Annotated in this window: 45 protein-coding genes, 2 pseudogenes and 1 riboswitch; of the genes and pseudogenes, 6 read left to right on the forward strand and 41 right to left on the reverse strand. The window is 45.2% G+C overall.

Annotated features, from left to right (window positions below):
- Positions 1 to 53 precede the first annotated feature (53 nt).
- The 22 genes and pseudogenes from pgsA to EST42_RS01190 all read right to left on the reverse strand — a co-directional run bounded on the left by pgsA (position 54) and on the right by EST42_RS01190 (position 28,634).
- On the reverse strand, positions 54 to 638 hold the full coding sequence (gene pgsA, locus EST42_RS01085) for a CDP-diacylglycerol--glycerol-3-phosphate 3-phosphatidyltransferase (protein ID WP_134643841.1): 585 nt from the start codon (positions 636 to 638) through the stop codon (positions 54 to 56).
- Between the two features lie 25 nt (positions 639 to 663).
- Positions 664 to 1,575, reverse strand: a complete 912-nt coding sequence (locus EST42_RS01090; protein WP_134643842.1) for a helix-turn-helix domain-containing protein — start codon at positions 1,573 to 1,575, stop codon at positions 664 to 666.
- A 56-nt stretch (positions 1,576 to 1,631) separates the two neighbouring features.
- Positions 1,632 to 2,918, reverse strand: a complete 1,287-nt coding sequence (gene yfmH / locus EST42_RS01095) for an EF-P 5-aminopentanol modification-associated protein YfmH (RefSeq protein ID WP_134643843.1) — start codon at positions 2,916 to 2,918, stop codon at positions 1,632 to 1,634.
- The gene (gene yfmF / locus EST42_RS01100) at positions 2,911 to 4,173 is read right to left on the reverse strand and encodes an EF-P 5-aminopentanol modification-associated protein YfmF (RefSeq protein ID WP_134643844.1); all 1,263 of its coding nucleotides are present in this window, start codon (positions 4,171 to 4,173) and stop codon (positions 2,911 to 2,913) included. Before yfmF ends, yfmH begins: the two co-directional genes overlap by 8 nt.
- 471 nt (positions 4,174 to 4,644) lie before the next feature.
- The gene (locus EST42_RS01105) at positions 4,645 to 6,147 is read right to left on the reverse strand and encodes a gluconate:H+ symporter (protein ID WP_134643845.1); all 1,503 of its coding nucleotides are present in this window, start codon (positions 6,145 to 6,147) and stop codon (positions 4,645 to 4,647) included.
- A gap of 403 nt (positions 6,148 to 6,550) precedes the next feature.
- Positions 6,551 to 8,380: a pyruvate oxidase gene (spxB, locus tag EST42_RS01110; protein WP_134643846.1), complete on the reverse strand. Its 1,830-nt coding sequence runs from the start codon at positions 8,378 to 8,380 to the stop codon at positions 6,551 to 6,553.
- 197 nt (positions 8,381 to 8,577) lie between these two features.
- A complete protein-coding gene (locus EST42_RS01115; RefSeq protein ID WP_134643847.1) occupies positions 8,578 to 9,957 on the reverse strand; it encodes a gluconate:H+ symporter in 1,380 nt (459 codons plus the stop codon).
- Positions 9,958 to 10,080: 123 nt separating this feature from the next.
- Entirely contained in the window at positions 10,081 to 11,622 is a 1,542-nt protein-coding gene (gene gntK / locus EST42_RS01120; protein WP_134643848.1) for a gluconokinase, read from the reverse strand.
- A gap of 182 nt (positions 11,623 to 11,804) precedes the next feature.
- Positions 11,805 to 12,758, reverse strand: a complete 954-nt coding sequence (locus tag EST42_RS01125) for a 3'-5' exoribonuclease YhaM family protein (protein WP_134643849.1) — start codon at positions 12,756 to 12,758, stop codon at positions 11,805 to 11,807.
- Position 12,759: 1 nt separating this feature from the next.
- The gene (locus EST42_RS01130) at positions 12,760 to 15,084 is read right to left on the reverse strand and encodes an ATP-binding protein (protein ID WP_134643850.1); all 2,325 of its coding nucleotides are present in this window, start codon (positions 15,082 to 15,084) and stop codon (positions 12,760 to 12,762) included.
- A complete protein-coding gene (locus EST42_RS01135) occupies positions 15,074 to 16,267 on the reverse strand; it encodes a metallophosphoesterase family protein (protein ID WP_134643851.1) in 1,194 nt (397 codons plus the stop codon). The genes EST42_RS01130 and EST42_RS01135 overlap by 11 nt, the downstream gene beginning before the upstream one ends.
- Before the next feature lie 134 nt (positions 16,268 to 16,401).
- A complete protein-coding gene (locus EST42_RS01140; RefSeq protein ID WP_010370449.1) occupies positions 16,402 to 16,746 on the reverse strand; it encodes a YlbF family regulator in 345 nt (114 codons plus the stop codon).
- Positions 16,747 to 16,799: 53 nt separating this feature from the next.
- On the reverse strand, positions 16,800 to 18,893 hold the full coding sequence (locus tag EST42_RS01145) for a transglycosylase domain-containing protein (protein ID WP_134643852.1): 2,094 nt from the start codon (positions 18,891 to 18,893) through the stop codon (positions 16,800 to 16,802).
- Between the two features lie 2 nt (positions 18,894 to 18,895).
- On the reverse strand, positions 18,896 to 19,354 hold the full coding sequence (locus EST42_RS01150; RefSeq protein WP_134643853.1) for an arginine repressor: 459 nt from the start codon (positions 19,352 to 19,354) through the stop codon (positions 18,896 to 18,898).
- Between the two features lie 109 nt (positions 19,355 to 19,463).
- The gene (locus EST42_RS01155) at positions 19,464 to 19,760 is read right to left on the reverse strand and encodes a hypothetical protein (protein ID WP_134643854.1); all 297 of its coding nucleotides are present in this window, start codon (positions 19,758 to 19,760) and stop codon (positions 19,464 to 19,466) included.
- Between the two features lie 91 nt (positions 19,761 to 19,851).
- Positions 19,852 to 21,125, reverse strand: a pseudogene (locus EST42_RS01160) (ABC transporter ATP-binding protein).
- A 73-nt stretch (positions 21,126 to 21,198) separates the two neighbouring features.
- Positions 21,199 to 22,871: pseudogene (locus EST42_RS01165) on the reverse strand (ABC transporter ATP-binding protein).
- Positions 22,872 to 23,022: 151 nt separating this feature from the next.
- On the reverse strand, positions 23,023 to 24,708 hold the full coding sequence (gene argS, locus EST42_RS01170; RefSeq protein ID WP_134643855.1) for an arginine--tRNA ligase: 1,686 nt from the start codon (positions 24,706 to 24,708) through the stop codon (positions 23,023 to 23,025).
- A 2-nt stretch (positions 24,709 to 24,710) separates the two neighbouring features.
- Positions 24,711 to 25,055: a hypothetical protein gene (locus EST42_RS01175; protein ID WP_134643856.1), complete on the reverse strand. Its 345-nt coding sequence runs from the start codon at positions 25,053 to 25,055 to the stop codon at positions 24,711 to 24,713.
- A gap of 117 nt (positions 25,056 to 25,172) precedes the next feature.
- Complete coding sequence (gene murE, locus EST42_RS01180; protein ID WP_134643882.1) at positions 25,173 to 26,699, reverse strand: UDP-N-acetylmuramyl-tripeptide synthetase; 1,527 nt, start codon at positions 26,697 to 26,699, stop codon at positions 25,173 to 25,175.
- A gap of 28 nt (positions 26,700 to 26,727) precedes the next feature.
- The gene (locus EST42_RS01185) at positions 26,728 to 27,336 is read right to left on the reverse strand and encodes a non-canonical purine NTP pyrophosphatase (RefSeq protein WP_134643857.1); all 609 of its coding nucleotides are present in this window, start codon (positions 27,334 to 27,336) and stop codon (positions 26,728 to 26,730) included.
- A complete protein-coding gene (locus EST42_RS01190) occupies positions 27,336 to 28,634 on the reverse strand; it encodes a bifunctional folylpolyglutamate synthase/dihydrofolate synthase (protein WP_134643858.1) in 1,299 nt (432 codons plus the stop codon). Before EST42_RS01190 ends, EST42_RS01185 begins: the two co-directional genes overlap by 1 nt.
- Positions 28,635 to 28,962: 328 nt before the next feature.
- Here EST42_RS01190 and EST42_RS01195 point away from each other — a divergent pair, with 328 nt between their 5' ends.
- From EST42_RS01195 to EST42_RS01205, 3 genes are read left to right on the forward strand one after another with little or no spacing between them, the layout of a single operon-like run.
- Entirely contained in the window at positions 28,963 to 29,712 is a 750-nt protein-coding gene (locus EST42_RS01195; RefSeq protein WP_134643859.1) for a metal ABC transporter ATP-binding protein, read from the forward strand.
- 1 nt (position 29,713) lies between these two features.
- Entirely contained in the window at positions 29,714 to 30,553 is an 840-nt protein-coding gene (locus EST42_RS01200) for a metal ABC transporter permease (protein WP_134643860.1), read from the forward strand.
- A 29-nt stretch (positions 30,554 to 30,582) separates the two neighbouring features.
- The gene (locus EST42_RS01205) at positions 30,583 to 31,527 is read left to right on the forward strand and encodes a metal ABC transporter solute-binding protein, Zn/Mn family (RefSeq protein WP_134643861.1); all 945 of its coding nucleotides are present in this window, start codon (positions 30,583 to 30,585) and stop codon (positions 31,525 to 31,527) included.
- A gap of 180 nt (positions 31,528 to 31,707) precedes the next feature.
- Here the strand turns inward: EST42_RS01205 and EST42_RS01210 are convergent, their stop codons facing one another.
- The 18 genes from EST42_RS01210 to EST42_RS01295 all read right to left on the reverse strand — a co-directional run bounded on the left by EST42_RS01210 (position 31,708) and on the right by EST42_RS01295 (position 49,946).
- A complete protein-coding gene (locus EST42_RS01210; protein ID WP_134643862.1) occupies positions 31,708 to 31,995 on the reverse strand; it encodes a hypothetical protein in 288 nt (95 codons plus the stop codon).
- 200 nt (positions 31,996 to 32,195) lie between these two features.
- Positions 32,196 to 33,152 carry a diacylglycerol kinase gene (locus tag EST42_RS01215; protein ID WP_134643863.1) on the reverse strand — a complete coding sequence of 319 codons (957 nt, stop codon included), beginning with the start codon at positions 33,150 to 33,152 and terminating at the stop codon, positions 32,196 to 32,198.
- A 102-nt stretch (positions 33,153 to 33,254) separates the two neighbouring features.
- A complete protein-coding gene (gatB, locus tag EST42_RS01220) occupies positions 33,255 to 34,700 on the reverse strand; it encodes an Asp-tRNA(Asn)/Glu-tRNA(Gln) amidotransferase subunit GatB (protein ID WP_134643864.1) in 1,446 nt (481 codons plus the stop codon).
- Positions 34,700 to 36,157 (reverse strand): Asp-tRNA(Asn)/Glu-tRNA(Gln) amidotransferase subunit GatA, encoded by a 1,458-nt coding sequence (gene gatA / locus EST42_RS01225; RefSeq protein WP_134643865.1) that lies wholly within the window; start codon positions 36,155 to 36,157, stop codon positions 34,700 to 34,702. Before gatA ends, gatB begins: the two co-directional genes overlap by 1 nt.
- A complete protein-coding gene (gene gatC / locus EST42_RS01230; RefSeq protein ID WP_134643866.1) occupies positions 36,157 to 36,468 on the reverse strand; it encodes an Asp-tRNA(Asn)/Glu-tRNA(Gln) amidotransferase subunit GatC in 312 nt (103 codons plus the stop codon). The genes gatA and gatC overlap by 1 nt, the downstream gene beginning before the upstream one ends.
- 53 nt (positions 36,469 to 36,521) lie before the next feature.
- Positions 36,522 to 37,922: an RsmF rRNA methyltransferase first C-terminal domain-containing protein gene (locus tag EST42_RS01235; protein WP_134643867.1), complete on the reverse strand. Its 1,401-nt coding sequence runs from the start codon at positions 37,920 to 37,922 to the stop codon at positions 36,522 to 36,524.
- A gap of 104 nt (positions 37,923 to 38,026) precedes the next feature.
- Positions 38,027 to 38,857: a Cof-type HAD-IIB family hydrolase gene (locus EST42_RS01240; RefSeq protein WP_134643868.1), complete on the reverse strand. Its 831-nt coding sequence runs from the start codon at positions 38,855 to 38,857 to the stop codon at positions 38,027 to 38,029.
- A 74-nt stretch (positions 38,858 to 38,931) separates the two neighbouring features.
- On the reverse strand, positions 38,932 to 41,307 hold the full coding sequence (locus tag EST42_RS01245) for a Xaa-Pro dipeptidyl-peptidase (protein ID WP_134643869.1): 2,376 nt from the start codon (positions 41,305 to 41,307) through the stop codon (positions 38,932 to 38,934).
- Between the two features lie 111 nt (positions 41,308 to 41,418).
- Positions 41,419 to 42,231, reverse strand: a complete 813-nt coding sequence (locus EST42_RS01250) for a DUF4097 family beta strand repeat-containing protein (RefSeq protein WP_134643870.1) — start codon at positions 42,229 to 42,231, stop codon at positions 41,419 to 41,421.
- 4 nt (positions 42,232 to 42,235) lie between these two features.
- Complete coding sequence (locus tag EST42_RS01255; protein WP_134643871.1) at positions 42,236 to 42,856, reverse strand: DUF1700 domain-containing protein; 621 nt, start codon at positions 42,854 to 42,856, stop codon at positions 42,236 to 42,238.
- Between the two features lie 5 nt (positions 42,857 to 42,861).
- A complete protein-coding gene (locus tag EST42_RS01260) occupies positions 42,862 to 43,170 on the reverse strand; it encodes a PadR family transcriptional regulator (protein ID WP_134643872.1) in 309 nt (102 codons plus the stop codon).
- A 155-nt stretch (positions 43,171 to 43,325) separates the two neighbouring features.
- A complete protein-coding gene (locus EST42_RS01265; RefSeq protein ID WP_245150313.1) occupies positions 43,326 to 43,916 on the reverse strand; it encodes a hypothetical protein in 591 nt (196 codons plus the stop codon).
- Between the two features lie 128 nt (positions 43,917 to 44,044).
- Positions 44,045 to 45,433: an Nramp family divalent metal transporter gene (locus EST42_RS01270; protein WP_134643873.1), complete on the reverse strand. Its 1,389-nt coding sequence runs from the start codon at positions 45,431 to 45,433 to the stop codon at positions 44,045 to 44,047.
- Positions 45,434 to 45,749: 316 nt separating this feature from the next.
- Positions 45,750 to 46,235, reverse strand: a complete 486-nt coding sequence (locus tag EST42_RS01275) for a universal stress protein (protein WP_134643874.1) — start codon at positions 46,233 to 46,235, stop codon at positions 45,750 to 45,752.
- 112 nt (positions 46,236 to 46,347) lie between these two features.
- Complete coding sequence (locus EST42_RS01280) at positions 46,348 to 46,860, reverse strand: YehS family protein (protein ID WP_134643875.1); 513 nt, start codon at positions 46,858 to 46,860, stop codon at positions 46,348 to 46,350.
- A gap of 56 nt (positions 46,861 to 46,916) precedes the next feature.
- On the reverse strand, positions 46,917 to 47,837 hold the full coding sequence (rbsK, locus tag EST42_RS01285) for a ribokinase (protein ID WP_134643876.1): 921 nt from the start codon (positions 47,835 to 47,837) through the stop codon (positions 46,917 to 46,919).
- A gap of 83 nt (positions 47,838 to 47,920) precedes the next feature.
- A complete protein-coding gene (locus EST42_RS01290) occupies positions 47,921 to 48,913 on the reverse strand; it encodes an aldo/keto reductase (RefSeq protein WP_134643877.1) in 993 nt (330 codons plus the stop codon).
- Between the two features lie 58 nt (positions 48,914 to 48,971).
- Entirely contained in the window at positions 48,972 to 49,946 is a 975-nt protein-coding gene (locus EST42_RS01295; protein WP_134643878.1) for a ribose-phosphate diphosphokinase, read from the reverse strand.
- A gap of 123 nt (positions 49,947 to 50,069) precedes the next feature.
- A riboswitch (TPP riboswitch) is annotated at positions 50,070 to 50,158 on the forward strand.
- A 107-nt stretch (positions 50,159 to 50,265) separates the two neighbouring features.
- Here EST42_RS01295 and EST42_RS01300 point away from each other — a divergent pair.
- Genes EST42_RS01300 through EST42_RS01310 form a run of 3 tightly spaced genes read left to right on the forward strand, consistent with a single transcriptional unit; the run spans position 50,266 to position 52,907 of the window.
- The gene (locus tag EST42_RS01300) at positions 50,266 to 50,832 is read left to right on the forward strand and encodes an ECF transporter S component (RefSeq protein WP_134643879.1); all 567 of its coding nucleotides are present in this window, start codon (positions 50,266 to 50,268) and stop codon (positions 50,830 to 50,832) included.
- Between the two features lies 1 nt (position 50,833).
- A complete protein-coding gene (locus EST42_RS01305) occupies positions 50,834 to 52,246 on the forward strand; it encodes an ABC transporter ATP-binding protein (protein ID WP_134643880.1) in 1,413 nt (470 codons plus the stop codon).
- On the forward strand, positions 52,239 to 52,907 hold the full coding sequence (locus tag EST42_RS01310; protein ID WP_134643881.1) for an energy-coupling factor transporter transmembrane component T family protein: 669 nt from the start codon (positions 52,239 to 52,241) through the stop codon (positions 52,905 to 52,907). Before EST42_RS01305 ends, EST42_RS01310 begins: the two co-directional genes overlap by 8 nt.
- A gap of 352 nt (positions 52,908 to 53,259) precedes the next feature.
- Here the strand turns inward: EST42_RS01310 and EST42_RS01315 are convergent.
- Positions 53,260 to 53,527 (reverse strand): transposase (locus EST42_RS01315; protein WP_167711018.1); only part of this gene is annotated, 268 nt, incomplete at its 5' end.

Here is a 53,527-nt window from a genome sequence, read left to right on the forward strand (position 1 = left end):
ACAAAAGGAGGCAGGGTGACACATTAGGTGTCACCCTACCTCCCAATTATGACTTACTTAAAGCCGTCCGAGAAAACATCTCGGTTCTTATAGAAATAATCAATTCCCGAATAAATCGTTGCTAACAACGCAATCCAGATCATAATCATGGCAAATGGGATATCGGCCATAGCAAACACGATATCGTGTAGCAAGAAGAATGAGATAGCAACCATTTGAGAAGCCGTCTTAATCTTACCTGGCATGGCAGCAGCCAATACCTTACCGTTGTTTTCAACAATCAGCGTGCGCAACCCGGTAATCGCCAATTCGCGAATAACGATAATGGCAACCATCCAAGCAGGTACCCAGCCAAATTGCACAAAGAAAATCAATGCGGTCATTACCAACAGCTTATCAGCTAAAGGATCGGCAAACTTACCAAAGTTCGTCACTAGCTTATACTTACGAGCAATCTTACCATCCGCCAAGTCAGTTAATGACGCCACAATGAAGATAATCGCGGCAACCAAGTGTGTTACTGGCAATTGTGCGCCCGAAACTTGTAATGTTCCCCAATCCAATGGCAATGCCAATACCAGCATAAACACTGGAATCAAAATCATACGAAACAGCGTAAGCTTGTTAGGTAAATTCATGACTGTTAACGCTCCTTACTATCATTTAGCGGGCAAACGTCATTGCAAGGTTCCAGACCGTTGCATTGTTTGCCATCAAGTCAACTGACTTGCCATCAAGTGATACTGCTGTCGCAGCTGCGTTACCAATTGAAACACGTACACCAGGAACGGTTGCTGGAATCTTGACATCTTGGTTCCCGTTTGCTTGCAATGTACCGTTCCACAAAACGGCACCTGATGCATCGCTCACTTGAATCCACGAGGCACCTGTCGTTTTCAAGTTCAACGTCAATTCCTTGTTAGCTGGGGTCTTTACAGTGCCGTAGTTAACGGTGTTCCCAGTTGCTTGACCAGCACCCAAGTCAACAGCATCTTTATCCTTCTTCTCAGATGATGCAGAAGATGACTTCGCAGCTGATTCCTTTGATGCGTCCGTTGATGACTTTTCAGCATCTGATGACGTTGATGATGACACCTTTGACGTTGTTACAGAAACTGATGACGTTGTGTTTTCTTGCTTAGCTGAGCCAGCAAATGAAGCAACTAGCGCCCAAATAATGCCAATAATTGCCACCACGGCAACCCCAATTAAAATCTTTGGTAACATTTGGCGCGTCTTTTCGGCCGTTGATTCTTCAACTTGGTGCATGCCAGCACGCGTCACGTTATCTGAATCCACACGTGCCCCTCTCAAGTCTGGTTCAACCGTTTGCGTTTGAATATCATGATTTTGCATAAATTCCGTCACGTCTAAGCCAACAGCTGACGCGTATTGGCGGACAAACGCGCGTTCGTAGAAAGCACCAGGCAACTGGTCGAATTGACCATTTTCAATGGCTGCTAAGTAGCGCTTTTGAATTTTTGTTGATTGTTGAATATCGTCAAGGGATAGCCCCTTATCAAGACGAGCATTTTGTAGCTCTTGTCCGATTACGCTGTTGCGCTCTTCGTTCATTAGTCTCTCATCCTTAACTTTTTATTGTCATTATAATTGCATATAGGCCTATTCTATCACATGTCCAAAGCATTTGGCGTTGCAATTACGGTTGTTAACGCACTGACTTGGGCATTTCTTAAGATTTCTAATACATCTGTAAACGTCAACGCTTGCAAAATATTAATTTCATCACGTAATGTCGCAAAATCAAAGGTTGATCCTTCAAAGCGGGTGACAATTTCTTCAAGTTGATTCAACTTGTTAATTAAGCGGCCCAAGGCATCTTTCTTAACTAATTCGAAATCTGCTTGCAAAGACTCAAAACGATCAGCCATATTCTCCAATTCATCAGTGACCGCATCAATTAATTCATCAGCCTCTGGTGTTTCGGCAGCAATGGTCAAGAATGCCACACCACGCTCCCAGTCAAACTCTGCACTGAACGAATCGTCAATCATCCCTGAGTCATACCAAGTCATGTAGGTTGGTGAGAATTCCCCAAAGACCAAATCAACTGCTAAACTACCCGCAATTGCAATCCGCAGCGCTTCCCGACCAGTCGGCATATCAGCGCCATCATACCAACGTTGTCCCATCGCTACCTTTGGACGAACAACATCCATTTCGACCTCTAAAATATCATCACTTACTGGTTGTAGCTCGTGAGTTGGCACCAAAACTGGCGCCACAGCGGACCTTTGACCAGCTGGTGATGCGTTAATTAGAGCACGAACTGTTGTTTCATCAAAAGCCCCCGCAATCACAACATCCATGTTGTCTGGACGATAGAATGCGTCAAAGGCCAACTGTAAATCTTCGGGTGTCACGCTATGAACTGATTCAGTCGTACCGGCAATATCGTCGGCCATTGGATCATCCTTAAATAGTTGGCCTAAAATCAAACGATACAATCGCGCATTCGTATCGTCTTGATACATATCAACTTCTTGCGAAATGATATCCTGCTCACGTGCAACGGATTTCGCCTCAAAATAAGGTTCCTGAGTAAACGTTAACAACTCCTTTAACGCCTCATACTCATTCGCTGGTGCAGTCAAAAAGTAACTGGTCCGGGTCTGCGTTGTAAACGCATTGGCATTCGCCCCTAGCTCACTCAACCGTGAGAATGCATCATAACCAGGTTGCGCAAATAATTTGTGCTCCAAAAAATGGGCAAGGCCGGCTGGTTGTTGCACTAGTTGCCCGTCCTTTTCAAAACTTTGATCTCGGGCGCCAAAATCAACCGTCACCATGGCAACCATTTGATGGAAGTCTGGTCGTGGTAGAAGATGGAGACGGAGACCGTTCGATAACGTTTCATGACGCTCCTTAGGCGCAAAACGTGTCACAGCATCAGTCATTTTGGGTCCCTCCCACTAATTCATAATGCAGTTGTTTTTTGACTGCGTTCGCAACATGTTGTACTTGTTGTGCGGTAACAGACTCAACAGCTGCCAACCACTCTTCAGCCGTGGTGTGATAACCGATTAATTCCTGATTCTGCAATCGCTCTGTGATGCGACCTGGTTGGTCCAAGGAGGTCACATAATCTGCCTTCATCAAACGTTTAATCATGGCAAGTTCATCGTCACCAACTAATTCCGTCTGTAGGCGGGTCAGTTCCGCGTCAATTCGTTGCTCAGCTTCACCTAATTCGGCATGATCCACCCCGGCCTCAACCATGAGTAACCCGGTGTATGGGTTGTAATCTGAATAGACAGAGTAGGCCAAACCAGCTGACTCACGTACGTTCATAAACAAACGAGAGACAGCTAAACCACCAAACAATGCATTAAACACAAAGCCTTGGAAACGATTCGTCTGCGCAATATGCAATTGATAAGCCAAAATCAGGCGAGCTTGGTTCACCTTGTCAAGCTCAACCACCTGCTTGACCGCATCTTTTTCTGGTTGCTCATAATAGGGATTCCCGACAATAGCACGACCTGTCAGTGGCAATTGTTGTACCGCCTGCGTAACTGTCACAACGTCAACATCACCCAAAACAATAATATCAACGCGATCATGTTGCATCGTATCAAACCAGGCATCCCAGGCTCCCTTGGCAGTGACCCTTTTAAGCAAGTCAACAGTACCGTAAGCCGGCAATGCCTGCACTGGATCATCGAAATAAGCATTGATGGCTTGCCGAGCCGCATAGAACGGCTTTTCTTCCTGTAAGCCAGCGATTTCATCAAGTGAGATTTCACGCTGGCGTTCAAAAACAGTTGGATCAAATCCTTGCTCTGCATCACCGAGTGGCGCGCACATCATCTCACGGATAAAGGCAAATCCATCAACCAACAAACTTTCTGAATCCGGTGCAAACGAATCGTGCACCAACGTCATTCGTAGCCGTAATGTGTGCAATGCACCGGTCTTCAAAACATCTGTGCCAAATGACGCACCATAGAGTTCACTCAGCGCGCGGGCCAAAGTTGTTTGTGAAGGATATTTTTTCGAAGCTGTCTCCAGCATATTGCTGGCAAGGACACGACCGCCCAAAGAAGTCGCATCATGTTGGCGCGTGAAATTAACGAGAATTCGGGTTGTGGCAAATTGCTGGCTAGGCAGTACGTGTAAAAAAACGCCTGGCTGTACAGTTACGGTGGTCAATGGCAATACCTTCTTGTTTCCAAACTAAATGCGCGTAATTGAGACGCGCCCTTGTTTTGTTGTAGTCCGACTGTGTCATACAGACACGTTAGTTACTTTAAGTATACCTTTCCGGACCATGTTTTACCATCGCTTTTATGCCTGAGTATCCTGCTCTTCTGGCCGCATCATTTGGAAACTACGCAAATGACGCAAAAGCGTTGAAATCATCATCAACACTGCAATCACCAGCATAACAACTGTTAACAGCGTGACAATCCAACCACCGATTTCCAGGACCGAAACATGAAAAATATAAAGTAAACAGAAAAGCCCCGTTGTGTTATATCAGGCCCAGCGGACCCACTTATTATGCCAAACCTTCATGACCTATCCCCTAAAAGTATTTTAGAAAAAATTATTATAGACATAATCGCAAATAAAAATACCCTAACTTTGACTGAAGTTAGGGTATTTTATGACATGTGTAAATTATGAGAATATAGCTGATAAAATCAAGATAACAATCAAACCAACAACTGAAATGATTGTTTCAAGAACAGTCCAAATCTTCAACGTTTGTGGTACGTCCAAATCAAAGAATTCCTTGAACATCCAGAAACCAGCATCGTTAACGTGTGAGGCTGCCAATGAACCAGCACCGATAGCAAGCACAACAAACGCTGGATTAACCGCGGTTTGGTTTGCAACCAAAGGCGCCACAATTCCGGCCGTTGTCAAACCAGCAACCGTAGCTGATCCAACAGAGACACGCAAGATAACCGCAATCAACCATGCGAAGATGATTGGTGACAATGATGTGTGTGAGAATGCCGTGGCAATCGCAGTTGAAATACCACCGGCTGTCAATATTCCCTTGAAGGCTGCACCACCACCGATAACCATCAACAAGTTAGCGATGGACTTCAATGCTTCTGACATTGAGCCACCAACTTCTGCCATCGTACGTCCTTGCTTTGGTCCCATTGACCAGATAGCAAAGGCCATTGCAATAACCATGGCAATCACTGGGTTACCAAACATGGCAATCACACGGTCAAGCGTTGATGGGTCCGTCAAGTAACCGTGACGAGATGAAGCAGTCATCGCCTTCCAAGCTGTATCCCCAACCACGCCTGAGTAAACCTGCTTACCACCATTGTGGGCCAAAGTGTAAACCGTTGAAATTAACATGAAGAACACAGGCATCAATGACGTCAAGATCGACAAGCCAAACGATGGCGTCTCTTCCAACTTAAACGTCTTAACTTCACCGATTGCATCCAAGTGCTTTGTAATTTTGAACGCCTTTGGCTCAATCTTACGCACGAAACGGGTGAACAAAGGTCCTGCTACAATCAACGCCACAATCGCAACGATGATTCCGTACATCAAGACAACCCCGATGTTAGCACCCAATACGTTCGTCACAGCCGTTGGTGATGGCTGTGGTGGCAAGAATCCTTGGGCTGCTGACAAAGCAGCGGCCATTGGAATTCCAAGATACAATAATGATACGCCGGCTTCCAAAGCAATTGTGAAGACGATTGGAATCAAAACAACCAAACCAACTTCAAATAGCAATGAAATTCCGATAATAAATGAGGCACCCGCAACCGCCCATTGCAACTTTGACTTACCAAACTTGTTAATCAAAGTTGTTGCGATACGGTATGAACCACCAGCATCAGAAACCAAACGGCCAATCATTGACCCGAAACCAAAGACAATGACCAACTCACCCATTGTGCCACCGATACCACTCTTAAGCGCATCGGCAATACCAGCTGGGTTCATTCCCAAACCAAGGGCCACAAGGATTGATGTAATAATCAATGACACGAAAGTGTTAACCTTGGCCTTGAGAATCAAAAATAGCAAAATAGCGATACCCACCACTAGGACCAAAAATGGCCAAACGTTCAAGCCGTTTGACATCCATTGGTACAAACCTGTTGAAGGATCAGTAGTGAGGCCTGCAAGTACAGAAAACATTCCAAACACCTCTACAAATAATCTCAAAAAATATCTCTTTAAATTTCATGAAATCGTTTTCATAAAACCAACTTTAAACAGTATACACCTTTAGAAATCGTTTGCGTACAAAAAGTTCGTGATTTTTTGCATATTCAGTATTTCAGTTACGTGTTCTGTTTTTGTCCACCATTTAGGAATGCACCTGTTGGTCGCCGCTATTCATGAAAGCCCACACAGACCACGGAGCCTTAGGAGGGAATTATTTGCCCCGCTGAATGGCGTCCGCGTCATTCGGTTGCCAATCTTTTGAACAATGGCGTAAGGCACAATTCGTCCCTGTTGCTCGTGCGAAAGCACGACACGCACTAAAAAAAGAAGCACCCACACAACGGTAGGTGCTTCATATTTATGAGCTAATTAATTAGAAGTTGTACTTCATATCTTCGTCGTTAACCTTAACGACTCGTGACTTTAGCCCCTCTTCTTCAAGGAACTTACGGAATGGTACAAGTTCTTGGGCATCAAAGCGCTCCTTAAATGCCTTGATTTCTTCTTCAGTTGCAAGCGCTGGATCAAGCTTCAAACCTTCGACAGGGATTGGACGCTCCTTCGTAATCTTGGCATCAACAACTACGACACGACCTTGCTTGTAGTAATCAACAGCTTCTTGCATCACCTTATCGATGTCAGCAATGCTGTTAACGGTTAAACCAACAGCGCCTTGGGCTTCAGCAATCTTAGCATAATCAACATCACCAAAGTCAACAATTTCATCGTTACGGTACGTGTTGGTATCCTCATACTTATCCTTGATGAAGCCGTATTGTGTGTTCGTCATCACCACGTTAATAACTGGCATGTTGTAACGAACTGCCGTTACGATATCTGAATCAGTCATCGCAAAGGCACCGTCACCGGCAATGTTAAAGACTTGACGATCTGGGAAGACGTTCTTAGCACCAATTCCACCAGGGATGGCAATACCCATCGTAGCAAACAATGGTGACGTACGCCACATGTTCTTAGACGTCATGTGCAAGTGACGAATTGACATTTGCGTCGTGTCACCAACATCAATTGAGAAGATTGCGTCTTCGTCAGCATACTTGTTGATGGCGTTGTAGACTTGGTATGCCTCTAATGGGCCTTCTGTCTTCGTCTCAATCTTGTGCATGTAGTCGCGCCAGTTTTGCGCATCCTTCAACGCAGCATTCCACCAAACTGACTCAGCAACTGGTTCAACCTTCTCCAAAAGTGCCTTAACTGCCAAACCAGCGTCAGCCAACATGGCGACGTCAGCCTTGTGGCGACGACCAAGACGGGCTGGGTTGCTATCGATTTGGATAAAGTGCTTTATACTGGCCATAAAGTTCTCAACTTGTGAGAATGGGTAGTTGTTACCGATGAACAAAACAGTGTCTGCTTCAAAGATGACATCATTTCCTGACTTCCAAGCAACACGGCCAGCTGAACCCATCAAACCTTCGAAGTCATAATCGAACGCTTCATAACTTTTAGCGGTCGTCAACACTGGTGCCTTCAATTTACGAGACAACTCTTGCACAAGCTCACCGTGACCGATTGTTCCGAAGCCAGCATAAATAACTGGACGCTTCGCATTCTTCAAAATTTCAACGGCTGCATCAACATCAGCTGCTTCTGGTGCAACAGGCTTATACTCCTTGTAGATATCACCAGAAGAGTAAATTGGGTTAGCATAGTTCATCTCAGCGTCAATTTCAGCAAAGCCGAAATCAGCAGGCACTTCAAGAACCGCAACTCCCTTCTTTGAAATTGCTGTACGGATGGCATCATCAATCAGGTATGGCAATTGCTCCGGTACCGCAACACGCTTGTTGTAAACCGCAATGTCGTTGTACATAGGGTTTTGGTTCAATTCTTGGAAGGAATCCATCCCCAACTCACGTGATGGCTTTGAACCCAAGATGGCTAAAACTGGCGTTGCGTCCATTGCAGCATCATACAAACCATTAATCAAGTGCGTGGCACCAGGGCCACCAGAACCAACAGCAACCGCCATCTTTCCGCTAAACTTGTATTGCATAGCGGCAGCCATACTTCCAACTTCTTCATGCTTTACTTGAATAAACTTAATGTTATTTTCAGGGTCACTCATTGCGTTCATCAAACCGCTCAAAGTACCAGAAGGAATACCGTACACCGTATCGATACCCCAACCTTCCATAACCTTCAATGCTGCCAAACCGGCAGTAATCTTCTTATCTGACATTGAGACAAGCCTCCCGTTTTAAAAAATCAGTAAAATTTCATTTCCTAATCAATACAACCAGGCAGTGAATGATATCTAATAATTTACAACTATTAGTCTGACACTATCGCCCATTTAAAACAAATAAAAAGGGCCATTTTTCAGAATTTTGGCGTACAAAAACCCATCAGCGGACTGATGGGTTTAATAAATGTTAATTAAATCAAAATCATGGCCATGATTAGGATGACAACCATACCAACTAAGGAAATGATTGTTTCCAAAACTGTCCAGATTTGGAACGTTTGCTTAATCGTCAAGTCGAAAAACTCTTGGAAAATCCAGAATCCAGCGTCGTTAACGTGCGATGCAATCAATGATCCAGCGCCAATTGCCAAGGCGACCAAAACGGCCAACGTTGGGTTGTTTTGTGATTGCACGATTGACAACACGATACCAGCTGCCGTCATACCAGCAACCGTTGCTGATCCAACAGAGATACGCAACACTGCGGCAACTGCCCAAGCGAAGATAATAACTGTGATAGCTGACATGTGACCGTTAGCTTGGAACAAGCTAGCAACCTTATCAGACAAACCACCAGTAACCAATACACCACGCCAGGCACCGCCACCACCGACAATCAACAAGATACCGGCAACCGCTGACATACCATTGTTCAATGAGTCACCAATTTCCTTGGCTGACTTCTTTTGCCAAACACCCATTGAGAAGATGGCGAACAACAAAGCAATCGTCATGGCCACAGCTGGTGTTGCCATGAATTCGATAACCTTGTCAAAACCGTTTGGATTCTTTGGCGTTACACCACCTGTGTAGATCATCTTGTAAACTGTCGCAATGATCATAAAGATCAATGGAAAGACTGACGTGATAACTGACAAGAAGAATGATGGCGTCTTGTCCAAATCATATTCCTTAACTTCGCCGACAGCCTTAATTTCTGTCTTGAATTGGAATGCGTCGGGTGCATACTTTTGTGCCAACTTCGTGAACAAAGGTCCAGCAACCACGGCTGTAATGATCGATACAACCAACCCAAGAATCAACGTCAAACCGATGTTAGCACCCAATGATGTTGCAACGGCCGTTGGTGCAGGCTGTGGAGGCAAGAAACCTTGTGCTGATGACAAGGCAGCCGTCATTGAAATACCAAGGTATAGCAATGGCACACCTGCCTCAATCGCAACAGCAAATACGATTGGAATCAACAAGACCATTCCGACAACGAAAATCATTGAAATTCCGATGATAAATGAGGCAATCAAAACAGCCCATTGTAGACGCTTGATACCAAACCAGTTGATCAACGTCTTCGCGATACGGTATGAACCACCCGCATCCGCAACCAAACGTCCAATCATACCACCGAAGATGAAGATAACGGCATTAGATCCCAAGATATTACCCATACCTTGGTCACCCAAGACAGCACTTGGGACATCCATTGGGTTCATTCCCAACAACAAAGCCAAGATAAACGCCGTCACAACCAATGATACGAACGTGTTCAACTTGAACTTAACAATCAAGACAAGCAATATCAGAATTGCAATTGCCAACATAACGAATTCCATCGTTCAAAATACTCCTTAAAATAGGTAAATTATACCATTCAAAACAAACGCTCACAGCACGGGCGTAAAGTCACGTGCTGCGAGCAACGTTTTAATTGTTTATCTGTTTAGTCGAAAACAAGTTTACTTGTCTTCCTTCTTGACGTGCTTACGTTGGAAGTTCGCAATATTTGCGTACTCCGTTTGCAATTGACGTGCCAAACGAATAAAGATTGGCGTCAACTCACGGTAAACTTCGTAGTTTTCAGGGTTTGGTGCATACGTATTTGACTCACCAACCATGTCGGCAATAATATCCAAGCTATCTACCATTCCCAAAGCCTTTTGTGCCATAACCGTCGCAGCCAAAGCACCTGACTCAAAGGCCGTTGGTACCGTAACAGGTTGCTCAAAGATATCTGCCGTCATTTGACGCCACAAAGCTGAACGGGCAAAACCACCAGTTGCTTGCACAGACTTCAAGTCACCAACAACTTCTTCCAAAGCCAAAGCAACCATGTAGATGTTGAAGATAATCCCTTCAAGTACGGCACGAACCATGTGGGCACGCGTGTGATTGTGTGTCAAACCAAAGAATGAACCCTTAGCATTGGCATCCCAGATTGGGGCACGCTCACCACCCAAGTATGGGTGGAATAACAAACCATCAGCACCAGCTGGAATCTTCGACGCGATTTCCGTCAACAAATCGTACGTATCAACACCCATCAAAGCAGCCGTTGACTTCTCAGCATCAAACATCTTGTCGCGGGCCCAGCGGAAGACATCTCCACCGTTGTTAACTGGTCCACCGACAACCCAGTGATCCTTGTCCAAAGCATACGTAAACGTACGTCCCTTAGGATCAATCTTGGGTGCGTCAGTCACAACACGGATGGCACCTGATGTACCAATCGTTACCGCGGCAACTCCAGGTTGCACAGCGTTAACACCCAAGTTTGACAAAGGACCGTCACCAGCACCGTAAATGAATGGCGTATTAATATCCAAGCCCATCACAGCGGCGTACTCGGCAACCATACCCTTTTCCATCTCGTAAGGTTCAACTGCTTGTGGCATTTGTCCCTTCTTGATACCAGTCACTTCAAGTGCTTGCTCATCCCAATCCAAATTGAAGATGTTGAACATACCTGTTCCAGAAGCAATTGAGATGTCCATCTTGTTAGCACCAAACAAACGGTGGAACAGGTATTCCTTAATTCCCAAGTAGTGAGCCGCATTGTTGTACACGTCAGGCTTTTCATTCTTCAACCACAACATCTTTGACAATGGGGCCATTGGGTGAATTGGTGTACCCGTCTTGCTGTAAATCTTTTGGCCCAAACCAGTTGACTTCAACTCTTCCGTGTACTTAACTGCACGCGTGTCAGCCCACGTGATAACACGTGTCAAAGGCTGCCAATCAGCGTCAAATGCAATCAGTGAGTGCATTGCTGAACTGAATGACACACCCAAAATCTTGCCACCGTTTGCGCCGCGCACTACTTCTGTCATTGCGTCGACGAAGGCTTCCCAAATTTCGTTTAGGTCCTCTTCGGCCATGTCTGGCTCATCACGGTACAACTTGTAACCTTTGTTGGCACTGGCAATCACGTGACCTTCAGTGTCAAACAAAACTGCCTTAGTTGACGTTGTTCCCAAGTCAACTCCGATCAAGTATTCCATTGTTAAACCTCTCGTATCTCAAAAAAATCCACAAACTTATGAATAGTACTTATCTATTTTATGTAAAAACCTTTCACAATGCAAACGTTTTCCGCGAAAAGAATTTTCTAATATATCCCAATGCCGGAACATTTGACGCACAATCAAAAGCGCACCGTCTCAAAAGAGGCACGCTTTACACATTATTTTAGATCAGGTTTGTATACATTTCGGTTATCTAATGCCCACTGGCGTTGTGAAAAATCGCCTGGTTCTGTTTCGGCTAACGCGTTATCAAAGCTTTGCATATTGGCATCTAATTCATCCAACTGGTGCAAAATATTCGCTTCCTTAATTAGTGGACGGACAGGTGATCCATACTCCATCAACCCATGGTGAGCTAACACAGTATGGCGTAGCACCAACATATCTTCGCTATACAAATCCAGATGGAGTTCATTGGCTGCTAAAACAATCTGTTCATCGATTAGGACAATGTGCCCAATTAAGTTACCTGCCGTCGTATATTGCGTTGCAATTGGGCCGGTTAGTTCAATCACTTTACCCAAATCGTGCAATAAAGCACCCGCATATAACAAGCTAGCATTGACCCCTGGATACTGCTTCACAATTGCTTGAGCCAAACGAGCAATCGACAATGAGTGGAAGCCAAGCCCACCAGCAAAGGCGTGGTGATTGCTCTTAGCTGCTGGGTACTTATAAAACTCATCATGATACTTTGATAACAAGTGGCGCACAATCCGTTGCCACGTCGCGTTAGTAATTTGGAAAATCAACGCCGAAACTTCTTTCTCCATCTCGTTTGCCTTCATTGGTGCTGCATTCATGAAATCACTTGGATTTTGCGGTTCGCCCACTCGAGTTGGTCGTATTGATAGAATTTTGAGTTGTGGCTTATCCTGATACACTTGCCGAACCGCTGTCATAAAAATAACCATTCCGGCTTGCAATGTATCCGCCTCTTCTTGTGTTGCATCCCACTTCATGCCACGTATTTCCATTGAACGATCCGCAACAGAAACAGCCAGATATCGTTTGCCTTGTTGCGTGACCCGTGGATCAACTTCCTTCAATAAGACAAAGATGTCCATGCGTTCATCAACTTGATAATCGCGCAGTTGTTTCACTTCTGACATGTTACTTATCCCCCTTTAGCTCATTCAAATCCAAGATATGGTGTCCTGTTGTTCGTCGTGCCGTAAAGTACAAAATTTGTTGCTCATCTGCTGCCATTTCAGCTAGTACCTGCAACATGGTTTCCTGTCGCGGTGTATCAAAGTCTACAAATGCATCATCAATCATAATTGGCAAGGCTAACGTAGGTGTAACTAACTTAACGAATGCCAAGCGCATAGCGACATAAACTTGTTCAGCCGTTCCCTTTGACAATTGCGTCACGGTAAACATCACCCCATCTTGGCGTGTTACTTTAATTAAAGTCTTCGTCTGTGAAATTTGCGTGTAGTTCCCTTGCGTTAAGCGTGCTAATAACGCACTTGCTGACGACAATAACTGCGGTAGTCGATCACCAATCGCTAAGTTAAACACGCGGTTCACCCACTCACTCGCTAAACGATTCGTGAAGTACGTTTGCAACTCAGCAATCACGGCGGCCTCTTGGCTTGCTAACGCTTGTTGCTGGGCTTCGATTGTTGTATCATTTGCCAATCGCTGGCGTTGCACGTCTAAACGAGCAAGTTGTTGTTGCGCGTCCGCTAATTCCGTCTGCAACCGCATCGCCAATGCTGATGGCGCAACATCGTCAACCGATTCACTTGCTACTGCCAAAACGGTTAAATCAGCATCTCTCAGTTGCTCACGCAACAAGTCGGCCTCTTGCTGCTTAGCAAGAATAGTCTGTTGCTCCTGACGACGCGCTTGCAAAGCGGCAGCGCCAGCCACACCAAGAGCTTGGTAAATTTCTAACAGGCGTTGTTGGTACTGTGCCCGAGTAACTGCCTGCTGACCCGCTGTTGTCATTTGTGCTTGTTCTTCTGCTAACCGTTGGCGATATTCAGATTCCGTCAAATGATACCCCAACCAATTCAAGCGTTCTTCCGCCCGTTGCATGTCTGGCATCACCGTTTGTTGCATCGTCATCAATTCTTGCATGCGCGCAATCAAACTATGGAGTCTTTGGACGTCCGGTTGCGCTGTAATTATTTGTTCATTAGTCATGCCCTCGTATCCCGCCGGCAAGTTAACATCCGGTGCCACCCGCTTCGGCATCACCCGGTAAAGCACGTGGCCAGCTCCGGCCAATAAGATGAACAGGACAATTCCTGGTAATAATTGACCAGCAATCGCCAGACCAATTAGCAATATGACGCCAAAGGCTAACGCCCCAATGCCCGCCCGACGATATTGGGCCACAATAGCCGTCCCTGTACCAGTTTGCAAGGCTTTTACTTGAAATGGCGTTAGTTCAGTCGGCACAGCTTGCCAATGATGCGTCTGCAACAGCGAATCGCGTTCATCTTGGAATTGCGCTTGTTGCGAGGCGGCTTGCCGTTGCTGTTGTTGCAAGGTTGCGAATTCATCAAGCGCGACACGGGTTTGATTAAGTTTCTCTTGGGTAACCGTCGTGGTCGTTGGCACATCCGGCATAACCCGTAATTGCGCTTCGAGGTGGTCGGCCTCATCCGCCAACGCCGTATCCAACGGTTCGTCCGTATGTGCTAATTGTTGTTGTAATTGCTGCCACCGTTGATACACCGGCACTAGCTGCTGACGCGCAGCCTGTTCAGAGGCGTCAGCCGTCAACCGACTCTGTCGCTCAGTTAAGTTGGCAACTTGTTGCCGGGTTGCTTCATAGGCGGATTCCAATTTATTGACTGACGGACGATTTGCAATCGCCGTTTGCAAATCTGCTCGCTGATTAGCCAACGCCGTTAACGCCTCATTAATTGGTCGGTGCGCCGTCTTAGTGGCGCCAAATTCATTCGTAGCCTCTTTATCCCAATGGTTAGCCAACGCGAGCCATTGTTCTGACCCAGGCGTTGCTAGTGTACGCAAGTGTTCCGCAAACTCGTCCGGACGCAAAGCAAAAATTTGGGCCAAGGCTTCTTGATCAAAACTAAAAACCGCTAAGTATAAGTCACGATCAACAGGTCCCAGCAATTTTGCTAACGTCTGTTCCGCATCCGCAAATTGTTGTCCCGTCGCAACCGTTCGTAACGTTACCGTCGTCTGTGTCCGTCCCAATCGTGTCAATTCGTAGTCCGTTCCCGCTACGTCGAACGTGATAGTACCACCATACGGGCCCTGTTCAAGGGGTTCATACGTGTTAATGCGGCGACCCTTAGCCTGTGGGAAACCAAACAACATCCCCAATAAGAACCGATGTAACGTCGTCTTACCGGATTCATTCAACCCTTGAATAATTTGTAACTGTGTCACAAAATCGAACGTCTGATCGCGCCACTGGCCGAAACCGATAATGTGTGCTTGCTTAATCTTCATCAGTCGCAACCCCCATTTCAGTTAAACGTAATTTTTCGATGACGGCTTGCTTTAGTTCCGCCAACATCGCTGGCGTCAAAAAAGCCTGCAATACTGCCGCGTCCTGCACCTGTTTTAAACCAAGCTGTTGCAACATATCATAGTTAAATACGTCATCAACCGTCTGCGCCCAGTACTGTTGGTCAACAGCCGGTAATGACACTTCCTCGTTAGCTGCCACAAGTTTAATGTTATAGACAAAGAAATTATCGGTTGGCGATGATGCAGCGGTTAACTGGGCTAACAACTGATTGTTCATGATCAACGACAACAGCGCACTATCCTCGCTTGTCACTGATAATTCAACCAATTGAAAATCATCATCATTCTGCAGTGCTTGTCGAATATGCTGGATTGCCGTTAGCGCATCTGATGCTAAATAGACATTAGCTGTTTGCCAAACCACTGGAGCTACTGGCGTAAATGTCGGCACCAATTCGCCTTGATCCGAGGTTACCAAATAATAGCCTTTGGGCCCCGCCTCGTTTTTATTTAAGCCTTGAATACTACCGGAATAACCTATGAATGGTTTGTCTTGCAATGTTTGCCGCACGTGAATGTGGCCAAGGGCCCAGTAGTCATAGTGCTTAACTTGCATGTCACTTAATGTAAACGGTGCATAGTCACCCTGGCCATCTTCGCCAAGTGCCCCGTGATACAGGCCAATGTGATAATCCACATCAGCCTGCTTAACCGGGTAAAGGCGGGCACGGTTATCGTTAATATGCCGCTGCGTATACGAAAAACCCGTGATGGCCACACGTTCTTGCGCTTTCGTCACTAAAGTTGCAGTTGTTGTTTCAGATGGGAAAACAGTTACATTATCTGGCCAAGTAGGCAAACTTTGCCAATTAGCTACAAAGTCGTGGTTACCAAACCCTAGATAGACAGGAATTCCCGCTGATTGTAGTGTTTCGAACGCTTGCCGCAATGTCAATTGGGCTCGTGCGTCGGGTGTCGTTGTATCAAACAAATCACCTGGCAATAATACAAAGTCAACCATTTCAGCAATCGCATCGTCAACCAATCGTTGCAATGCTGTTTCAGTTGCTTGCTGCAATGTTCCCTTCAACCAAGCTGGAACCCGTGTTAAACCCGTAAATGGATTGCCAAGGTGCAAATCACCAGCATGTATAAACTTCATTATTCCACGATCCTTTTTACGTTATATGTTATTTCATTATCCCATGTTAGGTATATCCTAACAAGCATCTATCGGTAGTTGGTGGAAAGAAAAAGAGCAGTTGTCCTAAATGAACAACTACTCTTTTTAAAAGATTAGTCTTGGCCGTACAATTCAGCGATTGGCTTTGTGATGATATTGTTGATTTCCATCAACAATTGGTTAACAGCTTGTTCTGCTTCCATCATCGTCTTCAACGCATCGTGCTTGTCCATCTCCCCAGCAATTTCTTGCCAGGCAGCAACTTGCTCAGGAGCAGGCTCTTGACCAGCTTGCATTGACTGGTTAATTTCCATTTGTGCTTGTTGGAAGCGTTGGAAAACTGCCTTTGCTTCGGCGTTACCGTTCAAAGCTTCAACCGCATCGCGCAATGTCTTGTATTGTGCCGTTTCGCGCAAGTCAGCGGCAACAGCGTTTACGTTATCGTAAATGTTAATCATATTAAGTAAATATCCAATCTTTTGTTGTTAGTTCTATTATCACATACTGTGCGTCAATTGCCCAGAATGTTTCGGATGCCTGACCAAGCTTCCTTTGCCCCATCCTTAACATTATCCCAAGCCTTCTCAGCACCTTGCTTCACTTCATCCCCGATACCACTAATCGTATTGGCTACCCCATCAGAACTATTTGAGGCACCGTCATCGACTGCCGAAATCTTTTGACGCACACTCTTCACATTAAATTGGGTTTGGTCAGTATTCGGAATGACTTGCTCCAGTGTCGTCTTCATCAACGGACCAGCCGTTGCCGACAAGTAAGCTGGAATTGATTCACCATTTGCATTCGAATCATATCCCGTCCAAGTCGTCACAACAACGTCCGGTGTGTAGGCAATTGCCCATGAATCAGTCGCATTCATCGCTGTTGAACCATCACCAGTCACCTCAGTTGTCCCCGTCTTACCAGCAACATCGTAACCGTATGGATCAGCTGACTTACCGGTACCATTGGTGTATGTACCAAACATCATCGACGTCATTTCATTAGCAACCTTCTTTGACCAAAGACGGGTATGCTTTTGCTTGGATTGGACAATCACCTTGCCAGAAGCATCAACAATCTTCGTAATGAAGTGTGCCTGACTCATTTCACCACCATTGGCGAAACTGGTATACGCCTGCGTCATTTGCAACGGGGTAACCCCCTTCTTCACACCACCGATGGCCAAAGCCAGGTTCTTATCTGCCTTGGTCAATGGCAAACCAGCCTTTAAGCCGGCATTATAACCGACCGATACACCCAGTTGATCTAGTAACCAAACGGCAGGAATGTTATAAGAATTTTCCAAAGCCACGTACATTGGTACATCCGCGCTGGTGTAGTTGTTGTAATTCGAAGGTGAATAGCCGTTCGTTCCAAAACTCATCTGCTCATTCTTTAACTCGGAATCATAAGAGAAACCACGTGACAATGATGGCGCATAATCTACAATCGGTTTAATCGTCGAACCTGGCGAGCGATACATCTGGGTAGCACGATTCAAATCACGGAAGTTATGTTCACCACGTCCCCCGACAACCGCGCGTACGCCACCCGTTTTCGCATCCATGACTACTGAAGCCGCTTGTGACTCACCCCCAACAGGATTCAAACTCTCATCTTCATAATCATCTTGTAAGTTAGTTTGGTCCGTCTGATCCAACGTGGTATAAATTTTATACCCATCGTTCAGGATGTCATCTTCCTTCAAATCATACTTGCTAATCGCTTCATTAATCACGGCATCAAAGAAGTATGGATAATTATAGTTTGAATTATTAAGATCATGATCCGATGCACCGATTTCATAAGACGCATACGTATCAGCTTGTGCTTGGGTCAGCTTTTTATCATTAACCAAATTTTGTAACACTTGATTACGGCGGTTAATCGCGTTCTTCGGATACGTCAGTGGGTCGTACCCATTTGGTGATTGCAACATACCGGCCAACATAGCGCCTTGGTTCACTGACAACTGTGAGGCATTCACGCCGAAATACTTTTCAGCCGCATCTTCCACACCCCACACACCATGTCCAAAGTACGCGTTATTCAAGTACATCGCTAAAATATCATGCTTTGAATATTCTTTTTCAACTTGCACGGCTAAAAATAATTCGCGTACTTTACGGGTAATGGTTTGCTTTTGCGTCAAAAAAGCATTCTTAACCAACTGCTGGGTCAGCGTCGAACCACCAGCCGAGGCGTTAATCCCGCGAATGCGGTACCAAATTGTCGTTAACGCGCCACGTGCCATCCCCGCCACTGAAAAGCCGGGCTCGTGATAAAAATTACGATCTTCCGTAGCCAGGACCGCATTCACCACGTTTGACGAAATATTATCAAACTGTACATATGTCCCCTTTTGACCAGCAATCGAGCCCGCTTTTTTATCATCTACATCATAAATTTCAGTTGATGATTGTAATCGCGCCTTTAAGTCTGAGACATCTGTTGTTTTAGCTTCAAACGTCCCCACCGCACTAATCAAAAAAATTAATGCCAAAAAGGCGACGATCAGCCATCTAGTTAGCTGGAATCGCGTCCAAAACGGGCCGATTTTTCGATTAATCCAGGCTAACGCACTTTTTATTCGATCCATCATATTTATTGCATCCAATTATCAAAATCTGCTGCTAATTTTTTGGCAGCTGCGACTGACGGGCTCGTCACGTAAATCGTGTTGTGACCCGCTAATGTCGCAACGACTTCGGGAATGTTCGCGTCATCAATAATCGCGGCTAGTCGATTACCATTCCCCTGCGTCGTCTTGACAATTGTCATGAATTCAACGCGAGTAATTGAGACCGCCGTTTCGGCAAACACCTCCTGAACATGGGCGGTGTCCACAACCGGCGCGTCTGACATTACTTGATAGTGTGGCCGTCCAGTGGCGTCAGCCCGCCGCACAATGCGCATTTCTTTAATATCTCGTGAAACAGTTGCTTGTGTTACATCAATACCAGCATTTTGCAGATGATGCATTAGCCCTTCTTGTGAATCAACGACCTCACGCGCCAAAATATCTAAAATTAACGCTTGTCGTTCTTGCTTTTTTAAAGCCATGGTTTTTAGTCCTCTTTTTTGCATATATAGTTTTATTATACAGGCTTTTGAACTATTTGCCTTAAACTACACCAAGCAAAAAGTCTGTGCAATCAACACAGACCGGCGTTTAATGCAAGATTGTCTGAAAACCTGTGGTAAAACTTGGCACGTGGAAATCAGGAACCCGTTGCATAAATTTATCGGTAATAAACACATTGTCAAACTGATACCGAACCAAAATTTCTAATTGTTTGGCCCGCATACGATTCATAGTTGCTTTATTTTGAAACACTGTCAATGGTATCACATCATACGGAATTGGCCACCAAACCAACCGGATTTCCTTTGTATAATTTTGATACAACTCATTGGCCAATTCGTAACCAATTTGTCCGTTGCTGCCTAATATTGTTTGATAACACACTTCAATGACTCACTTGAAAAACCAGAAGAAAACTTAATTTTTGACAATAAAAAACGCTAATCTCCATCGCTGTTGATTAGTGTTTTAGGTGTTAACCGACTTTCGTAAATTGCGAGTAACACAGTTTCGCATACTTGCCACCTGATGCCAAAAGTTCGTCATGACGGCCACGTTCCACAATATTTCCTTTTTCCATGACCAAAATTTGGTCCGCATAAGGAATCGTTAACAAGCAGTGCGTCACTACGAAACTTGTTCGACCCGCCAACAATTTAGCCATGGCATCTTGATTTAGGATTGTGTCGTACCCGCTGGTAGTGTGCAAATAAATTCATCTGCATGGGCCATTTTCGCAGATGCGATGACTTCATAGTCCGTAGCTTCAAGGCGTCCATAACGCAAATTGTCCATAATGCTGCCCACAAAGAGTCAAGTCTCTTGGAGCATCATTGCGAAATGCTGGCGCAAGTCTTCACGTGTCATACCGCGCGTATCAGCACCACACAACCGAATCGCCCCGCTGGTTGTGTCATATAAGCGTTCCAATAAGTTAATCATTGTTGACTTACCGGCTCCAGTTGGACCAACAATCGCAATCATCTGACCGGCTTAACTGACATACTGTAGTCGGTCATCGATGGTTGGTCAGACTGATAACTAAAGGCAACGTGTTCAAACGTCAAGATGTCATCAGTGGTAATTGGAGCAATCGGTGTTAATTCTGTCATTTACGGTTCATCCAGTACCCGAAAGATACGTTCGGCTGATGCAGCTGTTGCTTGAATTGTATTTGTTAAATTAGTAATTTGTGTAATTGGCTGACTATATTGATTTGTGTATTGCAATATAGCCTGCACATCACCTAAACTAACTGAACCACTGGCAACTTTAATGCCACCAATGACTGACATGACAGAATTGACCAATTGAATCAACGACTGATTCAACGTCCCTTGAATATTGTCCATATCGTTAACCATGCGGGCCATGATATCCCCATTTTGATGTGAATCATAATAAGAAACTGGCTGGCGCGCCATTTTCTCCTCGAAATCCTTACGTAACTGGTAAACCGCTCCCTGGGCAATCCGTGTCATGCTGTACTGTTGGATCACCGAGAAAGCCGCGGCAATTAGATAGATGGCCGAAACAAGCATTAAAATTTATACGACTTTATCCATCTGAATATGCAAGTCCGTGTGCTGACGCATCGACTTTGTCGACATTATCAAAAATGAACGTTGTTGCTTCGCCTAAAACTTTAGGTGTTCGTACTGATAAAACCACGGAAACGGCCGTGATAACTAACGAAATAATGACGCCTGCCCGATAATTACCGAGATAGGCAAACAGTCGGCCGGTGATTTGTCAGAGATGAACCGGCTTTTCATCCGGTTGGTTCATGCCCGCACCGCGGCCACGACCGCCACTTTGAAAACTACGCATCGACACCCACCTCCCTCAAATCTGCATCCGACAGCTGACTCCACATAACCATTTGATAGGTGGGGCACGGTTGCGCAAGCTCTGCATGTCGGCCAGCACCAACCATTTGACCGTTATCCAACACAACAATTACATCGGCATTCATGACCGTTGCAATTCGTTGCGCAACAATAATCTTAATAGTCGGTTGCAAACGTAGCGAATCATGGATTGCCCCCGCACCCGGCTATCCGTCTCAAAATCCAAAGCAGAAAACGCATCATCAAAGACATACACTTGTGCCTCTTTGATAAGCGTTCGCGCAATTGCGAGTCGTTGGCGCTGCCCCCCTGAAAAGTTAGCGTCGTCTTGTTGGACAACCATCACTAGCTTCAATAAAGTTAGTCGCTTGTGAAGTCCGAAGGGCCTCCCACATCTGATCATCCGTTGCCAATGGTAATCCAAATTGCAAAATGTAAATCCGTCTGAGACAACTGGCGAACGTCCACGCCATTCAACGTAATGGTACCTGATGTCACATCAAGCAACCTTGGTATCAAATTCAGAATTGTTGACTTACCAGAACCCGTGCCACTAATAATCGTCATGGTTTGGCCAGAGGAAACCTTTGCTGTCAAACCAAACAGTGCTGGATTAGCTCCCAGAAAGCAATACAGGACATGATCAAATGCCAACTCAGGCGCCGTTGCAGGCAACTTTTGTGGTGTGGCAACATCCACAATTGTGTCTTCAGTATCCAAAACCCCATTAATACGATCGGCTGAGGCTTGCGCATGCGGCACCATCACAATCACCATTGATAACTGCATAAATCTCATCAGAATTTGTGTAGCATACGTCAAGAAGGCTGCCAAATTTCCCATTGGCATTAAGTTAGCACCAATTAGCTTGGCACCTAACCACACAATACCTACGTTCGTAAATGACAAAATAATTGTCATTACCGACATCATCATCGCAAACGTCGTAAAGACAACTCGGGCCGTGTGGGTTAAATCACGGTTAGCCGTAGCAAACTTTTCACGTTCAAACGCATCACGACCAAACGCCCAAATGACACGCACCCCTGGCAATCCCTGTTGGAATACCAAATTAATTCGATCAACCTTTGTTTGCGTGATCTTAAATCGCGGTAGAGCAATTTTAACAATCACAAAGACCGCGATTTCCAAGATTGGCAGTGAAAAAGCGAAGACCGTGGTTAGGCGCGCATTCAGGTGCAACGACATAATCATGGCCCCAATGAATAGGAACGGCGCCATCAACGTCATACGCAACTGCGGTCTGAAACACATTCCGCAGTTGCGTCACATCATTCGTCGTACGCGTAATCAGCGTGAAATCCCCAAATTTTAACACATTGCTAGCATCCATATAGGTCACTTTTTTAAACAAGCTACTTCGTAATTTCGACCCTAACTTCTGGCTTTGGATAGCGGCCAAAAACACATTCAACACGGCGCCCGTCCAACCAAGAATGGCAATAATCAACATTACCCCACCCATTTACCAAATATATCCAATGTTTTTCTTTGCAATGCCCTTATTGATGGTGTCGGAGGTAACCGTCGGCAGTGATAAATCTGCTGACACCTAAATAATCAAGAATATAACTGCTAACAAGACAGTCATTGACTCGAGATACTTTTTCCCAATCCGTATCATTTGCAATGGCCTCTTTTTCGTTATAGTTAAGCCTAATTAAACCACATATCTGCTAATATGATTAGAATTTTTTGTTGTCCTTGTGTTATTCATAAATACATAAAAAGCACTAACTAAAATATCGGTTAGTGCTTTAATCATTATTTCTAAATTACATTTCCTTAGGTGCCTTAACACCCAACAAACGTAGTGATTCTGTCAAAACTTGTGACACGGCTGTTACCAATGCCAAGCGGGCGTTCAATTGCTCGTCTTCTGCCAAAATCTTTGAGTTTGCGTAGTACTTGTTGAACGTGCGAGACAAGTTCAATGCGTACTTGGCAATAACTGATGGCTCGCGATCACGCCATGCGCGACGAACAACATCACTAAAGTCGGCCAACAACTTCTCAGTTTCCCAAACGTTCTCATCATCGATAACCAAGTTAGACATATCTAGCTCTGGGTTACCAGCCTTGCGCAAAATTGATTGTGCACGGGCGTTCGCATATTGTACGTATGGACCAGTATCACCTTCGAAGCGAACCACTTCTTCCAACTTAAAGTCGAAGTTTCCAATACGCTCGTTCATCAAGTCGTGGAATACAACGGCACCCGTTCCAACTTCATGCGCAACCAATTCCTTGTTGCCCAAAGTAGGGTTCTTTTCATTGATTTGTTGCAAAGCCAAATCAACAGAGTCCTTCAACACATCCTTCAACAAGATGATACGACCTGAACGCGTTGACAACTTCTTACCATCAACCGTAATCAAACCAAATGGAATGTGTTCAACATCATCTGACCACTCGTAACCCATTTCCTTCAAAACGGCCTTCAATTGCATGAAGTGTTCACGCTGTTCGCCACCAACCACGTACAATGACTTAACGAAGTTATAGTTCTTCTTACGGAAAATAGCTGCCGCCAAATCACGTGTCATGTACAATGTGGCACCGTCAGTACGTTGAATCATGGCAACGTTCAAGTTGTACTTTTCCAAGTCAACCACTTGAGCGCCTTGTGATTCGATTAACAAGCCCTTTTCCTTCAATGTGCCAATAACGCCATCCATCTTATCGTTATAGAAAGCTTCACCGTTGAATGAATCAAACTCGATGTCCAACGTCTCATAAAGCTCCATGAATTCCTTCAATGACTCTTCACGGAACCATGACCACAATTGACGTGCCTCCTCGTCACCATCTTCAAGCTTCTTAAACCATGCACGACCTTCATCATCCAAGGCTGGATTTTCCTTAGCTTCTTCGTGGAAACGCACATAGTACTTAACCAGCGTGTTGATTGGATCAGCCTTAACTTCGTCCTCTGAACCCCAACGCTTGTAAGCTGACATCAACTTACCAAATTGTGTTCCCCAGTCACCCAAGTGGTTAATCTTAATTGGTTGGTAACCATTGGCCTTTGAAATTTCAGCCAATGAATTTCCAATAACCGTTGAACGCAAGTGACCCATTGACATTGGCTTAGCAATGTTAGGTGATGACATATCAATTGTCACATGACCTGCTTCACCATCCGTGTTGTGACCAAAGTCTTGGTTTATCAAAACACTTTGCAAAACATCGGTTCCAAATGTCAATTGGTTCAAGAAGAAGTTAACATATGGGCCTGCAGCTTGAACAGCCTTGAAATTAGTTGCGTCAATTGCTTCCACTACTGTCGCAGCAATTTGGTTAGGCGCCATATGACGTTCCTTAGCCAACAAAAAAGTTGGAAAGGCGAAATCACCCATCGTTGAATCCTTTGGCACTTCAATCTTTGACAAAATTGTCGCTTCATCTAGTTCTGGCACAACCGCTGCAACGGCTTGGGCCACTTGATTCTTGTAGTCCATTGTTATTCCTCTTCTTCGTCCTCTTCCTCGGCATCATCGTCTTCCAACTTGATGTCTTCTGGAATTTCTTCTTCGTTCTCTTCCTCTTCGTCACTCTTACGTGGCGCAGGGTTGTCAGTCTTTACCAAAATCTTAGTTTCTGACATGCGAACGACAGCACGGTGATTATATTCGTTAACCGTTGCCGTATCTTCTGGGTCGTTCTCCGTAATCAAGACCAACAACGAGTGCTCGTAAATCTTTTCCACGATACCCTTAAAGTCGTGTTCGAAGTTAGCGAACTTCTTACCTTCAACGAAGTCGCCCAAGTCGAACTCTGACGTATTTTCTGCAGGTTCCTTAGCCATGGCACTATCCCCTTTTAATTCTCTGCACATTTAATGCATTTATTTATTATTAGTAACACAAAAAATCGCCGTAACAACGGCAATTCTGTTTATTATAGCAAAAATTCGCGTCAAAAACTAGGCTTCCAATTCGGAAACGACGCGTTGGGCAACTGCCCAGTCGTTTTCATACGGTGTATCAACACCGCCAATCTTTTGATACTCATCCAATCCCTTCGCTGCCAAAACGACAACATCATTGGGCCCAGCTGCCTTAATGGCCTCAGTAATCGCAATCGTGCGGTCCATTTCACGGTTAATCACCACGTGATCATTGGTAATTGCCGTTTGGATTTCATCAGCAATGGCATTTGGGTCCTCGAATTGTGGATCATCACTCGTTAAGTAAACAACATCTGCAGCCTCACTGACCGCTTGCCCAATGCCTGGTCGACGCGAAACACCCTTGTTTCCAGGTGCACCAACCACAATCGTTAACTTTTCGACGGTCTCATTCGTGCGGACAAAATTAAGCAAAGCCGCGATTGAGGCATAGTTGTGTGCATAGTCAACGTAAATTGTACCGTGGTTTTGGGTCGTTAATACTTGCATACGACCAGGAATTTTAACAACTTCGAGTCCTTCATGCATTGCCTCTGTGTCAGCACCAACGAGTCGCGTCGCAATCATAACAGCCACAGCATTTCCTTGGTTAAAGTCACCCGGCATATCCAGATGATAGTCACCTGCAATGCCAAGGCGTGCAGCTTGCTGACCAACTTCACGTACAGCGAAGGTGCTACCCTGCAAGTCTGCTGCGACAGTATCGTAATAGACATCTGCCTTGGGTGAATCTTCATCCTCACGGCCATATAACCAAATTCCATCACGCGGTACCGCTAACTCCGCATGCTCAATTAACTCACTGAAATGATCTGAATCAGCGTTCAGAATGACCTGCTCTGAGTGATCAAACAGCATCATTTTGTGTTCCAAATAATCTTCAAACGTTGGGTGCTCATTTTCCCCGACATGATCGGGACTGATGTTCAAGAAAATGCCAACGTTAAAGTGCAGGCCATACACCCGTTCCATCTTGTAGGCCTGCGATGAGACTTCCATCACCATATGCGTCATCCCATTTGTGACAGCTTCCGCCATCCAACGGAACAAATCCAATGACTCTGGTGTCGTCAAATGCGCGCGATAATGGAACTTCGGGTCGGCGCCTGTGATAACTTGTAACGTCGATGACAAAGCTACCTTGTGGTCAGTGGCCACCCGGAGCATTTCATATGCCATATAAGTGGCCGACGTCTTGCCTTTGGTACCCGTGATACCAATCAACGCCAATTTATTTTGTGGATAATCATAGAAGGCCATACTCAAAACACTCATCGCTGCTGGCACGTCATCAACCACCCAAGTTGGCAATCCAGTGTCGAGCGTGAACGACGTAGGTGCAACAATGGCCCTAACCCCTTTTGCAATCGCGCCTGTTAAATATTCAGCCTTGAAACGTCCTTTAATAAACAACAACGTTTCAGATTCTACATCATTTGAATTATAAGCTAAATGCTTGATCTCACCTTTGAATTCTGGCGTGCTGATCAATAAGTCCTGATCAGCCAAAATTTCTGTAATTTGTTGTGCTGTGAGTGCCATCATTTAACTCTCCTATATCTACTTGTTATTAATTTGCCAATTCACCAGCTGACCGCAATTGCGCCAACATATCAATGGCAGCACGACCCCGGTGAGCGTAATTGACACGATCCGGCATGTCAATTTCAGCCAATGTCTGACCGGTTTCCGTAACCATGAGTTCGTCGAGTCCATTGCGACCACCACGTGGCGCCGTTGCTAACGTGACGCCACCACGCGCCTGGCTAAAATAGTGCTGGCCGATTGGTGTAATCACGACAAAATCCGCTTGTAAATACGCCGTACGATCCGCTCCGTCTGGTAATTGTGCCAACACATAAGCATTAATTTCCGCATCCTCACGTAGCTGATGGGCTTGGAATTCGCGCATGGTTGTGACACCAAAATGATCCGGAATGGCTGGGACAAACATCGCTGAATCGTCCGCCAAAATGTATTCATCCGGTAACAACGCATGAATGGTTGTCGCCTTAACTTGCGCATTTTCCGCCATGTTATCAGTGGTTTCTGCTGGAAAAGCAATCTGATCATGTAACTCACGATAATTAATTGCTGTTACCCCTAATGTTTGCAAGTATTCTACCATTTCAGCTGTTTTATGTGAGTTATTCGACGCAATTACGAGTCGTGTCAGCATTACATCTCCTCCGTTTCGATAGCACGCAAGGTATAAAATGACCCCGTGACAACAATCAACGCCTCTGATGATTCACGCACCCGACGAGCCAAAGTAATCGCTGCACTCGGGTCATCCGCGATTTCCACATCGACGTTGCTCATCATCACAATCTTAGCTGCCAGTTCGTCCGCAGACATCGCACGATCTGAATCCGGCGTCACCGCAATTACTGTATCAACGTGTGGTAACAATTCCTCTAGCATGTCGTGGTATTGCTTACCTTGCAATAACCCTAAGACCACAACTGGCTTAAATGGTAAATGCCAAGAGCGAATGGCTGCCACCAAACTGATAATGCCATCTGGGTTGTGGGCCCCGTCGAACAAAATATTGCGCTTTTTATCAAATTCCATCCGGCCTGTAATTTTGACGTGCGCTAAAGCTTCAGCAACTGCTACATCTTCAATCGTATAACCGCGTTCCTTTAAAACCGTCACAATCTGCAAAACTGTGCTCAAATTATTAGCCTGATAGGCACCAGTTAGTGACAGCTTCAGCCCTTCAAATTGATCGGCATTCAACTCCAAACCGCGTGGCGATGACTTAACAATCGTAATTGCCGGCTTAGGGTGCGTGTTCCATTTCGCACCAACAGCAATCGCTTTTTCTTTCAACAAGCGATACACTTCGATATCCTGACCAGGATAATTCACGATGGTTGCACCTGCTTTAATCGCACCTGCTTTATCAGCCGCGATTTCAAGTAGATCATTTCCCAGCAAACCGATGTGATCGTATGAAATCTTCGTAAATGCAACAACCAATGGGGTATCAACTACATTAGTGGCATCGCGTAAGCCACCCACACCGGCCTCTAAAATCACAAAACCCATTTCAGTGCGGGCAAAGTGCTCCAACGCAATCAATGTCCACCATTCAAACTTGGTCAACGTATCCTCATCACCACCGTGCGCTTTAATCTCTTCTAAAACATGTTGATAACTTTTAATGAAGGCTTCTTCAGTAATCATCTCACCATTCGTCGTAATCACTTCGCGATCATTCAGAATTGCCGGCGTCGAAAAGTGCCCAACTTGGTAACCAGCCGTCTCTAAAATACTAGCCAGCATCACCCCGGTTGAACCTTTACCATTGGTACCGACGATGTGAATAACTTTTAATTGTCGCTCAGGATTACCCATCCACCGCAAAATTTCTTTCAACATGCCGACACGATTACCGTGTTCATCAGGTCTTACTCGCCAAGCACCACCCATTTTTGATGTAATTTGTCGATAAGTTTCAGCCGCACCCATGATTTACCTGTCCTTATAATAATGAAGAAGTCGTGATCGAGTGACCATTCACTCGTTCCGTGTTGGCATTCGATATAATATGGCCAACAAAACTGTTTTTCTAACGGTTAATTTTACCATAGATAGTCAGTATCGGAACGCTTGGACTTATCATTTACCAGCTAATTAACCAATTTCAATTGTATTGTTCGGTTATATTAAACATGACGGTTTTTTCATATATAAAATATTAACTTTTTCGTTTGTCAACCCGGACAAAAACTGGTAGATTGTTAAGCGTCATTCTTTTTTACTTTTGAAAAGTAAGTATATATGAAGGGATTTGCATATGTTAACCATCTCAAACCTGACTGTCGGGTACGAATATGGCCCGATTTTTACAGATTTATCCATTTCATTTAACGATAAGGAATTGATTGGGATTATTGGTCCAAATGGGGCCGGTAAATCAACATTAATTAAATCAATCCTAGGCATTATTCAGCCAAGTGCTGGTGACATCACATTAAACGCCCTGCCAGTTACCAATCGTCTTCGTCGCGACAAGTTTGCTTATGTACCACAACGTAGCGATTTGGATTTAGACTTCCCAGTCAACGTCTTCGATTTAGTAATGATGGGGGTTTTATCCCAAATATCACGTTGGCATAGTGTCGGTAAAGCTGAAGAAGCACTGGCACAACAGGCACTCGAACGCATGGACATTGCCCATTTGGCAAATCGTTCTTTGAATGAACTGTCAGGTGGCCAACGCCAACGCGCACTAGTTGCTCGAGCATTAGTGCAAGATGCCGACGTTTACTTGCTCGATGAGCCGTTTGTCGGTATCGACGTGGCCTCTGAAGCCCAAATTATGGATGCCTTGCGCGAACTTCGCGATGCCGGTAAGACAATTATTATTGTGCACCATGATTTGAGTAAGGTCACCAACTATTTTGACTCAGTTGTCCTACTCAACCATGGCGTTCTAAATCAGGGTACGCCTGATCAAGTAATGGACGCAACCAGTTTGTCACAAGCCTACGGTGATCATTTAATCATCATAGATCGTCACAATCACATTGTTCAAGGAGGTTAAAATGGCAGCACTTTTAAATTTTTTCCATGCTTTCGGACAATACACTTTTTTGCAAAATGCTTTGCTCGCTGGTGTGATCATTGGCCTAATTTCCGGCGTAATTGGCGCATTTAGTATTTTGCAAGGTACGGCGCTTATCGGCGATGCCATGTCACACGCGGTTTTGCCAGGTATCGCAATTGCCGCCCTACTCAGCATCCCCTACTACTGGGGCGCTGGTGTGTTTGGTTTGCTAGCCGCCCTCATCATTAACTTCATCGCGGAACATACGCCGTTAAAGACTGATGCGGCGATAGGCCTCACATTTAGTAGCTTCTTTGCATTAGGCACAATTATTATGACGGCGGGTCACTCAACCACTAAGTTGACTGATATTTTATTCGGAAATATTCTCGCTGTTTCTGGTGGTGACCTCATTTCAAGCCTTGTGATTGGCTTAATCGTTATCTTAGTTGTCGCCATTTTTTACCGTGAGCTGTACCTCACGACTTTTGATCGATCATACGCCCAAGCGCAAGGTATTCGAGCAAATCTATTCCGAAACCTATTAGTCGTCATGATTACATTGGTTATCATTGTGGCATTACGCGCCGTCGGGGTCATTTTGGTAACGGCCCTGCTCATCACACCCGCGGCAAGCGCCCGATTATTAGTTAAGCGGTTCCAACCGATGATTTGGTTATCTGCGACATTTGGTGTGTTGAGTGCTTTTATTGGTTTGTTTCTCAGTTACACGTTCGACTGGCCATCTGGTCCAGCCATCGTTGTAACTGGTGCGGTTATTTTTATTTTATCGTTTATTGCTCATACAGGTTTGCGATTGCAAAATCGCCGCACCTAGTCTTTTTTTACAATTAGGAGTTTAGTTTTATGAAGCGCATTATTGGGATTATTGTTGCCCTTGTTGTAGTCGTTGCTGTTGCATTTGGTTTGATGCACCGCAACGATCAGTCAGATGGTCGCGCAGCTGATGGCCGTTTGAACGTTGTCTCATCATTCTCAATTATTAATCAAATTTCTGAAGAAGTTGGTGGTAAGTACGTTAACGCCCACACGATTACTGCTATCGGTGCTGACCAACACGATTATGACCCTACTCCAACCGATGTGAAGCGTACGCAAGATGCAGCTATTGTTTTCTCAAATGGCCTGAACTTAGAAAAGGGTGGTTCTGGTTGGTTTGATAAGTTGATGAATACCACCGATAAGCATGTTGGTAAGGAAATCTTCAACGTGACGGACGGCATTAAGACAATTAAGTTAACAACAGCTGGCGTGGCTGGTCAAGATAATCCTCACGCTTGGAATGGTGTGCTAGAAGGTAAGACTTACGCCGCTAACATTGCTAAGGTCCTTGAAAAGAAGGATCCTGCCCACAAGGCTTATTATGCTAAGCGCGCAACAGCTTATGAAGCAAAGTTGCAAAAGTTGTATGACAGGTGGCACGCTAAGTTTGCCGTTTTGCCTGCTGACAATAAGAAGTTGGTTACACAAGAAGGTGCAATGGCCTACTTCGCCCGCGACTTTGGTTTGAAGCCATACTTCATCTGGGAAATCGATACAGAATCAAACGGTACCCCTTCACAAATCCGCACGTTGGTTGAAGCTTTGCAAGGCGAAAAGGTTCGCGCAACCTTCGTTGAGCAAGGTGAATCAGACAAGCCAATGCAAACAGTTATCTCACAAATCAACTCACACATTGCTGGTGAATTGTGGACGGACTCTGTTTCTAAGAAGTCTGGCGTTGTCCCAACGTACTACGATTTGTTGAACCACAACGCACAAACAATCTATGATGGTTTGACGTCAAAGTAACGCATTACAAAAGCACCCGCTTAGACTTTAGGCCTAAACGTAAACGGGTGGCTTTTTATATCCTCCGTAAAAAACGCCGCCCCTGGTGCAGGACGACGTCTAAGATTACGCTGTACCTTTATAATAGTCTAAATTCGTGAAAAAACAACTATTTGCGTGCGATGAAACCATGCCTCGCCATCAGTTTATACCACGTCGTGTGAAGACATTATGACTTAACAATGTTTTCAAGATTAAATCCTGTGACTGATTCTGCTGCATATCACAAAGCGTTGCCACCAAATCACGGTCACGCGTCGTTAAATCTGGGCTAAGTATCAACGACTCAAGATATTCCGCTACAATCGAGGCTTTCTCATCGTGTTTCGCCATAAACGCGGGTCGCATCGCTTCAGGGTCAATATAAAACGACACTGGTGTCAGTACCTCACTGCGACGTACATCTGGTTGTGACACATCAATATGCAAACTATGTCGCTACGTGGCATCAGTTGGCAGGACATCTAATTGCGCCAATGCAATTGCCATATCCCATGCTCACTTAGTATGGTGGGCTAATTGTTGATAGAAAGCGTGCTTTGTATTCGCCAGCTGTGCAACGGGCGTTTTCTGCTTTCCAAACATATCCATTCCTCACAAAAAAACCTACCAAAATGGCAGGCTCTTTTTTACTTGTGTTCATTCAATAAAATTGGGGCCTTAATCAAGTTATCACTTGGCATGTCATCGACATTGGCCACCAATGCAATGTGTGCGTGATAGTTCTTAAAGACGACCGGTGCATCCCCACCGTACTCACCATCCAAGTTAATCATAATCTTGGCATTTTCATCTAATGGTGTAATTTCAACAGTTTCTGATTTTACATACAGCAAGTTTGGATCATCGACGTGCTTGCCAGTTAGCACTTCTGAAATTAAACCCAGGATCTCAGCGAACTTCGTTGTCTTAACCACCAACAACGTAAACTTACCATCGTCCAACTTAGCATCTGGCACAATTTGTTCAAAGCCGCCGACTGAATTAGTTAAGGCTAGGAAAAACATTGATGAGGTGCCCTCAAATTCACCATCATCATACTTAACGCGCAGATTCATTGGTGCCACACGGGTCAACATTTCAGCACCCTTCACAACATAGGCGAGGTACCCATACATTGACTTGAGCCTTGATGGTACCGAATACGTCAATTCAGACAATGAGCCGCCAGCTGCAATGTTAATGAAATACGTATCATTTGCACGTCCAACATCCATCTTAGCAGCCATACCCTTTAGGATGACCTTAGCAGCGGCCAGCGGATCCTCACGTGGAATGCGCAAAGCACGTGCATAGTCATTGGTTGTACCAGCCGGGATAATTGCTAACATTGGTCGGTTATCCAATGGCGCAATGCCGTTAACAACTTCATTGATTGTACCGTCACCACCGGCCGCAATCAGCAAATCAAACCCATCTTCCGCAGCTCGACGCGCCTCATTTAACGCCGAATTAGGCTCCGGCGTTGTGGCAAACGCACTGGTTTCGTAACCAGCTTGTTCATAAACATTTAAAATATCAACCAAATCACGACGAATCGCCTCACGCCCAGAGGTTGGGTTATAAATGATACGTGCACGCTTCATAGCTGTGTTTCTCCTCTTAGAAATAATTATATGTACTGCTCGGTATAGTTTCCTATACCGAGCCTAAAGTTAGCTTTACATCAGCTTTGTTGTTTACGCTATTTATTCAGGCTTACGAGCTTGCAACCCAGCCATCAACAATTCGTTAACAACATTTGGATTTGCGTTACCCTTAGTTTCCTTCATGATCTTACCAACCAAGAAGCCAACCGCACGGTCCTTACCATTGTGGAAGTCAATAATTGATTGCTCATTGTCATCCAAAATACCGTCAATAATTGGCGTCAAAACAGCCGGATCAGACAACTGCTTCAAACCATTGGTCTCAACATATTCGACAGGGTCTTCACCTTGCGTAATGGCTGCAAAGACCTTCTTAGCCATCTTCGTTGAAATCGTACCGTCATCAATCAACTTAATCATGCCGGCCAAGTGTGCTGGCGTCAAAGCAGTCTCTTCTAAATCAACTTGCTTCTCATTCAAGTACGCGTTAACATCACCCATCAAGTAGTTAGCTGAACGCTTTGGATCGGCCCCTTCTGCAACAGTTAAATCGAAAAAGTTCGCCATCGCCAACGTTTGCGTCAAAACTTCTGAATCATAGACTTCCAAACCAAGTTTATCAACATAGCATGCCTTACGTTCCGTTGCAGATTCTGGTAACTTCGAACGGACTTCTTCAACCCATTCGTCCGTCACATGAACTGGTGTCAAATCTGGCTCTGGGAAGTAACGGTAATCATCGGCCGTTTCCTTCTCACGCATCAAAACCGTCTCCCCGGTTGCTTCATCAAAGCGACGTGTTTGTTGCTTAATTGTGCCACCAGCCATGTAAATCTTAGCATGACGATCTTCTTCAAACGCCAATGCCTTACGCACATAGTTGAATGAGTTCAAATTCTTCAATTCGACCTTTGTCCCGTATTCCTTAGAACCGACTGGGCGAATTGAGATGTTGGCGTCGACACGCATTGACCCTTCTTGCATCTTAACGTCTGAGATACCCGTAAACTGGATGGCTTGACGCAAAGCTTCAAGGTAGGCGTAGGCTTCGTCTGGTGATGAAATGTCAGGGGCCCCAACGATTTCGATCAATGGTGTGCCTTGACGGTTCAAGTCAACATATGAGTACCCATCCGTCCCGTGGGTGTTCTTACCAGCATCTTCTTCAACGTGCAGTTCAGTGATACCCACACGCTTCTTCTCACCCTCAAACTCGATTTCCAACCAACCATTACGGCCGATTGGATCTTGTTGTTGTGTAATTTGGTACGCCTTGGGGTTATCTGGATAGAAGTAATTCTTACGGTCCCAGTGCAAGTCACGTGTAACCTCAGCATTCAAAGCCAAAGCGGCCATCATACCATATTCCAACGCACCCTTATTCGCTTGTGGCAAAACACCAGGGTAACCCCAATCAATGACATTTGTATTTGCGTTAGGCTCAGCACCATATTGTACAGGTGATGGTGACATTGCCTTTGAGTTTGTTTTCAACTCAACGTGGACTTCAAGACCAATCGTCGTTTCAAAATTCGGCACAGCCATTACTTGTTACCCCCCGGTACTTGTTCGAACAAACGTGTTGCTTGCTCATAAGCGTAGGCAGCACGGTAAATTGTCTCTTCTTGGAAGCGGTTTGCGATAAATTGCATGCCAACTGGCAAACCGTTAACAAAACCAGCTGGTACTGACATTCCCGGCAAACCAGCCATGTTAACTGGGATTGTCAAAACGTCATTCATGTAAGTGACTTCAGGATCATCCTCATTGGCACCAAAGTTATAAGCAACGTTTGGCGTCGTTGGTGCAATAATCAAATCGTACTTTGCAAACACATTTTGGAAGTCTTCGTTCATCAACGTACGTACTTGTGCGGCCTTCTTAAAGAAGGCGTCGTAAGTACCAGCTGACAATGAGTACGTCCCCAGCATGATACGACGCTTCACTTCGTCACCGAAACCTTGCGAACGTGTTTGGACATATAAATCATCCAAGTTCTTCACACCTTCTGGACGGAAGCCGTAGCGAATACCATCGAAACGTTGCAAGTTTGATGATGCTTCAGCTGAACCCAAAATGTAGTAAGCCGCCACACCATACTTTGTGTGTGGCAAAGACACTTCTTCTACTTCTGCGCCGAGCTCTTGCAACTTGGCAATACCAGACTTGATTGTGGCCTTAACATCGGGATTTATACCGGCCCCGAAGTATTCCGTTGGCACCGCAATCTTCAAACCCTTGATGTCGCCCGTCAAGTTCGCCGTGAAGTCAGGCACCGCAATGTCTGATGATGTTTGATCCTTCTCATCTTGACCAGCCATCGCTGCCAAAACGCGGGCGTTGTCTTTAACCGTACGGGTGAATACCCCAACTTGGTCCAATGATGACGCAAAGGCAATAACACCCCAACGTGATGCACGACCGTAAGTCGGCTTCATACCAACGATACCGTTAAAGGCCGCTGGTTGGCGAATTGAGCCACCAGTATCAGTTCCCAATGCAAATGGCACTTGACCAGCTGCAACAGCAACAGCTGATCCACCTGATGAACCACCAGGCACCTTTGTTTGGTCCCAAGCGTTCTTCGTCTTGCGGTAATATGACGTTTCGCTTGTTGAACCCATGGCAAATTCGTCCATGTTCAACTTACCAACACCAATAGCACCGTTACCGCGCAACTTTTCAATAACCGTTGCATCATAAATTGGCTTAAAGTTTTGCAAAATCTTTGAAGCAGCAGTTGTTGTGACACCCTTGGTTACCAAGTTGTCCTTGATACCATATGGAATACCTGACATGACGTTGTCTGGGTCAATGCCGGCTTCATCAATTGCCTTAGCTTCTGCCAAAGCTTCATCCCTCATCACTGTGATAAAGGCTTCGTACGTATCGTCAGTGGCCGCAATGTTTGACAAAGTTGCTTCCGCCAACTCAACAGCTGTGATTTCCTTGTTCACGAGTTGTTCGTGCAAGGTTTCCAAATCTGTGTGCAAGAAATCCATTAGCCCTCTGCTCCTTCATCAAGAATAGCTGGCACCTTAATCAAGGTATCCGTGTGTTCTGGTGCGTTTGCCAACAACCCTGCTGACTGGTGGGCGTTTACAGCCACATCTTCACGCAACACTGTCCGCATTTCAGTAACTGAATACGTTGGTGCAACACCGTCTGTATCAACTTCCGACAATATTGTGACCACTTCAAAAATTTTCTCTAAGTGATCCGTGAACATGTCAGCTTCTGCGTCCGTCAAAGTCAACTTTGCCAAGTTGGCAACGTGTTCAACTTCTTCACGTGTAATTTGCTCGTTTGCCATATGCATTCCTTTCAACGCTGTAATAACTCTATCTTACCAAAGAATAACGCGGTTTAGTACATATCGTCAGACAATCCGTTTTTCTCTTCGCGAACTTGGAAACGTAACCCCTTTGGATAGAAGTTTTTCATTTGACCATCAACTAACTTACCAAAGCCGGTACCGTTTCCACCAATTTCTAGCAAGTACCAGCCATTTTTGTACTGCTCACGGTCGCGAATCATAAATGTATCACCGTGAACATACTTGGCCCATTCTTCATCAATCAGTTTGTAGCGACGAGTGAATTGATCCGGGTGCAATGCTAACGCCAATGCCAAACTTGGCTCGAAACGCTTCTTTTTCAGCGTTCCTAAGTGGACCCCAACCCGCATCACTTGTAGGCCTGTCAAATCAGGCGTTCCTTCTGGGGCCGCGTATACTTGATCACCAAACGCAAGCAACAACGCTGGGTCGTAACCTGGTAAGAAATCAGTTCGGAAATCTTGCCAAAGCGTCCGTTGATCCTTCGTCAAGTTCGACTTCGCCAACTTAGGTTCCTTAGCAGCATAGTCGTCTTCAGTTTGATTTGAAACCAGCTTGGCCATGAAGTGACCCTCACCATCTGAGTGGTGTGGGAACAAACGGGCCGTCTTCTTCAAATCAGGGTTCCCGTCAGCCCATTCTGGCTTACCATCATCCATGCCTTCATATTTATCTGCATCGACAATTTCTAAGTCAGGACGTTCACTAATAAGCCAAGCAATAATGCGCTCGTCTTCTTCAGGGGCGAACGTGCAAGTTGAGTAGACCAATTGGCCATCTGGCTTCAACATCTTAACTGCTTCTTCCAAAATTTCGCGTTGACGGGTGGCATTCTCTTCTGGGTAGTGTTCATGCCAGTACTTAATCGCAGCCGGGTCTTTGCGGAACATTCCCTCCCCTGAACATGGCGCATCCAGCACAATCTTATCGAAGTATTGTGGGAACTTCGGTGACAATTCCTGTGGTGAATGATTCGTCACAATCGCGTTTTGTACCCCAAAGCGTTCGACATTTTCACTCAAAATTGCTGCTCGCTTACGGAAGATTTCGTTAGACACTAACAAACCCTTTTGCTCCATAAACGACGCCAAGTGAGTTGTTTTACCACCTGGCGCAGCCGCCAAATCCAGCACGCGCTCGCCAGGATTAGGCCGCGCTAATTCGCCAACCAACTGTGCAGACGGCTCTTGTGAATAAATGACACCCGTTGTGTGGTCAACAGAGTGGCCTTTCACCGCCCCATAGTTGCCCCATTTTCCCCATGGTACTTTACCATCGGACTCAGTGTCATATAAGTCCATGTTAGCCTTCAAGGGGTTCCGGCGAAATGCCTTTACGACAGGCTTATCAAATGATTCGATAAACGCATCTGCCTCATCGCCTAATAGTTGGCGGTATTTTTCTTCAAATCCTTCTGGTAACTCCGCCATCACAGCGCTCCTTTTATTATGTGTTTAACGTCTATTTTACACGTTTTTACTGCGCAAAAAAAGCACTGCTCTGACACAGTGCTTTCATATTTGTTAAGTGTTTTTTAAAGGGACAATTTTAGTAACCTTTCAAGGTAACGCGCCAGGCCATCTTCTTCATTGGTATAGTCCGTCATATCATCCGCGATTGCCTTTAATTCTGGATTTCCGTTCTTCATCACAACACCATGTGTGGCATAGCCGATCATCTCAAAATCATTCATTTCGTCGCCAAACGCATAAATATCATCACGCTTAATATCATAGGCTTTGCGCAAAACATCCAAGCCAGTGTCTTTTGAAACCCCGGCTGGTGCCACTTCAAGCACCGGTGACTCACCGCCCCAAGTTTTGACATTAACCCGATCAGCACCATAACGGCCCGTCACGAAATGCTGAATTTGTGATTGATGCAAAGCGTTTTCAGCGTGAATTAGAATGGCGTTAACATCCGTCTGTAGATTCAAGCGATCTAACATTTTTCGGCCTGTTTCGTCCTGTGGGAAGAAAATGGCGTCTTCCGTGCCACGCTGCGGCCCATTACCATTTGCCCATACATCGTTCTTGCTTTCGGCTACCACCGTATCAATCCCCATCATTTGCGCATTTTCCAATAAATCAAACGCAATTTCACGATCAATATTAAATGAATACTCATGATCCCAGTGTTGGTAAGGTTTGTGTCCCAATGACCCGTTAAAATTAATCATCGGTGATTGCAATCCCAGCGTGTCATAGATGTCCATCGACAAACGTACTGGTCGTCCCGTCACAATCGAAATGATGTGACCCTCGCTTTGCGCAGCTTGTAAAGTACGACGTGTTCGGTCAGATACCTTGCCTGCGTCATTTAGTGTTGTTTTATCCAAATCAATGCCGATTAGCTTGCGAACCATCGTCTGCCACCCCTCATTCTAAAATCAATTGTTATCATGGTAGCATAAAGTAGCAATGACGCGGAAAAATAATCCTATTTTTGTGTGTTCTCCTTGAACGGCACAATTAACTGGCTTTGTTCGACATCGATTGTGTAACGAATATCTTGGTTACCCCGCACTGTCATTTCAAAGTCAGTGCCATAAACAATCGCCCCTAACTGATGACCAGTCGGCAATCGATAACGGGTTGGTTGCAGGGTGAGTGCCACGTCAACGAATTCTTCCGGCACAAGGTCATCCACACGCCATGGTGCAGTCCGATTCTGAAGGTTCATGTGACCGATACTAATCATCTTTTCAGTCGTTGGTTGCGCCAATTGAAATTCTACCAACGGGGTCGGCTGCCAGCCAGTACCACGATCAATCAGTACGCCCTGTGGTTGTGGTGTCGCTGCTAGGCGACGGGCTTCACCATAATCAACCAGCATGGCGCTCACTAAGCCAACATCTGCCGATGACTTAATCCGTAATTGCAATGTCACTTCACCATCAATGACCACATCCTGTTCAAAGGCAGGTTGCACAAAGACTGCTCGATTCACATCCAGTTTATCATTCTCACGTTGCAACATTTGTTGACGCCAAGCATTGAAATCCTGCTTGTACGCGGCAAAATCATCCGCGATTTGCCAGTCTTCATACTGAACTGTCGCTGTTTCAGCAGCTAATGGCAATGTTGAAGGCGTCGTCACCCCCCACTCATGCACGGTCTCCCAAGTCTCGGCTTGATCATTTGCTTGCCAAGTAACATCTGGTAATTGGCTAGTTGCTTGATTTTGGATACCGTAGAGCTTATAACTCAACCACAAATTCATTTGATCCGCAAAATCAAGCGAGCGGTTATTGTTAATGTAAATATGTTGTCCTTGGTGAAGATACAGCTTCTTAACCACTGGCAATTTTTGTAGGCTTTGCCATAAACGGAATACCTGGCGTGGTTTAACATTCCAATCATTCAAACCATGCACCATCACAATATCAGCCTGAATGTTTGACACATTATTTAGGTAATTACGCGCATCCCAGTACGTATTGTAATCACCAGTGGCGCGGTCCATATGATCAGCCGTTGCATGCTGGAAGCCATGCCATTGCATCTTGGTCCGGTGCCAATCTGCACTATCCAACATGCGCGAATACACTAATTCCGCCAAGACATCCATATCCTCACCAGGGAAACCACCAGGTGCAATGACCAAACCGTTATCACGGTAGTATTGATACCAATCTGAGATAGCCGCTTCAGAAATCACTGTTTCTAACCCACGCACCCCGGTCGTTGCCACCGCGGTCGCCAATGTCCCCAAGTAAGACTTACCTGTCATCGCCACTTTGCCATTCGCCCAGGTTGCTTTAATGGTTTGACCACTGTGCTTGTCGATGAAAGCCAACCGGTCACCTGCTAACCACTCAACCACGGCCTGCATGCTAGCAACCTGCTCTGGTGATCCTGTGTCCTGCATTCCGTCCGAATGACGCGTCCCGACGCCAGCTGAATAGACAACAGCAAACCCACGTGCCAGGAAATAATTGTTTAAATCAACATGCGATGTACCAGTAAACGATTCTGTTGTTTCAGTCACCTCACCCGCAATTTCGTGAGCTTCTGGCAAGGCTTCTTGTTCAGGATCATACTTAATTTCTTCGTACATCAACATGTTTGGTGTTTTGCGTAACAGTGCAACGTCCACATTGTGAACCAATGCATCGTTCGCTTCATTATTTAGCCCTTGGTAATAAGGCGACGCGGTAAAGAGCGTTGGCACTTTAACACTGGCATCCGGTCGAATCACTTCGGCGCGCACCAAATCTCGGACACCATCGCCGTCAGTGTCGACGTCCGTCTCAACGTACACCACTTCACGGATTAATGTGCGCGTATCAAACGTCGCCATTGCTTTACCATTGAAAAACAGTGGCACATTATTCTTCATAAAATACCCACGACTAGCTAGGTCGTCAATGAATTGCAGCCCATTACGTGTATGCGTCACTAATAATTGGTACCAAGCCATCAAAACGTCATCCGCATCCCAACGTCCTGTCTTATGATAGAGTGGCAAATTAATGGTCGCCACTGCTTCAGCCACGTTATCGAACGTATAATCAACATCCTCAACAAAACCTAACAATTGCAAAGCAACGGCGTTAAATACATCTTCCGTTACTGGTGCACCACTATTTAAGAAGCCGGCTAAATCCTCTCGATTGTTAATGGCAATATCGCGAAATTTCACACTACCATCCTGCACTTCTGGAAAAGCAATCCGTAATAACTCCCGCCAAACCGCCGTCGGATTTTTTGCGTGCGCGACTTGAACTGGTTCATCATAAAAGCCAATTGTTGCGAGTTCTTTTAATTGTGTCTCAAACGGTGTGTCGACCACCGCAAATTGATTAATTTTCATTGCTGTCACCCCTTTAATAGTCTGATTATACCAAAGATTAAAAAATTATTAGACCGTTAACATGAAAAACACGGCGTCTCATTCTGAGTTGCCGTGTTTTGTTAGTCTGCTTTATTTTTTTAATTGAATCATGCCATTAGTTGTCTGCACATGGAGCGCTTTATTTTGATCACCTGTTTGGTAATCTTTAGCACCCGCCGGCAAGTCAAACCCTTGGGCCGTCAAATAGCCACTATCCGTTTTAATGACCATCCCAGGTGCAGTCACTCCTTGCAAAATAACTTGGCCATTTTCCGCCGTAACATCACTCGTTTCCGTTAATGTCGTATTATTTAGCTTTATTTGCCCATTGTCTGTGGTGATGTGTGCTGACTTCAAGGTCACATCCTGCAAACGCGTTGCCCCGTTTTCTGCTTCGCTTTTCACTGTGTCACCGGTGACGTTTTCCAAACGAATCCCACCATTATCATTGCGCAAAAGTGATTGCGTCACAAACAAATTTTTCACTGCTATGCCGCCGTTTTCACTCGTCAAATCCATTTTATCAAGTTTCACCCCATCGGGCACCGTAATCGTGACTGCCGGATCATAACTCATCGTCGTTATCACATTATCCTGGTCAGTGGCGTGGACAGTCAGCACGCCATCACGTAATTGTGTACTCATGTTTGCATCAATGGTTGTCATCTTGACACGCCACTCTGTCCCGCGTTTGATTTCAACATAATTATTATCATTCGTCACGCGAAGCTGTTTAATGTCATGACCTGTAAAAGTTTTGTTGATATGTTTAATTTTGACCACCTTGGGACCATCATGCCAAGCAACATTCAAATTGGCACCGCTCATGTAGCTACCCGCCATCATCGCGCCACCAATCGCCATCCCAACACCACCAATAATCAACGTGTGCTTTAACTTCATCACTCTACCCCTCCGTTACTGTTATTTGCTTCTTTGACAAGAAACGTCGACCAATCCACTTCAAAAATGTCACAAACAGTTCAAACAACGCTTTCGTCACGACCCAAACTAGTGGCGTGAAGAAAATAACTGCCGCCGTCAAAGCAATGCCTAAGCCCATGTAGAAAATACCAGTTCCAACGGCTTGCGTCAGTACACAAATACCAAGTACAAACATAAACAGACCACCGGCTAGCGCCCCCACAATCCCCATATAGATACCAGCTAAAATCATTAGAAAAATAGCTAACACACTCATAATGCCAACCACCATGACAATGGCTAGTGGAATCAAAATTGGTGAGGCAAATAGACCTAGGACAATTAACACAATCATCATTGTCAAATTCTTTGTGCGCTTACCCGCTGGCGCATCCTGCGCAACATCGTTATCTGACTCGATAAAATATTCTACTTTTAACGTTCGGGCAAACTGCTTAGGTGAACCATACTTCGCCACAATTTCATCTGTTGTCAGCCCCGCATCCATCATTTGCTCCTCATAAAACTGCAAGAGTTCGTCGCGTTCATCTGCAGGAATGCCTGACATATTTGCTTTCACTTCTGCTAAATACTCATTAATCATATCGCCTACTTCTCCTCCAATAGTGAATTAATTGCTTGGCGGAAATTGCCCCAGGCCGCCTTAATTTCTTGTAAATGTTCTTGCCCTGTTTTGGTCAGTCGATAATAACGTCGGATGCGCCCTTCAAACGGCTGATCATACGTCTCCAGGTAACCATCCTTCTTTAAGCGTCGTAGAACCGGATACATCGTTGATTCGCTGACACCCAATAAATCCTGCATCGCTTTGGTAATAATATAGCCGTACGTATCTTCTTTAGCTAATAGCGCTAACACAGAGCCGTCCAGCAAAGCAGTTGGTACTTGAATGTTCATTACCGCATCTCCTTTGTTTTATATAACACTATTTATTGTATAGCATCATATTATATGATATATAGTGTTATGTCAAGAATAAATCCGCCAGCAATTCTTATTACTGACGGCTTTGCTTTTATTTAGTTTAAATAAGGCACTGGTTTCAAATTATCTTATCGCCGCTCAAGTTTAATCAGTTTCAACGATGTCATGATGACCTGACCCGTCCGAAGCTTCATATTATAGGACTGCACATACATGCCATCTTGCGAATCAGTCCCCATCATTTCATTAATACAACCATTTTTGGTGCTTACTAAACTACCAGAACCTTCTACAGCAGTAATCTTATACTTACCACGTTTAATATCTTTTCCCATCTTATACACGACCGCATGTAGGTCGCCTGACTTAATTGCCCTGCGCTTGGTTACCGCTTCAAAATGGGTCGTAACCCCTCTTAAAGAAATATTGACCTTTTTCTTCAAATCCAAGGTATAAGACGAGACATACATGTCAGTACCCATATCTGCATTAGGATCACCTAGAACGACATTGCTATCGCCTGTCGAACTTGTAAAATTACCACTTGTCCCATTAGTTGGCGTGACAATGCATTGACCAGGTTTGATATCTGTTCCAACTGTATACTCAACTGCAGTCAAGTCGGTCGTCTTGCCAGCCGCGTTGACTGTTGTCATCATGCCAAAGACTGCTGCTCCAACAGCTAATACAATTAAAAACAATTGACGTAATTTCATCATTTCAATCCTCCCATCTGAATGTACGTTAAGTATAGGAAGCCTTTATTAAGATTTATTGTTTGGTGCTCAAAACGATAAATTCCGCAAAAAAGCACCTCAATCCGAAGATTGAAGTGCTTACTTAATGTTTATAGCCAGTTCGCAACGATTTGAACGACCAATTGAATGTTCAAACCTGTTAGAACGATAAAGACCAACCAGGCTAGAATTGTCATCCACTTCGGGTTAACGAAATCTTCCCCCATCACCTTCTTAGATGATGTAAACAAAATCAACGGTGCCATGGCAAATGGCAAGGCGATTGATAGGAACACCTGTGAGTTAATCAACAACGTATCCAACTTTGCTTCATCCCCACCATACATCAACGTAAAGGCGATGACCGGCGCTAAGGCTAGCCCACGGGTAATCATACGACGAGCCCACATTGGGATCTTCAAACGTAGGAATCCTGCCATGACCACTTCGCCAGTCAGCGTACCCGTAATCGTTGAGTTTTGTCCTGATGCTAACAAAGCAACCGCAAACAACGTTGACAAAACCGGTGATGCAATCGCACCAGCAACCGTACTATCTGACAACGACGTGTACATTTGACCAAATGTCCCTACTGAATCACCGTGACCGAAGAACAATGATGCTCCCAAAATCAACAACAGTGAGTTAACAACAAAGGCTAACGTCAATTGGATGTTTGAATCCCAGGTCATGAAGCGCACCGCTTCCTTCAATTCAGCCTTATTTTCTCGGTTAATCTTACGTGTTTGCGAGACTGATGAGTGCAAGTACAAGTTGTGTGGCATCACCGTTGCACCGACAATTCCCAAAGTCATCAACAATGGTGAATCAACACCCTTAGGTGCATGTGTGCTAACAGCCTGCAACTGTGGGACATAACCACCTAGCATCGCCACGATATCTGGATTTGATGACACCACCAAATAACCAAAAATAAACAAGATGGTCAAAATCAATGTAATGACAATTGCTTCGATTTTACGGAACCCAAAACGCATCAACAATAATAGCAAAATAACATCAAATGCCGTTGTCAAAACAGAGGCAATCATTGACCAACCAAACAGCAAGTGCAACGCAATGGCTCCACCGATAACTTCGGCGATATCCGTTGCAATTAAAGCTAATTCCGTCATAATCCACAATGCAAAGCCACCTGACTTTGATGTGCGGGCACGAGTAGCCTGAGCCAAATCTTCGCGCTTAACCATTCCCAACTTACCGGCCATGTATTGCAACATCATCGCAATCAATGATGAGACCAACACAACTGACAAAAGTGTGTAATGGTAGTTCGCACCACCTGCTACTGATGTCACCCAGTTACCCGGATCCATATATCCGACCGCAACTAGTGCACCGGGGCCTGAAAAGGCCCACAATTTGCGCCAAAATGAACCGTTCGTTGGCACTTCAACTGAACCATTCACGTCGCCTAGACTTGCGTCAGCAGTTGCATCGCCAACGAAGTGCTTCTTTGTCATTTCTTCCTTAGACATGACAACCTCCTATATACGAGAAAAAGTCGTAGTGAGGAGGTTTCCCCAGTGTACTATTCACTTTTAGTTAATAGTGCTAAACAAATTTCATAAAGGATTTCGTCCAACTAACCATGTTAGTTGAAGGCTTATGACTTTCGCTTAACCGGGACTCCTCACCCTCAAACGATAGTATACAGGTGATATTATGCATAAGCAACCCTATTTTTTCACATCTGTCAAAAATAATTCAATAACGTGAATTATTCTAGTTTTCTTAACAAAAAATAAGCAGAGCATTCATGCTCCGCTTTCAAATTCTTCATACTTTAGTTGCTTACTTGGCATTAACAGCTGTGTCACACCGAGCGATCATTGACGACACTTTGGCGTGACGGGCCACATATACAGCTTGTGAACCAAGTGATTCCCAAAATCCCTTCTTTGAGTGGGCCCCGATAATAATCAAATCTGCCCCAATCTTAGGCGCCAAGATGTCAACTAAGACTTCACCAGCCCGTTGGCCGCTATCGTATACCACTTCAACACGCTTCACACCATGTGACTCCGCATACGCCTTGTAACGATCAAGATTAGCAGCCAAATTGTCTTGCATCATTTGCACCGCCGGCAAATTCATCACATCAACCGCCGACAACTCACCCAATTCCAGAATTGATGCAATGTACAACGTCGCATCGTCCTCAATTGCCTGGTGAATCGCATTGGCCAACGCCACGTGTCCTTGTTGTGACTCATCGACGCCAACCAAAATCTTTTGGAAATGCATTGGTTCGATATTCAAGTTCAAATCTTCTGTCATAGTGATATCCCCCATATCTATTACTATGGGATCAGTATAGCAAATTGGGTCAGTATTTTCAGTGCCGAACCCTTGAAAAAAGCTGGATACCATCGGCACCCAGCTTCACAAATTATTCTATTTTACCCGTTGCAGCATTATCACGGAAAGTAATGGCCATTCCTGCTAATAATTTACGCATAAATTGGTCACCCACAACCAAATATTTAGGATGTCCTTTGCGACGTAGCATTGCGCCGACTTCCCCTTTGGTGACTGTAAAGCCATCGGCCGTCCAAAAATCAAGTAAGTCTTCGTTTGAATAAGTCATCGCAATCTTCAACTTTTTGATCACAACGTTATTAATATCATTATCGCGCTGCATACTGTAATCAGGTTCGATTGGATTACCATCTTCGTCCCTCTTCACACCACGTTGTGAAATGATCAACCCGTTCATAAAGACTTCTAAGTCGTGACGACTCAACTTTTCATCGCGTGGGGTATCCGGTTCTTGTTTCGTCATGATGTCTTGATACTGTTCCTCAGTCATTTTCAGACCACCCAGTTCAAAAATTTTAATCATGTCGGCATTCTTAATATTAAAAATAAAGCGGATGCGACGCACAATATCGTTATTATTCATTACAAATCTCTCGTTTCGATTTAAAAAAGGCTGGGACTCACCCAGCCTTTGCAAGCTTAACCACGTGAGGCATTCACTTGATCAAGCGTTGGAATTGATGGTTGTGCACCAGCGCCTTGGACCGTAATGGCTGCTGCTGCATTTGCAAAGCGCACCGCATCTTCGACATTGCGCATGTCTGCGTCAAGCTTCGTTGTTAGCGCACCGATAAACGTATCGCCAGCCGCTGTTGTGTCAACTGCCTTAACCTTCAACGCCGGCACAAAGCCATTTTCACCATCAGCCATGTGGAAGTACGAACCACGTTCACCAACCGTAATAATCACATTTTTTGCGCCCATTTCTTGTAAGCGCTTGGCGGCACTTTCCATTGACAGGTCATCAGTTACTGGAATGCCCGTAATAATTTCAGCTTCTGTCTCATTTGGTACCACTAAATCGGTGAGTGCCAACAACTCAGCAGGAATATCCTTGGTTGCTGGCGCGGGATTCAGCACCGTCATCACATCAGCAGCCTTGGCTGCTTTAAATGCACTCAGTGTCGCAACCATTGGCGTCTCAAATTGGGCAATCAACACGTCTGACGCTTTAATCGTCGTATCGGCCACTGCAACATTTGATTCATTCACTTGGCGGTTTGCACCACCGAGAATCAAAATGGTGTTGTTTGAATCAGCCTCGAGCATAATGTATGCGGCTCCCGTAGCAACACCTGATAATTCAGCCACATGGGCTGTATCAATGCCATCCGATTGTAATGCATCCAGTAATAGCTGTCCGTTCTGGTCATCCCCGACGGCACCAATAAAATTAACGTCCGCACCTAATCGCTTTGCTGCGACTGCTTGATTTGCACCCTTACCACCAGGCGCCGTTGAAGCATCATCCATTGCCAACGTTTCACCTTGTTGTGGCAAGTGTGGAATGTGCAAAATGGTATCCGCATTCAACGAACCCAATACAGTAATCTTCTTCATCACCAATGTGCTCCCTTATTTCTAGTCAATTTAGTATATCAAAAAAGATGGCCACTTGGAAAAGCGACCACCTTTCTTATCAACTATTTATTGTTCAAAATGGCATCAATCTTAGCCAATTCTTCCGCAGACAAGATCATGTTGTCCGCTACCTTCACGTTGTCCACCAGGTGATCAACTGAAGATGCCCCAATCACGATTGATGGCACGCGCTTGTCACGGAGCAACCAAGCCATCGCCAACTGGGCCAACGTTTGACCACGGTCAGCAGCGACCGCATTCAAAGCGTTCAACTTTGCAACTGTCCCCTTAGGATCTTCCTTAATGAAAGCATTTGTACGGTGCAACGGCATATCAGCCGGGAAACCATCCAAATAACGATCCGTCAACAAGCCCTCGGCCAATGGTCCGTATGCAATTAAGCCGGCATGGTGCTTATCCAATTCGGCCAACATATCCGTCGTTTCTGCTTCACGATTGAACATGTTGTATGACATTTGGTTACCAATAAATGGCGTGTGCAACTCATCAAAAATCTTACCGATTTCAGCAACTTGTTCCCTGGTGTAGTTTGAGACACCAACATATAGCGCCTTTCCTTGGCGGACAATTAAATCGAGTGCCTCAGCCGTTTCACGCAAATTTGTATTTGGATCCCAACGGTGTGCGTAGAAAATATCAACATAGTCCAAGCGCATGCGTTGCAATGACATATCCAACGCTGCCGTCAAAGTCTTCTTACCAGAGAATTCACCCAAAGGACCTGGCCACATGTGGTAACCCGCTTTGGTGGTAATCACCAATTCGTTACGGTATGGCTTCAAATCCTTTTCGAAGACAGCTCCGAACGTCTCTTCGGCTGAACCATCGGAAGGTCCATAATTAGAGGCGTTGTCAAATGAAAAAATACCATTATCAAACGCTTTTAGCATCACTTCACGTGAGTTAGCAAGTGGCTTTTGGTCACCCAAATTACGCCACAAACCAAATGATAGCGCTGGCAAAATCAAGCCAGAATCAGCCACACGGCGGTATGGCATCACATCATAGCGATTATCAGCTGCTGCATAAACCATTGTAAATACCCCTCAATGTTCATTTTACTGCATGTTATTTTAATACCATCATAACATATTATAATTTAGCATCTGGGTTATTCCGTGACTTTAGCAAGATATCCAACGGACGATTTTCATGGATGCGGACGATGGCGTCGGCCAATAATGGTGCGACTGACAGACGCGTAAACTTCGCACTCTGCTTTGCCTCTGGCATCAACAATGTATCCGTGAAAATATAGTGGGAAATATTCTCGTCGGCTGCCAAGCGCTGGGCGGAATCACCTGACAAAACGGCGTGCATTGCGACGACAAAGACGTCGGTTGCGCCATTTGCCCGTAAAGCACGAGCTGTCATTTGCACACGCCGCCCCGTATCAACGATATCATCGACAATAATTGCCCGACGTCCGGCAACCTCACCCACAATGGCGTCTGGTGATTCAGGCGTCGTCATCGCCACGTTGTCATTAACCACGCCCCAAGGTGCGTTAACCAAATCAGCAAACTTGCGGGCACGCCCAGCCCCGGTGTGATCCGGTGACACAACAACCAAGTTTTCCAACATGTTGCGACGATAGAAGTAATCTGACAACAACGGTGCCGCTTGCAAGTGATCAACCGGGATATCAAAGAACCCTTGCAATTGGTCAGCGTGCAAATCAACCGCCAAAACGCGATCGATACCGTCCATTTCAAGCAATGACGCTACCATCTTGGCCGTGATTGGCTCTCGCGACTTGGCCTTGCGATCTTGACGTGCGTATCCAAAGTATGGAATCACCACGTTAATGTGAGCGGCTGAAGCACGTCGAAGTGCATCAACGGCAATCATAATCTCCATGAAGGCATCATTCGCCTTTTCAGCAATTGGTGCCAAAATATAAATGTCGTCACCCCGAACACTTTCCAACACACGTTCGTAGATTTCACCATCAGCAAAACGCTTGATATCAATTTGACTTAAAGGTTGATGCAACTCATCTGCCACTGCTTCAGCTAACTCATGGTTAGCTGACAGACCGAACAACTTAATTTGGCACTCCTCCACGGGTGAATTCCTCCATTTTTCATTCAATATCTATATTCTATCAAATATTCAGCATAATTTCTCTGCTTAACTCACCAGCTAGTTGCATTGTACCTGCCAAGCCCCTATACTTACTTTAACGAATCAAACAAGCTGGGGTGCCAAGTGGCTGAGATGATACCCATAGAACCTGAGCAGGATAATGCCTGCTAGGGAGCTTGGTTTGTTTACGACTTAACGTAAGCGAGCCCCAGTATTGCCAAGACGGTTGATACTGGGGTTCTTTTTATTTTCCGAAGCTTTGGGCGATTCGAATTATATGAACGGGGGTTTGCACGTTATGCAAACAGTACAAGAACACAAACGTGGATGGGCGCTACGTGATGTTATTTTTCTAGCCATTATCGCGATTTTCTTCGGGGTTATTTATCAAGTTTGGGGGGCATCGTATTACACCTTGGCCGCAATTCCAGCACTCAAGCCATTCGCTAACGATATGACAATTGGGGTGTGGTTAATGGCCGGTCCATTAGCTGGGGTACTCCTTCGCAAAGTTGGCGCAACCTTGATTGGTGAAGTGTTAGCGGCTGTCGTTGAGATGCTTCTCTTCTCAAGTTGGGGTGCTGCCACATTACTCTACGGTTTTGTCCAAGGAGTTAGTTCCGAAGTTGGTTTTACCCTAACTGGTTACAAGAACTGGGATAAGATTGGTTTGACGCTATCCGTGATTACCAGCACACTGATTACGTTTGCTTGGGATATGTTCAACAGTGGCTACTTGGCTTATAAGCCTGGTCTATTGCTCGCCTTGTTTATCATTCGTTTGATTTCAGTCGGCTTTTTCGCCGGTATCCTTATTTACTTAATTAAAGTCCTTGTTGAAAAGTCAGGTTTATTAAAGCGTTAATATGACAACATTAGCAGTTAAAAACTTTAGCTTTGCCTACGATACGGGCCAACGAAATATTTTAAACAATATTTCGTTTTCACCCGCTACGGGCAGCTTTAATCTATTAATCGGACCTTCTGGTTCTGGTAAGTCAACGTTGCTAAAAGCTATGGCGGGCCTGATGCCTAAATTTGGTGGCATTGTCACCGGTGGCCAGATTTTGTTAGACGGACAAGACATTCAACCCGTGGCACCTTTTGAACGCGGCAAACGAGTGGCCATGCTATTTCAAAATCCGGATCGCCAATTCGCGATGCGGACCGCTCCTGAACAAATTGCCTTTGCGCTTGAAAACATCCAATTACCTACTGAACAAATTCAAGTCCGGGTGGCCGATGTGATGACCCGCTTAAATTTGACAGCCTTTGCTGAGCAAGATTTGATGACCCTATCCGGCGGCGAAAAGCAACGCGTTGCCTTAGCCACCATTTTGGCCATGGATAGTGATATTATTCTACTCGATGAGCCATTTGCAAATGTTGACCCACAAGCACGGCAAGCGTTACTCCATGATTTACAAGTTCTCCAGCAAACGCAAGGTAAGACAATTGTTATTTCAGACCACGATTTGTCGGGTTACGCTGAGCTTGTTGACAATCTCTACGTCTTGGAGGCCACAACCGGCACACTGCAGTCGGCGTCATTGACGCGACTCACAAACCTTGCGCCAGTTGTCCCTTTCGTTGGGCAACCTAACACGGCCGGTGACTTGGGTTGGCGCCAATTACACGTCAGCGTCGGTAAAAGAACGTTGCTAACAGGCACAACATTCACCGTACCCAGTCAGCAAATCGGCTTGATTTCCGGGGCAAACGGCATTGGTAAGTCCACCCTATTTAAGGCACTGACCAAACAAATTGCAGCGACCGGCACGATTACATGGGCCGAACAAGATGCACGCAAAATCAAATCCAAAGCCTGGGCAAAGCGCGTGGCTTTGATTTTTCAAACACCCACTGACCAATTTGTGACCATGACAGTCGCGGAAGAATTAGCTTTATCACAACGTCAGACTGCCTACCCTGATTTTTGGACGTCTGAACGTGTTTCTGGTGCAGTTTCCCAACTCAATCTAACTGGTGTGATGGATCACATTGTCTACCAACTATCGGGGGGGCAGCAAAAAAAATTACAAACCTTGGTCATGCTAATCATGGGACAGCCAGTTCTCCTCCTCGACGAACCCTTAGCTGGTCTCGATCAGGATTCCGTCCAGGCTATCATGACTTTGTTACAATCGACCGTGCACACGACCCAGCAAGCCATTTTAATGATTTCACACCAACGTCAAGGTTTGGCAGATTTCATTGACTATGAACTGGTGTTTGCTGAACAGCAACTTCGTTTAGTTGGAGGTGCAACACATGCCTAAATTGAATCCCACGGTTTTGCTCGTCATTATGATCGGGATTGGCTTTCAAACAGCCTTCGTTAAATCAATCACGATGAATCTAATTGTGGCTGGTGTGACGTTACTTTATTTGCTATTAGCTGGTGTTAAGTGGCGGTATCTCGGGGTGATGTTCGCAATTTCACTCCCCCTTGCCTTTGCAACGTGGATGTCGTTCATCACCTTTGGGTCGGGAAACACCATCCATCTGGCCTGGGTCTATGCAACTCGTTTATATGCTTACCTCTTCTTGGGTGGTGCGTTAACACTAACCGTCGCGGTGAAGGATTTATTGTTTAGTCTCCATCGGCACGCCCATTTATCGAGCACTTTTACGTACGGCTTATTGGCGGCTTTTAATTTGTTACCACGTGTGCGCCGACAGGTTAAAACCATTCAATACGCAGCCAGCTTACGTGGTGTCACGTATCATCTCTGGAGTCCACACTTATATTTCAAAGCCGTGCTGAGTGCTCTACAGTGGTCGGACGACTTAGCCTTAGCAATGACGTCACACGGCTTTTCCGAAGGCTTACCTCGAACGGATACCATTAATGATCCCCTGCCAAAGTGGCAATGGCTAGTTGCAGTCTTGTTAATTGCATCCTACGCCGTTGGGGCTTGGGTGATACAGCCACGGTAACTTAAACTAAAAATGACGAGACTGGGACAGAACAGTTCTAGCTGAAAATGAAGAAGGAGAAGAAAATCAGGTGGATTTTCTTCTCCTTCTTTCTTTTTATCCAAAATCAACGGGATGTTATCCCGCCGTGATGGCCATTTTCGTCATATTCATGGCCATCATAACCAGTCCGATTTCTATTTTCACGTTTCGCAGACCGCGAACCATGAATCTGCCACGGCAAAATGAGCCTTCATCCGACCGAAAACTGGCTCGTTTTCAATCTTACGACGTGCGTAGATTGAAGCACTGGTTTCGTCAGAGAGGCTTTTTCGTCGTACGACCAGTTCATCACTTTGCTATCATCACTACGTCACTTACGACTGGCTTCGCGGAGCATAGTGTTATAAGGAATGAGCGCTGTTACTTCTGACATTTCATCTTCGAAGAATCGATAGTTAGCTTCAGATCCATAACCCATATCAGCTACGACAACTGAACCCAGTGTTCCTGTGTTATTCATTTTCTTGACTAGTAGAATAAGCGTTCTGGTATCGGTCGGATTTTGGAATACATCATATCCAATAACCAGTTGATTGCTGACGGCAGCTTGTACATTGTAGGCCGGCTTGAGCTGGCCA

The organism is Weissella cibaria (genome assembly GCF_004521965.1).
GTDB classification, from domain to species: domain Bacteria; phylum Bacillota; class Bacilli; order Lactobacillales; family Lactobacillaceae; genus Weissella; species Weissella cibaria_A.

What these genes read in the sequence shown, in the direction of transcription:
- pgsA (WP_134643841.1), bottom strand. Translation starts at nt 638, where the DNA reads ATGAATTTACCTAACAAGCTTACGCTGTTTCGTATGATTTTGATTCCA.
- EST42_RS01090 (WP_134643842.1), bottom strand. Translation starts at nt 1,575, where the DNA reads ATGAACGAAGAGCGCAACAGCGTAATCGGACAAGAGCTACAAAATGCT.
- yfmH (WP_134643843.1), bottom strand. Translation starts at nt 2,918, where the DNA reads ATGACTGATGCTGTGACACGTTTTGCGCCTAAGGAGCGTCATGAAACG.
- EST42_RS01105 (WP_134643845.1), bottom strand. Translation starts at nt 6,147, where the DNA reads ATGTTTTCTGTACTTGCAGGCCTCACTACTGATCCTTCAACAGGTTTG.
- spxB (WP_134643846.1), bottom strand. Translation starts at nt 8,380, where the DNA reads ATGTCAGATAAGAAGATTACTGCCGGTTTGGCAGCATTGAAGGTTATG.
- EST42_RS01115 (WP_134643847.1), bottom strand. Translation starts at nt 9,957, where the DNA reads ATGGAATTCGTTATGTTGGCAATTGCAATTCTGATATTGCTTGTCTTG.
- gntK (WP_134643848.1), bottom strand. Translation starts at nt 11,622, where the DNA reads ATGGAATACTTGATCGGAGTTGACTTGGGAACAACGTCAACTAAGGCA.
- EST42_RS01125 (WP_134643849.1), bottom strand. Translation starts at nt 12,758, where the DNA reads ATGTCAGAAGTGAAACAACTGCGCGATTATCAAGTTGATGAACGCATG.
- EST42_RS01130 (WP_134643850.1), bottom strand. Translation starts at nt 15,084, where the DNA reads ATGAAGATTAAGCAAGCACACATTATCGGTTTCGGCCAGTGGCGCGAT.
- EST42_RS01135 (WP_134643851.1), bottom strand. Translation starts at nt 16,267, where the DNA reads ATGAAGTTTATACATGCTGGTGATTTGCACCTTGGCAATCCATTTACG.
- EST42_RS01140 (WP_010370449.1), bottom strand. Translation starts at nt 16,746, where the DNA reads ATGATTAACATTTACGATAACGTAAACGCTGTTGCCGCTGACTTGCGC.
- EST42_RS01145 (WP_134643852.1), bottom strand. Translation starts at nt 18,893, where the DNA reads ATGATGGATCGAATAAAAAGTGCGTTAGCCTGGATTAATCGAAAAATC.
- EST42_RS01150 (WP_134643853.1), bottom strand. Translation starts at nt 19,354, where the DNA reads ATGGCTTTAAAAAAGCAAGAACGACAAGCGTTAATTTTAGATATTTTG.
- argS (WP_134643855.1), bottom strand. Translation starts at nt 24,708, where the DNA reads ATGGACTACAAGAATCAAGTGGCCCAAGCCGTTGCAGCGGTTGTGCCA.
- EST42_RS01175 (WP_134643856.1), bottom strand. Translation starts at nt 25,055, where the DNA reads ATGGCTAAGGAACCTGCAGAAAATACGTCAGAGTTCGACTTGGGCGAC.
- murE (WP_134643882.1), bottom strand. Translation starts at nt 26,699, where the DNA reads ATGGCACTCACAGCACAACAAATTACAGAAATTTTGGCTGATCAGGAC.
- EST42_RS01185 (WP_134643857.1), bottom strand. Translation starts at nt 27,336, where the DNA reads ATGCTGACACGACTCGTAATTGCGTCGAATAACTCACATAAAACAGCT.
- EST42_RS01190 (WP_134643858.1), bottom strand. Translation starts at nt 28,634, where the DNA reads ATGGGTGCGGCTGAAACTTATCGACAAATTACATCAAAAATGGGTGGT.
- EST42_RS01195 (WP_134643859.1), top strand. Translation starts at nt 28,963, where the DNA reads ATGTTAACCATCTCAAACCTGACTGTCGGGTACGAATATGGCCCGATT.
- EST42_RS01200 (WP_134643860.1), top strand. Translation starts at nt 29,714, where the DNA reads ATGGCAGCACTTTTAAATTTTTTCCATGCTTTCGGACAATACACTTTT.
- EST42_RS01205 (WP_134643861.1), top strand. Translation starts at nt 30,583, where the DNA reads ATGAAGCGCATTATTGGGATTATTGTTGCCCTTGTTGTAGTCGTTGCT.
- EST42_RS01215 (WP_134643863.1), bottom strand. Translation starts at nt 33,152, where the DNA reads ATGAAGCGTGCACGTATCATTTATAACCCAACCTCTGGGCGTGAGGCG.
- gatB (WP_134643864.1), bottom strand. Translation starts at nt 34,700, where the DNA reads ATGGCTGTGCCGAATTTTGAAACGACGATTGGTCTTGAAGTCCACGTT.
- gatA (WP_134643865.1), bottom strand. Translation starts at nt 36,157, where the DNA reads ATGGATTTCTTGCACACAGATTTGGAAACCTTGCACGAACAACTCGTG.
- gatC (WP_134643866.1), bottom strand. Translation starts at nt 36,468, where the DNA reads ATGGCAAACGAGCAAATTACACGTGAAGAAGTTGAACACGTTGCCAAC.
- EST42_RS01235 (WP_134643867.1), bottom strand. Translation starts at nt 37,922, where the DNA reads ATGGCGGAGTTACCAGAAGGATTTGAAGAAAAATACCGCCAACTATTA.
- EST42_RS01240 (WP_134643868.1), bottom strand. Translation starts at nt 38,857, where the DNA reads ATGGTTCGCAAGCTAATCGGCATTGATTTGGATAAAACAACACTAAAT.
- EST42_RS01245 (WP_134643869.1), bottom strand. Translation starts at nt 41,307, where the DNA reads ATGAAAATTAATCAATTTGCGGTGGTCGACACACCGTTTGAGACACAA.
- EST42_RS01250 (WP_134643870.1), bottom strand. Translation starts at nt 42,231, where the DNA reads ATGAAGTTAAAGCACACGTTGATTATTGGTGGTGTTGGGATGGCGATT.
- EST42_RS01255 (WP_134643871.1), bottom strand. Translation starts at nt 42,856, where the DNA reads ATGATTAATGAGTATTTAGCAGAAGTGAAAGCAAATATGTCAGGCATT.
- EST42_RS01260 (WP_134643872.1), bottom strand. Translation starts at nt 43,170, where the DNA reads ATGAACATTCAAGTACCAACTGCTTTGCTGGACGGCTCTGTGTTAGCG.
- EST42_RS01265 (WP_245150313.1), bottom strand. Translation starts at nt 43,916, where the DNA reads ATGATGAAATTACGTCAATTGTTTTTAATTGTATTAGCTGTTGGAGCA.
- EST42_RS01270 (WP_134643873.1), bottom strand. Translation starts at nt 45,433, where the DNA reads ATGTCTAAGGAAGAAATGACAAAGAAGCACTTCGTTGGCGATGCAACT.
- EST42_RS01275 (WP_134643874.1), bottom strand. Translation starts at nt 46,235, where the DNA reads ATGACAGAAGATTTGAACTTGAATATCGAACCAATGCATTTCCAAAAG.
- EST42_RS01280 (WP_134643875.1), bottom strand. Translation starts at nt 46,860, where the DNA reads ATGAATAATAACGATATTGTGCGTCGCATCCGCTTTATTTTTAATATT.
- rbsK (WP_134643876.1), bottom strand. Translation starts at nt 47,837, where the DNA reads ATGAAGAAGATTACTGTATTGGGTTCGTTGAATGCGGATACCATTTTG.
- EST42_RS01290 (WP_134643877.1), bottom strand. Translation starts at nt 48,913, where the DNA reads ATGGTTTATGCAGCAGCTGATAATCGCTATGATGTGATGCCATACCGC.
- EST42_RS01300 (WP_134643879.1), top strand. Translation starts at nt 50,266, where the DNA reads ATGCAAACAGTACAAGAACACAAACGTGGATGGGCGCTACGTGATGTT.
- EST42_RS01305 (WP_134643880.1), top strand. Translation starts at nt 50,834, where the DNA reads ATGACAACATTAGCAGTTAAAAACTTTAGCTTTGCCTACGATACGGGC.
- EST42_RS01310 (WP_134643881.1), top strand. Translation starts at nt 52,239, where the DNA reads ATGCCTAAATTGAATCCCACGGTTTTGCTCGTCATTATGATCGGGATT.